This window comes from Hyphomicrobiales bacterium, assembly GCA_002869065.1.
Taxonomy (GTDB): Bacteria; Pseudomonadota; Alphaproteobacteria; order Rhizobiales; family Rhodobiaceae; genus Rhodobium.
Map to the genome: position 1 here is coordinate 171687 of PKTR01000001.1, position 56966 is coordinate 228652.

Annotated in this window: 55 protein-coding genes (1 of these 55 only partly in view); 33 read left to right on the top strand and 22 right to left on the bottom strand. The window is 64.6% G+C overall.

Annotated features, from left to right (window positions below; genetic code table 11):
- The 5 genes in view from hypB to hypF are tightly spaced (at most 10 nt apart) and all read left to right on the top strand, a layout consistent with a single transcriptional unit that may run on beyond the window.
- A protein-coding gene (gene hypB, locus C0606_00825) for a hydrogenase accessory protein HypB (GenBank protein ID PLX39121.1) crosses the window boundary here: on the top strand, nucleotides 1-393 show its 3' end. 558 nt of this gene lie to the left of the window's left edge; 393 of the gene's 951 nt are visible here — the last part of the coding sequence; its start codon lies off the left edge, out of view; its stop codon occupies nucleotides 391-393.
- A gap of 10 nt (nucleotides 394-403) precedes the next feature.
- Nucleotides 404-658 (top strand): HypC/HybG/HupF family hydrogenase formation chaperone, encoded by a 255-nt coding sequence (gene hypC, locus C0606_00830; GenBank protein ID PLX39122.1) that lies wholly within the window; start codon nucleotides 404-406, stop codon nucleotides 656-658.
- Nucleotides 655-1809, top strand: coding sequence for a hydrogenase formation protein HypD (locus tag C0606_00835; GenBank protein PLX39123.1), 1155 nt, complete (start codon nucleotides 655-657; stop codon nucleotides 1807-1809). The genes hypC and C0606_00835 overlap by 4 nt, the downstream gene beginning before the upstream one ends.
- Complete coding sequence (gene hypE, locus C0606_00840; protein PLX39124.1) at nucleotides 1806-2843, top strand: hydrogenase expression/formation protein HypE; 1038 nt, start codon at nucleotides 1806-1808, stop codon at nucleotides 2841-2843. The genes C0606_00835 and hypE overlap by 4 nt, the downstream gene beginning before the upstream one ends.
- Nucleotides 2844-2848: 5 nt before the next feature.
- A complete protein-coding gene (hypF, locus tag C0606_00845) occupies nucleotides 2849-5167 on the top strand; it encodes a carbamoyltransferase HypF (GenBank protein PLX39125.1) in 2319 nt (772 codons plus the stop codon).
- 9 nt (nucleotides 5168-5176) lie between these two features.
- Here hypF and purU read toward each other — a convergent pair whose 3' ends face one another.
- Complete coding sequence (gene purU, locus C0606_00850) at nucleotides 5177-6061, bottom strand: formyltetrahydrofolate deformylase (GenBank protein ID PLX39126.1); 885 nt, start codon at nucleotides 6059-6061, stop codon at nucleotides 5177-5179.
- 178 nt (nucleotides 6062-6239) lie between these two features.
- Between purU and C0606_00855 the strand changes: the two genes are divergently transcribed.
- From C0606_00855 to C0606_00900, 10 genes are all read left to right on the top strand, one after another.
- Complete coding sequence (locus C0606_00855; protein ID PLX39127.1) at nucleotides 6240-6863, top strand: isoprenylcysteine carboxylmethyltransferase family protein; 624 nt, start codon at nucleotides 6240-6242, stop codon at nucleotides 6861-6863.
- A 335-nt stretch (nucleotides 6864-7198) separates the two neighbouring features.
- Complete coding sequence (locus C0606_00860; protein ID PLX39128.1) at nucleotides 7199-7672, top strand: transcriptional regulator; 474 nt, start codon at nucleotides 7199-7201, stop codon at nucleotides 7670-7672.
- A gap of 52 nt (nucleotides 7673-7724) precedes the next feature.
- Nucleotides 7725-8828, top strand: a complete 1104-nt coding sequence (locus C0606_00865; protein PLX39129.1) for a C4-dicarboxylate ABC transporter substrate-binding protein — start codon at nucleotides 7725-7727, stop codon at nucleotides 8826-8828.
- 63 nt (nucleotides 8829-8891) lie between these two features.
- Nucleotides 8892-9431, top strand: a complete 540-nt coding sequence (locus C0606_00870; GenBank protein PLX39130.1) for a TRAP transporter small permease — start codon at nucleotides 8892-8894, stop codon at nucleotides 9429-9431.
- Nucleotides 9431-10711 (top strand): C4-dicarboxylate ABC transporter permease, encoded by a 1281-nt coding sequence (locus C0606_00875; GenBank protein PLX39131.1) that lies wholly within the window; start codon nucleotides 9431-9433, stop codon nucleotides 10709-10711. Before C0606_00870 ends, C0606_00875 begins: the two co-directional genes overlap by 1 nt.
- Before the next feature lie 10 nt (nucleotides 10712-10721).
- Nucleotides 10722-11489: a 3-hydroxyacyl-CoA dehydrogenase gene (locus C0606_00880; GenBank protein PLX39132.1), complete on the top strand. Its 768-nt coding sequence runs from the start codon at nucleotides 10722-10724 to the stop codon at nucleotides 11487-11489.
- A 10-nt stretch (nucleotides 11490-11499) separates the two neighbouring features.
- Nucleotides 11500-12267 (top strand): enoyl-CoA hydratase, encoded by a 768-nt coding sequence (locus C0606_00885; GenBank protein ID PLX39133.1) that lies wholly within the window; start codon nucleotides 11500-11502, stop codon nucleotides 12265-12267.
- Between the two features lie 22 nt (nucleotides 12268-12289).
- A complete protein-coding gene (locus C0606_00890; GenBank protein ID PLX39134.1) occupies nucleotides 12290-14164 on the top strand; it encodes a feruloyl-CoA synthetase in 1875 nt (624 codons plus the stop codon).
- Between the two features lie 21 nt (nucleotides 14165-14185).
- On the top strand, nucleotides 14186-15058 hold the full coding sequence (locus C0606_00895) for a 4-hydroxyphenyl-beta-ketoacyl-CoA hydrolase (GenBank protein PLX39135.1): 873 nt from the start codon (nucleotides 14186-14188) through the stop codon (nucleotides 15056-15058).
- The gene (locus C0606_00900; GenBank protein ID PLX39136.1) at nucleotides 15055-16608 is read left to right on the top strand and encodes an acyl-CoA dehydrogenase; all 1554 of its coding nucleotides are present in this window, start codon (nucleotides 15055-15057) and stop codon (nucleotides 16606-16608) included. The genes C0606_00895 and C0606_00900 overlap by 4 nt, the downstream gene beginning before the upstream one ends.
- Before the next feature lie 16 nt (nucleotides 16609-16624).
- On the opposite strand, the gene pcaF is transcribed toward C0606_00900, so the two are convergent.
- From pcaF to C0606_00930, 6 genes are all read right to left on the bottom strand, one after another.
- Nucleotides 16625-17824, bottom strand: a complete 1200-nt coding sequence (gene pcaF / locus C0606_00905) for a 3-oxoadipyl-CoA thiolase (protein PLX39137.1) — start codon at nucleotides 17822-17824, stop codon at nucleotides 16625-16627.
- The gene (locus tag C0606_00910) at nucleotides 17825-18523 is read right to left on the bottom strand and encodes an ABC transporter ATP-binding protein (GenBank protein ID PLX39138.1); all 699 of its coding nucleotides are present in this window, start codon (nucleotides 18521-18523) and stop codon (nucleotides 17825-17827) included.
- Entirely contained in the window at nucleotides 18516-19262 is a 747-nt protein-coding gene (locus C0606_00915) for an ABC transporter ATP-binding protein (protein PLX39139.1), read from the bottom strand. Before C0606_00915 ends, C0606_00910 begins: the two co-directional genes overlap by 8 nt.
- Entirely contained in the window at nucleotides 19255-20235 is a 981-nt protein-coding gene (locus tag C0606_00920; GenBank protein PLX39140.1) for a branched-chain amino acid ABC transporter permease, read from the bottom strand. Before C0606_00920 ends, C0606_00915 begins: the two co-directional genes overlap by 8 nt.
- 3 nt (nucleotides 20236-20238) lie before the next feature.
- The gene (locus C0606_00925) at nucleotides 20239-21105 is read right to left on the bottom strand and encodes a branched-chain amino acid ABC transporter permease (protein PLX39141.1); all 867 of its coding nucleotides are present in this window, start codon (nucleotides 21103-21105) and stop codon (nucleotides 20239-20241) included.
- Nucleotides 21106-21169: 64 nt separating this feature from the next.
- On the bottom strand, nucleotides 21170-22324 hold the full coding sequence (locus C0606_00930) for an ABC transporter (GenBank protein ID PLX39142.1): 1155 nt from the start codon (nucleotides 22322-22324) through the stop codon (nucleotides 21170-21172).
- Between the two features lie 155 nt (nucleotides 22325-22479).
- On the opposite strand from C0606_00930, the gene C0606_00935 reads away from it, so the two are divergent.
- The 12 genes from C0606_00935 to C0606_00990 all read left to right on the top strand — a co-directional run bounded on the left by C0606_00935 (nucleotide 22480) and on the right by C0606_00990 (nucleotide 37283).
- On the top strand, nucleotides 22480-22947 hold the full coding sequence (locus C0606_00935; protein PLX39143.1) for a DUF4863 domain-containing protein: 468 nt from the start codon (nucleotides 22480-22482) through the stop codon (nucleotides 22945-22947).
- Between the two features lie 48 nt (nucleotides 22948-22995).
- On the top strand, nucleotides 22996-24555 hold the full coding sequence (locus tag C0606_00940; GenBank protein ID PLX39144.1) for a benzoate-CoA ligase family protein: 1560 nt from the start codon (nucleotides 22996-22998) through the stop codon (nucleotides 24553-24555).
- Nucleotides 24555-25391, top strand: a complete 837-nt coding sequence (locus C0606_00945) for an alpha/beta hydrolase (GenBank protein ID PLX39145.1) — start codon at nucleotides 24555-24557, stop codon at nucleotides 25389-25391. Before C0606_00940 ends, C0606_00945 begins: the two co-directional genes overlap by 1 nt.
- Nucleotides 25388-26941, top strand: a complete 1554-nt coding sequence (locus C0606_00950) for a 3,4-dehydroadipyl-CoA semialdehyde dehydrogenase (GenBank protein ID PLX39146.1) — start codon at nucleotides 25388-25390, stop codon at nucleotides 26939-26941. Before C0606_00945 ends, C0606_00950 begins: the two co-directional genes overlap by 4 nt.
- A gap of 178 nt (nucleotides 26942-27119) precedes the next feature.
- Nucleotides 27120-28781: a benzoyl-CoA-dihydrodiol lyase gene (locus C0606_00955; protein ID PLX39147.1), complete on the top strand. Its 1662-nt coding sequence runs from the start codon at nucleotides 27120-27122 to the stop codon at nucleotides 28779-28781.
- A 30-nt stretch (nucleotides 28782-28811) separates the two neighbouring features.
- On the top strand, nucleotides 28812-30263 hold the full coding sequence (boxB, locus tag C0606_00960; GenBank protein ID PLX39148.1) for a benzoyl-CoA 2,3-epoxidase subunit BoxB: 1452 nt from the start codon (nucleotides 28812-28814) through the stop codon (nucleotides 30261-30263).
- A 143-nt stretch (nucleotides 30264-30406) separates the two neighbouring features.
- Nucleotides 30407-31603, top strand: a complete 1197-nt coding sequence (boxA, locus tag C0606_00965; protein PLX39149.1) for a benzoyl-CoA 2,3-epoxidase subunit BoxA — start codon at nucleotides 30407-30409, stop codon at nucleotides 31601-31603.
- Nucleotides 31603-32013, top strand: coding sequence for an acyl-CoA thioesterase (locus C0606_00970; GenBank protein ID PLX39150.1), 411 nt, complete (start codon nucleotides 31603-31605; stop codon nucleotides 32011-32013). The genes boxA and C0606_00970 overlap by 1 nt, the downstream gene beginning before the upstream one ends.
- 109 nt (nucleotides 32014-32122) lie before the next feature.
- Nucleotides 32123-33103 (top strand): transcriptional regulator, encoded by a 981-nt coding sequence (locus C0606_00975; GenBank protein PLX39632.1) that lies wholly within the window; start codon nucleotides 32123-32125, stop codon nucleotides 33101-33103.
- Between the two features lie 75 nt (nucleotides 33104-33178).
- Nucleotides 33179-35236 (top strand): enoyl-CoA hydratase, encoded by a 2058-nt coding sequence (locus C0606_00980; GenBank protein ID PLX39151.1) that lies wholly within the window; start codon nucleotides 33179-33181, stop codon nucleotides 35234-35236.
- Nucleotides 35237-35395: 159 nt separating this feature from the next.
- Entirely contained in the window at nucleotides 35396-36400 is a 1005-nt protein-coding gene (locus tag C0606_00985) for a tRNA dihydrouridine(20/20a) synthase DusA (GenBank protein ID PLX39633.1), read from the top strand.
- A 55-nt stretch (nucleotides 36401-36455) separates the two neighbouring features.
- A complete protein-coding gene (locus C0606_00990; protein ID PLX39152.1) occupies nucleotides 36456-37283 on the top strand; it encodes a hypothetical protein in 828 nt (275 codons plus the stop codon).
- Between the two features lie 138 nt (nucleotides 37284-37421).
- On the opposite strand, the gene C0606_00995 is transcribed toward C0606_00990, so the two are convergent.
- The gene (locus C0606_00995; protein PLX39153.1) at nucleotides 37422-38207 is read right to left on the bottom strand and encodes a TIGR02281 family clan AA aspartic protease; all 786 of its coding nucleotides are present in this window, start codon (nucleotides 38205-38207) and stop codon (nucleotides 37422-37424) included.
- A gap of 17 nt (nucleotides 38208-38224) precedes the next feature.
- Nucleotides 38225-39031 (bottom strand): adenosylcobinamide-GDP ribazoletransferase, encoded by an 807-nt coding sequence (cobS, locus tag C0606_01000; GenBank protein PLX39154.1) that lies wholly within the window; start codon nucleotides 39029-39031, stop codon nucleotides 38225-38227.
- Nucleotides 39032-39152: 121 nt separating this feature from the next.
- Here cobS and cobT point away from each other — a divergent pair, with 121 nt between their 5' ends.
- Nucleotides 39153-40181: a nicotinate-nucleotide--dimethylbenzimidazole phosphoribosyltransferase gene (gene cobT / locus C0606_01005; GenBank protein PLX39155.1), complete on the top strand. Its 1029-nt coding sequence runs from the start codon at nucleotides 39153-39155 to the stop codon at nucleotides 40179-40181.
- A gap of 42 nt (nucleotides 40182-40223) precedes the next feature.
- On the opposite strand, the gene C0606_01010 is transcribed toward cobT, so the two are convergent.
- On the bottom strand, nucleotides 40224-41762 hold the full coding sequence (locus C0606_01010; protein ID PLX39156.1) for a two-component sensor histidine kinase: 1539 nt from the start codon (nucleotides 41760-41762) through the stop codon (nucleotides 40224-40226).
- Between the two features lie 114 nt (nucleotides 41763-41876).
- Between C0606_01010 and C0606_01015 the strand changes: the two genes are divergently transcribed.
- The 3 genes from C0606_01015 (at nucleotide 41877) to C0606_01025 (ending at nucleotide 43800) form a co-directional block, all read left to right on the top strand.
- On the top strand, nucleotides 41877-42407 hold the full coding sequence (locus C0606_01015) for a hypothetical protein (protein PLX39157.1): 531 nt from the start codon (nucleotides 41877-41879) through the stop codon (nucleotides 42405-42407).
- A gap of 86 nt (nucleotides 42408-42493) precedes the next feature.
- On the top strand, nucleotides 42494-43108 hold the full coding sequence (locus tag C0606_01020) for a glutathione S-transferase (GenBank protein PLX39158.1): 615 nt from the start codon (nucleotides 42494-42496) through the stop codon (nucleotides 43106-43108).
- A 17-nt stretch (nucleotides 43109-43125) separates the two neighbouring features.
- Nucleotides 43126-43800, top strand: coding sequence for a uracil-DNA glycosylase (locus tag C0606_01025; GenBank protein PLX39159.1), 675 nt, complete (start codon nucleotides 43126-43128; stop codon nucleotides 43798-43800).
- A 112-nt stretch (nucleotides 43801-43912) separates the two neighbouring features.
- Here C0606_01025 and C0606_01030 read toward each other — a convergent pair whose 3' ends face one another.
- Nucleotides 43913-44431 carry a TIGR01244 family phosphatase gene (locus C0606_01030; protein ID PLX39160.1) on the bottom strand — a complete coding sequence of 173 codons (519 nt, stop codon included), beginning with the start codon at nucleotides 44429-44431 and terminating at the stop codon, nucleotides 43913-43915.
- A 149-nt stretch (nucleotides 44432-44580) separates the two neighbouring features.
- On the opposite strand from C0606_01030, the gene C0606_01035 reads away from it, so the two are divergent.
- Complete coding sequence (locus tag C0606_01035; protein PLX39634.1) at nucleotides 44581-45057, top strand: ArsR family transcriptional regulator; 477 nt, start codon at nucleotides 44581-44583, stop codon at nucleotides 45055-45057.
- 83 nt (nucleotides 45058-45140) lie between these two features.
- On the opposite strand, the gene C0606_01040 is transcribed toward C0606_01035, so the two are convergent.
- From C0606_01040 to C0606_01080, 9 genes are all read right to left on the bottom strand, one after another.
- Nucleotides 45141-46022 (bottom strand): oxidoreductase, encoded by an 882-nt coding sequence (locus C0606_01040; GenBank protein ID PLX39161.1) that lies wholly within the window; start codon nucleotides 46020-46022, stop codon nucleotides 45141-45143.
- 136 nt (nucleotides 46023-46158) lie between these two features.
- Nucleotides 46159-47328 carry a cystathionine gamma-synthase gene (locus C0606_01045; protein PLX39162.1) on the bottom strand — a complete coding sequence of 390 codons (1170 nt, stop codon included), beginning with the start codon at nucleotides 47326-47328 and terminating at the stop codon, nucleotides 46159-46161.
- A 1-nt stretch (nucleotide 47329) separates the two neighbouring features.
- A complete protein-coding gene (locus C0606_01050; protein PLX39163.1) occupies nucleotides 47330-48145 on the bottom strand; it encodes an ABC transporter permease in 816 nt (271 codons plus the stop codon).
- A 3-nt stretch (nucleotides 48146-48148) separates the two neighbouring features.
- A complete protein-coding gene (locus tag C0606_01055) occupies nucleotides 48149-48859 on the bottom strand; it encodes an ABC transporter permease (protein PLX39164.1) in 711 nt (236 codons plus the stop codon).
- A 66-nt stretch (nucleotides 48860-48925) separates the two neighbouring features.
- Nucleotides 48926-49702, bottom strand: a complete 777-nt coding sequence (locus tag C0606_01060) for an amino acid ABC transporter (GenBank protein PLX39165.1) — start codon at nucleotides 49700-49702, stop codon at nucleotides 48926-48928.
- 224 nt (nucleotides 49703-49926) lie between these two features.
- Nucleotides 49927-51231 carry a molybdopterin molybdenumtransferase MoeA gene (locus C0606_01065; protein ID PLX39166.1) on the bottom strand — a complete coding sequence of 435 codons (1305 nt, stop codon included), beginning with the start codon at nucleotides 51229-51231 and terminating at the stop codon, nucleotides 49927-49929.
- On the bottom strand, nucleotides 51218-51766 hold the full coding sequence (mobB, locus tag C0606_01070; GenBank protein PLX39167.1) for a molybdopterin-guanine dinucleotide biosynthesis protein B: 549 nt from the start codon (nucleotides 51764-51766) through the stop codon (nucleotides 51218-51220). The genes C0606_01065 and mobB overlap by 14 nt, the downstream gene beginning before the upstream one ends.
- Complete coding sequence (locus C0606_01075) at nucleotides 51763-52416, bottom strand: molybdenum cofactor guanylyltransferase MobA (GenBank protein ID PLX39168.1); 654 nt, start codon at nucleotides 52414-52416, stop codon at nucleotides 51763-51765. The genes mobB and C0606_01075 overlap by 4 nt, the downstream gene beginning before the upstream one ends.
- Nucleotides 52417-52456: 40 nt before the next feature.
- Nucleotides 52457-53365 (bottom strand): formate dehydrogenase family accessory protein FdhD, encoded by a 909-nt coding sequence (locus tag C0606_01080; protein ID PLX39169.1) that lies wholly within the window; start codon nucleotides 53363-53365, stop codon nucleotides 52457-52459.
- A 218-nt stretch (nucleotides 53366-53583) separates the two neighbouring features.
- Here C0606_01080 and C0606_01085 point away from each other — a divergent pair, with 218 nt between their 5' ends.
- Nucleotides 53584-54708 carry an iron-sulfur cluster carrier protein ApbC gene (locus tag C0606_01085; protein ID PLX39170.1) on the top strand — a complete coding sequence of 375 codons (1125 nt, stop codon included), beginning with the start codon at nucleotides 53584-53586 and terminating at the stop codon, nucleotides 54706-54708.
- 176 nt (nucleotides 54709-54884) lie between these two features.
- On the opposite strand, the gene C0606_01090 is transcribed toward C0606_01085, so the two are convergent.
- Both C0606_01090 and C0606_01095 read right to left on the bottom strand, forming a co-directional pair.
- Entirely contained in the window at nucleotides 54885-55736 is an 852-nt protein-coding gene (locus tag C0606_01090; protein ID PLX39171.1) for an EamA family transporter, read from the bottom strand.
- 129 nt (nucleotides 55737-55865) lie between these two features.
- Nucleotides 55866-56894 (bottom strand): GTP 3',8-cyclase MoaA, encoded by a 1029-nt coding sequence (locus tag C0606_01095; protein PLX39172.1) that lies wholly within the window; start codon nucleotides 56892-56894, stop codon nucleotides 55866-55868.
- Nucleotides 56895-56966: the final 72 nt, after the last annotated feature.

Below are 56966 nucleotides of genomic sequence, written 5' to 3' on the forward strand. Positions count from 1 at the left end.
GTCGGCCACGCCATCGACCATCTGACGCCGCAGGACGGCGGCATCGTCTTCATCGAGAATGTCGGCAATCTCGTCTGTCCGGCCGGCTTCGACCTTGGCGAGGCGCACAAGGTGGCGATCCTCTCGGTCACCGAGGGCGATGACAAGCCGCTGAAATATCCCGACATCTTCGCCGCGTCCGGGCTCGTTCTGCTGAACAAGATCGATCTTCTGCCCTATGTCGATTTCGATGTCGACGCGGCCATCGCCAATGCCCGCAAGGTCAATCCGGCGATCAAGGTGCTGAAAGTGTCGGCGCGCAGCGGCGAGGGCATGGAAAACTGGATCGCCTGGATCGAGGCGGCCCGCGCGATGGAGCTTGCCGGCCACGCGCTCGGCAACGCGGCGGAATAGGGAGCGGCCCATGTGCCTTGCCATTCCGGCCCGCGTGGTCGCGCTCGAAGCTGACGATATGGCCGTTGTCGCGCTCGACGGCGTGCGCAAGCGCATCTCGGTCGCGCTGCTAGACGAGGTGTCGGAAGGCGACTATGTGCTCATCCATGTCGGCTATGCGCTGCACACGCTGAGCCCGGAAGAGGCGCAGCGCACGCTTGAGCTGATGGCCGAAGCCGGCCTCCTGAAAGAGAGCCTCGACGAGTTCGCAGGAGGCGCGGCATGAAATATGTCGACGAGTTCCGCGACCGGGCGCTCGCCGAAACGCTTGCCGCCGCAATCGCCAGGGAAGCCGACACCGGCCGCGACTATCATCTGATGGAGTTCTGCGGCGGCCACACCCATGCGATCTTTCGCTATGGCGTGCAGGATCTGATGCCGGAAAATGTCGACTTCGTGCATGGCCCCGGCTGCCCGGTCTGCGTGTTGCCGGTGCGCCGGCTTGATGATGCGGTCGAGCTCGCCGAACGCCACGGCGTCATCCTGTGCTCCTATGGCGACATGATGCGCGTGCCGGGCACCAAGCAGCGCAGCCTCATCAAGGCGAAGGCCGACGGCGCCGACGTCCGCATGATCTATTCGACCCTCGATGCGCTGAAGATTGCCCGTGAGAACCCCGACCGGCAGGTCGTGTTCTTCGCTATCGGCTTCGAGACGACAACCCCGCCGAGCGCGGTCGCGATCCGTCAGGCCGAGGCCGAGGGGCTGACGAATTTCTCCGTCTTCAGCAACCACGTGCTCACCCCGGCGGCGATCCGCCATATCCTCGATTCACCCGAGGTGAAGGACTACGGCACGGTGCAGATCGACGGCTTCTTCGGTCCGTCCCACGTCAGTTCGGTGATCGGCTCGAAGCCCTACGAGCCCTTTGCCGAAGCCTTCGAAAAGCCCGTCGTTATCGCCGGGTTCGAACCGCTCGACGTGATGCAGTCGGCGCTGATGTTGATCCGCCAGATCAACGACGGACGCCACGAGGTCGAGAACCAGTACACCCGCGTGGTCACCCGCGAGGGCAACCGGAAGGCGCAGGCACTAGTTGACGAGGTGTTCGCGACCCGTGAGACCTTCGAATGGCGCGGCCTCGGTTTCGTGCCGAACAGCGCGCTGCGCATTCGCGACCGCTACGCCGCCTTCGACGCCGAAAAGCGCTTCGAAATCTCGGAAAAGGCCTCGCGCGAGGTGAAGTCCTGCGAGTGCCCGGCGATCCTGCGCGGGGTGAAGAAGCCGACCGACTGCAAACTGTTCGGCACCGTGTGCACGCCGGACAACCCGATGGGCTCGTGCATGGTGTCGTCGGAAGGGGCCTGCGCCGCCTACTGGACCTATGGCCGCTTCCGCGACGGCGCCAACCGCAGCGCGGAGGTGCCGGCGGCATGACCGCTCACGACAAGGCTTTGACCAAACGCTCAGGCGCCGTCGACATGACACATGGCGGCGGTGGCCGCGCCATGGCCGACCTCATCCGCGATCTGTTCCAGCGCCATCTTGGCAACCCGATCCTCGATCAGGGCAACGACGCCGCGCTCGTCGAGGTGCCGCCCGGACGGCTGGTGATGTCGACGGACGGACACGTCATCGCGCCGCTGTTCTTTCCCGGCGGCGATATCGGCTCGCTCTCGGTGCACGGCACGCTGAACGATGTCGCGATGGCCGGCGCCCGCCCGCTCTATCTCACCGTCGGTTTCATCCTTGAGGAGGGCTATCCGCTCGCCGATCTCGAACGCATCGTGATGTCGATGGCCGAGGCCGCGACCAGGGCCGGCGTGCCGATTGTCACCGGTGACACCAAGGTGGTCGAAAAGGGCAAGGGCGACGGCGTATTCATCACCACGACGGGCCTTGGCGTGGTGCCAGATGGCGTGCGCGTGTCCGCCGACCGTGCCGTGCCGGGTCAGGCGATCCTCCTGTCCGGCTCGATCGGCGACCATGGCGTCGCCATCCTGTCGAAGCGCGAGAACCTCGAATTCGAGACCGAAATTTGTTCCGACAGCGCCGCACTCCACACCCTCGTCGCCGACATGATCGCCGCCGTGCCTGACATCGCGGTTCTGCGCGATCCGACCCGCGGCGGGCTTGCCGCGACGCTGAACGAGATCGCCCGCACCGCCCGCGTCGGCATGATGCTCGACGAGACGGCCATCCCCGTGAAACCCGACGTCTCGGCGGCCTGCGAATTGCTCGGCCTCGATCCGCTCTATGTCGCCAATGAAGGCAAGCTCGTCTGCCTGTGTGCAGCCGACGATGCCGACAGGCTCGTCGACATCATGCACGCCCATCCGCTCGGCCGCGACGCTGCCGTGATCGGTTCGGTGATCGAGGATCCGCACGGCCTCGTGCAGATGCGCACGTCGTTCGGTGGCGCCCGCGTCGTCGACTGGCTGTCCGGCGAGCAGCTTCCGCGGATCTGCTGAAAGCGATGGCAGGCGGATTGGATCCCACAGTCGGCCGCCGTATCCGCGTGCGCGGCCTCGTGCAGGGCGTCGGCTTTCGCCCGCACGTCTGGCGGCTCGCTCATTATGAAAACCTCTGCGGCCATGTGCTGAACGATGGTGCCGGCGTCGAGATCGTCGCCTGGGGTAAAGAGCCCGCGCTCGAACGTTTCCTCGACCGGCTGAAGATCGAAGCGCCGCCGCTGGCGCGCGTCGACGGCATCGACTGGACGCGGCTCGCCGAGGACCCGCAGCGGGACGATTTCATCATCGCCGAAAGCGGGGAGGGGGCCGTCTCGACAGGCGTTGTGCCCGACGCCGCGACGTGCCCCGCGTGCCTTGCCGACACACTCGATCCGGCCAACCGCCGCTATCGCTATCCTTTCACCAATTGCACCCATTGTGGCCCGCGGCTCTCCATCGTGCAGGCGATCCCTTATGACCGTGCGTCGACCTCGATGAGCGTCTTTGCAATGTGCGAGGACTGCGCGCGGGAATATGGCGACCCCGCCGACCGCCGCTTCCACGCCCAGCCGAATGCCTGCCCGGTCTGCGGCCCGCAGATCTGGCTTGAAGACGGCGAGGGCAACCGCGTCGAGGGTGACACCATCGACGTCACCGCGCGGCTGATCGAAGAAGGCCGCATCGTCGCGATCAAGGGTATCGGCGGCTTTCATCTCGCCTGCGACGCGACCAGCGGCGAAGCCGTCGCCGAGCTGCGCCGCCGCAAGCGCCGCGACGCCAAACCGCTCGCCGTGATGGTGCGCGATGTCGAACAGGCGCGGCGCTACTGCCATGTCGTACCGGAGGAAACCGAGCTGTTCGCCGGCAAGGCCGCGCCCATCGTGCTGCTCTTCGCCGAAGGGGGAGCGCTGGCCGACGGCATCGCGCCGCGTCAGGACCAGATCGGCGTCATGCTGCCTTACACACCGCTGCACCATCTGCTGATGCGCGCGCTCGACCGGCCCATCGTGCTGACCTCCGGCAATCTTTCCGAGGAACCGCAGGTTATCGACAACGACGCGGCACGCGAACGCCTTGCCGGCATTGCCGATTCCTGGCTGATGCATGACCGCGATATCGTCAACCGGCTGGATGACTCGGTGGTGCGGCTCGATTCCGGAGGGCCAACGGTGCTGCGCCGGGCGCGCGGCATGGCGCCGGAGCCGTTGCGCCTTGCCGAAGGTTTTGCCGACGACGCCCCCGTACTCGCCATGGGTGGCGAGCTGAAGTCGACCTTCTGCCTGATGAAGGACGGACAGGCGATCCTGTCGCAGCATATCGGCGATCTGGAAGAGGCCGGCACCCACGCCGACTACCGCAAGATGCTGGCGCTCTATCGCGATATCTTCCGCTTCGAGCCGGAGGTGATCGCGGTCGATGCTCACCCGGATTATCTCTCGACCCAATGGGGCGAGGCGCTGGCGGCGGAGACCGGCGCGCGCCTCGCGCGGGTCCAGCATCACCACGCCCATCTCGCCTCCGTTCTCGCCGAGCATGGCATCGAGCCCGGCGACGACCGAACGCTCGGCATCGTGCTCGACGGTCTCGGCCTTGGTGACGACGGCACGCTGTGGGGCGGTGAACTGCTGGTCGGCGCCTATTGCAGCAGTGAGCGGGTCGGTCATTTCGCGCCCGTGCAGTTGCCGGGCGGCGCGCAGGCAATGCGCGAGCCCTGGCGCAACACTGTCGCCCACCTCCATGCGCTCCACGGCGAGGCGTTCCCGGCTGTTCTCGACGGCACGGCGCTTGGCGCGCGCCTTGCCGGAAAGCCGCTCGGCGTCATTGCTCGGATGATCGCCCAGGGGATCAACGCGCCGCTGTCGTCGTCGGCCGGACGGCTGTTCGATGCGGTGGCTGCTGCGCTTGGCATCTGCTTCGACCGGCAGAGCTATGAGGGGCAGGCGGCGATGGAGATGGAAGCGCTGGCGCGGCCGCATCTGGCGCATGCCGGTGCCTATCCGCTCGACCTCGGCGAAGGGAGCCCGCTGGTGATTTCGTGGGCGCCGCTCTGGGACGCGCTGATCGGCGACCTGAAGGCAGGGGTCGAGCCCGGCATCATCGCCGCCCGGTTTCATGCAGGTCTCGCCGACGGGCTTGCCACGGCAGCGGGCCGGATCGCCGGCGAAAAGGGGCTTCGCCGCGCGGCCCTGTCAGGCGGCGTGATGCAGAACCGCATTCTGCTCGCGATGCTGAGCGACAAGCTCGCGCGCGCCGGGCTAGAGGTGCTTGTGCACAATCAGGTGCCGGCCAATGACGGCGGCCTCGCGCTCGGCCAGGCCGTCGCGGCCCTCAGTCACGGCTGACGGAGTAATCTACCCCATTCGCTCGGATGCGTACGCCCCCGGTCCGGCCGGGAATACCACCGTCTTGTTGCCATTGAGGAAAACGCGGTGGTGGATATGCGCGTGGATGGCGCGGGCGAGCACCTGGCTTTCCACATCGCGCCCGAGCGAGACATAGTCGTCCGGGTTCTGCGCATGGCTGACCCGAACGATGTCCTGCTCGATGATCGGCCCTTCGTCGAGATCGGCAGTCACATAGTGCGACGTCGCCCCGATCAGCTTCACGCCGCGCTCATAGGCCTGCTTGTAGGGGTTGGCGCCCTTGAAGCTCGGCAGGAACGAGTGGTGGATGTTGATGATGCGCCCGGACATCTTCTGGCACATCGCATCCGACAGCACCTGCATGTAACGCGCAAGCACGACCAGCTCGGCGCCGGTCTCTTCGATGATCGCCATCTGCTGCGCTTCGGCCTGCGGTTTCGTGTCCTTGGTCACTTTGATGTAGTGGAACGGGATGTCGTGATTGACGACAACCTTCTGATAATCGAGGTGATTGGAGATCACGCCGACGATGTCGATCGGCAGCGCACCGATCCGCCAGCGATAGAGCAGATCGTTCAGGCAGTGGCCGAAGCGCGAGACCATCAGCAGCACTTTTATCCGCTGCGAGGCGTCATGGAAGGTGAAGTCCATATCGAACTTTTTCGCAGTTTCGGCGAAGCCCTCGGTCAGCGTTTCCGCAGTCGCGCCGGTTTCGCTCTTGAAGCCGACCCGCATGAAGAAATTGCCGGTGCGAAGGTCGTCGAACTGCGCACTGTCGATGATGTTGCAGCCATTGTCGGCAAGATAGGCCGAGATTGCTGCAACGATGCCGCGCGTCGTCGGGCAGGTGACCGTAAGGGTGTAGGACGTCATGGGAGGCTCGCGTCTTCGTCTGGGAGGCAGGAAAGTGCAGCGCACGGAGCGAGCCGTCAAGCCTGCGATGGGACTTCGCGGTGACGTGCATTTATCTGCTTGCGCGGACACATTTTGCGCTAGATTGCCGGTAAGAAGAAACACGCTGCAACAAAAGAGCCGCACTGCGAGTACAGCCATGGTCGCTTCCGCCGCCCCGAAACCTTTCAATCAGCGCAAGCGCCTGATCGTCGTCCAGACCCTGAGCGTGCTGATCGTCATCGCGCTGTTGTTCGCCCAGCCGGGATGGGACGAGAATTCGACCATCCATGAGTTCATCGAGATGGCCGGCCTTGCGCTGATCCTCGCCTGCGTTTTTGGCCGGCTGTGGAGCATCCTTTTCGTCGGCAGCCGCAAGAACAAGGAACTGGTGACCGACGGGCCGTATTCGATCACCCGCAACCCGCTCTATCTGTTCTCGACCATCGGTGCGGTCGGCATCGGCCTGACATTCGGGTCGCTCATCGTTGCGGCGCTTCTCGGAACGCTGATCTACGCCGTTTTCCACATGACCGCGCGCAAGGAGGAAGCCTTCCTGCGTGGCCAGTTCGGCGCCGAATACGACGCCTATGCGGCCCGCACGCCGTTGTTCTGGCCCAACTTCCGTGCCTATCGCGATGCCGGCGAAACCACCTTCTCGCCGAAGGCGGTCGTCAAGACCTTCTTCGATGCACTCTATTTTCTCGCCGCGTTCCCGGCGATCGAGCTGGTCGAATATCTCCACGAAACCGGCGTGCTGCCGACGCTCTTCCACGTATTCTGATCGCCCCTGTGGTCGTGACTGTCGATCGGCGTAGGCGCCGGCTTGGCGCGGCGGTGGGCCACCTTCCGGGGCAGGTTTCCGCACGCTGCCAAAGACGCCGTCGCGGCCTGTTCCGAGCAAAGCCGCCCGGTTTTCAGCTTCGCTGACGAGCGTGCGACGCGGCGTGGATTCCCGGAAGTTTGCAATATCTTACAACGGCTTGAACGGACCGGGTCCGACGCCGCGCGACGTCAGTAGCCCGGTTTTCCGCTTCCAAAATAGTAATAAAAAATAATTATTATTGACTATTATTAATGAAGTGCACAATATTGCCGAAACAGCGGAGACCGGGGCAGATGCGCATCGCGAAGACGAGGACGGACGAAAGCAAGGGTACGCCGGAGGAAGGCGTTCTCCGTGAGTTCGTTGGCTACAACGTCAAGCGGGCCTACATGGCGCTGCAGCCGGCCGCCCAGGCGGGCATGGCCGAATACGACCTGCGCGTCCCGTCCTTCAGCTGTCTGTCGGTTATCGTCGCCAATCCGGGCATCGCGCCGTCCGAACTCGCGGAATGCCTGAAGATGGAGCGATCCAACATCGTCGTCGTCATCGACGAGCTCGAGTCGCGCGAACTCGTCAACCGGACCAAGTCCACGAAAGACCGGCGCCGGTATGCGCTGAGCGCGACAATGCGGGGCAGGCGGCTGCACGAAAAGGCGGTTGCCGCAATCCACCGCAGAGAAAACCACCTGCTTCGCAGCCTGAGCGCCGAGGAGCAGGCAACGCTGGTCGAACTGCTGAACAAGGTTGAGGCGGGATCGACCAAATAAGAGTGCGTCGCGGTCAGAGCAAACAAGGACCGGGCGACAAGGGAGGGGAATAATGACTGTACGCTTTGCTACGCTGGCGCTGGCCGGCGCGATCGCGGTCGCCGGTTCTGCGGCAAATGCCGACACCATCCGTGCGACCAGTGGCTTCGGTGCCGCCCATGTACTGGCCACCGACGTCTATCCCGAATTCAACGTTCGGCTGAAGGAATTCACCGACGGGCGCTGGGACCTCCAGGACACCCCGTCGGGCCTCGTCGCGCCGAACGAAATGAGCGCGGCGCTGCGCGATGGCGTGTCTGAAATGGGCACGCTGCTGATGCCGTATTTCCCGGCCGAGTTCCCGGAAGCGGCGCTGCCGTCCGAACTGTCGATCATCGGCTCGAGCAACCTTGCGATTTCCTCGGCCGTGACCGAGTACATCGCGACCTGCGCCGAATGCCAGGCGGAGTTCCAGCGCAACGGTCAGGTCTATCTCGGCACCGACGCGACGCCGACCTACAACATCCTGTCGTCGAAGCCGGTTCGCAGCATCGAGGACATGAAGGGCCTGCGCATCCGCACCGGCGCGCCGCTCTACGCTGCCTTCGTCGAGATGCTGGGCGGAACGGCCACCCAGATCCCGTCGTCGGAACTCTTTGAGTCGCTCAGCCAGGGCATCATCGACGGCACCATGAGCGCCAATCACGAGATCATCGCTAACCGCCTCGGCGACGTCGTCAAGTATGTCACCGAAGTCAATGAGGGCGTGTTCAACGGCGCCGCCGACGCCACCGTCAGCAAGCTGCTGTGGGACCGTATGTCGGTCGAGGATCGCGCCGCGCTCGCCCGTGCGTCTCAGTACGGCACCGTGAAGGGCCTCTACGCCTTCATGCGCGACGCCAAGGCCGCCCGTGAGGTCGAGGGCATCGAGTTCATCCAGATGGACGAGGGCCTTGCCGCGGCCAAGAAGAAGTTCAACGACGCGCAGATCGCCAAGGCCGCCGACATCCTCACCAAGCGCGGCGTGACCGACGCCCAGGCCAAGGTCGACCGCTACATCGCACTGGTCGAGAAGTGGGAAGGCCTAGTCAACGACGGCATGCCGTACGAGGAACTCGCCGAGCTTCGCTACAAGGAGATCTTCTCCAAGGTCGACATGGGCAGCTACGGCCAATGACCAACCCGGGTGCCGTGCGCCTGAGCGCGCACGGCACACCGTCGCCTGAGCTCCGGGGGTCCCATGAAGACGTTCGAAACCATCGTCAGTCGGGTCAGTCTGCTGTTCGCGGCATTCGTGCTGCTCGCCATGATGCTGCAGGTCGTCGCCGACGTTTTCTTGCGCAGCTTCATCGGAGACGGCGTTCCGGCGACCGCTGAAATCGTCGCGCGCTACTACATGGTGTCGATCAGCTTCCTGCCGCTCGCCATGACCGAGATCGGCCGCCGGCATATCGAGGCAACCATCTTCACCGACGGCCTGAACGGGCCGATGCGCAAGGTGGTGGCGCTCGGCGGCTTTCTGATCGGTCTCGCCGTGTTCGGTGTTCTCGCCTGGGGCTCCGCACAGGAGGCGCTGCGCCAGACAGCACGCAGTTCCTATGTCGAGGTCGGCACGATGTATTTCTCGACCTGGCCGAGCTTCTGGATCCCGCCGGTCTCGTTCGCGCTGATGGAAGTCATCCTGCTGGTCCGCCTCATCGAGGTGTTGACCGGACGTTTTGAACTCCACGCCCATGACCCGCTGGAAGAGATCGACTCCCATGCCGGGGAGGCCTCGTGATGGATCCGATCACCATTGGCATCCTGGCCCTGGTCGGCCTGCTCGTTCTGATCGCCTTGCGCGTGCCGATCGGCGTCAGCCTGATCTTCGTCTCCTTCGCTGGCATCTGGGCCATCGCCGGGATGCGGCCCGCCATGAGCATGCTCTCGACGATCCCCTATTCGTCGTCGGCAAACTGGACGCTCTCCTCGATCCCGATGTTCCTGCTGATGGGTTATCTCGCCTATCACTCCGGCCTGACGCGCGGCCTGTTCGAGGCGGCGCGGATCTGGTGGGGCTGGCTGCCGGGCGGGCTTGCCATCGCCTCGCTCGCCGGCGCCGGGGGCTTTGCCGCGGTGTCCGGGTCCTCTGTCGCCTGTTCGGCGGCAATTGGCCGGATCGCCATCCCCGAGATGAACCGGCAGGGCTACGATCTGCGCATCGCGACCGGTTCGGTTGCCGCCGGCGGCACCATCGGCGCGCTGATCCCGCCGTCCATCATCCTGATCCTGTTCGGCATTCAGTCGAACAGCTCGATCAACGCGCTGTTCATCGGCGGGTTGATCGTCGGCGTCATCTCGCTGCTGTTCTACGTCGCCGCCGTTCTTATCGTGTCACGCCTGTCGCCCGGTCGCCTGCCGCGCAGCGAGCCCTACACGATGAGCGACCGCTGGGCGAAGACGCTCGAGATCTGGCCCGTGCTGCTGCTGATCCTGTCGGTTCTCGGCGGCCTGTTCGGCGGCTTCTTCACCGCGAGCGAAGCCGGCGCGTTCGGCGCCTTCATGGCGCTCGTTATCGGCCTTTCCCGCCGCTCGCTGAGCTGGAGCGGCTTCCGCGAAAGCCTCGTCGATACGCTGCTTGCCTCCGGCGCGCTGTTCATCATCGCCATCGGCGCCAATCTCTTTACCCGCCTTGTCGCCATGTCCGGCCTGTCGGTCGAGATCAGCGGCCTCGTGGAGAGCATGGGCCTCGGCACCACCGGCCTGCTGATCGCCATCACGCTGATCTATCTCGCGCTCGGCATGTTCCTTGAGCCGATCGGCGCGTTGCTGCTGACACTGCCGCTGTTCCTGCCGCTCATCGGCATTCATGGCATCGACAAGATCTGGTTCGGCGTCCTCGTCGCCAAACTGCTCGAGATCGGCATGATCACGCCGCCCGTCGGACTGAACGTGTTCGTCATTCATTCCGTGGCACGAGATTTCGTCCGGCTCGAACAGGTGTTCGCTGGAATCGTGCCGTTCCTCCTCGCCGACCTCGTGCTGATCGCGATCATGCTCGCGACACACGGCTTGTTCTAGGGAGGGGACCATGCAGGTTTCCGGACAGATCGCACTGGTAACGGGCGGCGGCAGCGGCCTCGGCGAAGCAACCGCCCGACGGCTCGCCGGCCAGGGCGCCCGTGTCGCCGTGCTCGATATGAGCGAAACAGCCGCCGAGCGTGTTGCCTCGGAGATTGGCGGATTGGCCGTCGCGGCCGACGTCACCGATGCCGCGGCGGTCGAGGGGGCCTTCGACAAAGTCGCAGCCGAATTCGGCAGCGCACCGCGCATCGTCGCCAGTTGTGCCGGCATCGGCACGGCGGCCCGCATCCTGCCGCGCGATGGATCGCTGACCCTCGACGTCTTTCGCCGCACCATCGAGGTCAACCTGATCGGCACCTACACCGTGCTAAGCGTTGCCGCCCGTGCGATGTCCGCGCTCGACCCCGTCGATGCCGACGGCGCGCGCGGGGTGATCGTCAACACCGCCTCGGTCGCCTATCAGGACGGCCAGATCGGCCAGGCGGCCTACGCCTGCTCGAAGGGCGGCGTTGCCTCGCTGACGCTGCCGGCCGCGCGCGAACTGGCGCGCGTCGGCGTCCGGGTGATGACCATTGCGCCCGGCATTTTCGAAACCCCCATGGCCGGCGGGCTGACGCCTGAAGTGCGCGCCTCGCTTGAGGCGGGGATCCCGTTCCCGTCGCGCATGGGCACGCCCGACGAGTTCGCCATGCTTGTCCAGCAGATCGTTGAAAACCCCATTCTGAACGGCGAGGTGATCCGCCTCGACAGCGCCGTTCGACTGGCCCCGAAGTGAGGACTACGCGTTGACCGGCACCTACACCGAAGCCAAGTACGACGGCATGATCGCCGAGCTCGTCATGACCCGTGAGGACAAGCGCAATGCCATGTCCGACGGCCTCCTGTCCGAGATCGAGAACTTCTATCAGACCCTGCCGAAAGAGGTCCGCGTGGTGATCCTGCACGGGCGCGGCGGTCATTTCTGCTCTGGCCTCGACCTTGCCGAGCACGTTTCCCGTAGCGCCGAAGAGGGTGTCCACCACTCCCGCCACTGGCATCAGGTCATGGATATGATCCAGTTCGGCGGCCCGGTGACGATCAGCGCCATGACCGGCGCGGTGATCGGCGGCGGCCTTGAAATGGCGACCGCGACCCATGTGCGCATCGCCGAGCCCTCGGTGATGTTCCAGCTGCCGGAAGGACGCCGCGGCATCTTCGTCGGCGGCGGCGCGACGGTGCGGGTCGGCCGCATCCTCGGTCCCGACCGTATGGTGGAGATGATGCTGACGGGACGGATCTACGACGCGGAAGAGGGGCTGCGCCTTGGGCTGACGCATTATTCCGTCGGCGAGGGCGAAGCACTTCCGATGGCGCGCAAGCTCGCGGCCAAGATCGCCAAGAACGCGCCGATGTCGAACTACTTCATGGTGAATGCGCTGGCGCGGATCGGCGATATGTCGCGCGCCGACGGGCTGTTCACCGAGAGCCTGGCTGCCGCGCTCGTTCAGACCACGCCCGATGCCGAGGAAGGCCTCAAGGCATTCCTCGAAAAACGCGCGCCGGTGTTCCGTTAAACACGGAACGGGGGAGGGAACAATGACCACAACGATAATCGAAGAAGCACCGACCGACCTTGCCGAACGCGCCGAGTGGGCGCGGCGGCACACGCTGACCCACTATCTGCCGCACAAGGTGGTTCGTGAGGACCGGGCCGATGGCACGATTCTCCTGCGTTCGGGATACGAGCTTCCCGAACCGGCCCGCAACACCGGCCAGTGGCTGCACGATTGGGCGCAAAAGGCGCCGTATCGCATCGCCGTTTCCGAACGCCCGCAGGAGGGCAACGGCTGGCGCAACGACACCTACGCCGAACTGCTGCAGCAGGTGCGCGCGGTCGGCGCCGCGCTGGTTGCGCGCGGGCTCGGCGAAGAGGACACGATCGTCATCATGTCGGGCAACGGCCTCGATCACCTGGTGATGTCGCTTGCCGCGCAATATGTCGGCGTGCCGGTGGTGCCGCTTGCCGAGCAATACTCGCTCATCGTCGAGGCGCATGGCCGGCTGGTCTACGTGCTCGACAAGGTGAAGCCGAAAATGGCCTTCGTCGACGACGCGACCCGCTACGCGTCGGCGCTGGCGTTGCCGGAACTCGAAGGTGTCGAGATCGTCGCCTGCCGTGGCGAGTGCTCGCGGCCTGTTACGCCGATGGCGAAGCTGCTTGAGGGCGACGACAGCGTCGACGTCGATGCCGCGCACGCCAGGGTCGGCCCGGATGCTCTGGCCAAGATTCTGTTCACGTCCGGCTCCAGCTCCGATCCCAAGGGCGTGCTGACCACCCATCGCATGATGTGCGTGAACCAGGCGCAGATCGGCGCCGTGCTGCCGTTCCTGCATGAAACCCCGCAGCGCATCACCGACTGGCTTCCCTGGAACCACGTCTTCGGCGGCAGCCACAACGTCAACATGATGCTCGCCCACGGCGGCACGCTGACCATCGATAGCGGCAAGCCGACGGGACCCGCCTTTGCCACCACGTTGAAGAACCGCACCGACCGTCCCGGCACCATGGCGTTCAACGTGCCGGTCGGCTGGGTGATGATGGCCGAGGCGCTGAAGGACAAGCCGGACCTGCGCCGTCACATCATCAAGGAGCAGCAGCTGCTGTTCTACGCCGGCGCGTCGCTGCCGCAGAATGTGTGGACCGCGCTCGAACGCTACTGCTTTGAAGCACTCGGCGGCCTGCCGCTGATGACCTCGAGCTGGGGCCTGACCGAAACCGCGCCTGCCTGCCTGTTCGTGCACGAACCGATCGGCCGCTCCGGCGTGATCGGGGTTCCGCTGCCGGGCGTGACGATCAAGCTCATTCCCGATGACGATCGTCGTTGCGAGGTCCGCGTCAAGGGCCCGAACGTCATGGAGGGCTACTATCAGGACCCGGAAAAGACGGCGGCCGCCTTCGACGAGGAGGGCTTCTTCATCACCGGCGACGCGGTTCGCTTCGTCGACGAGGCGGATGCCGCGCGCGGCCTGATCTTCGACGGACGGGTGTCGGAGGACTTCAAGCTCGAGACCGGCACCTGGGTGCAGGCCGGCACGCTGCGCATGAAGGTGCTCGCCGAACTCTCCGGTCTGGCGCGCGACATCGTCGTGTGCGGCCACGACCGCGGCGAAGTCGGCCTGTTCGTCTTCCCGGCCGACGGCGCGGCGGAGGCCGGCGAGGTCACCCATGGCGCCATCACCGACGAGCACCTGATGGCCCGCATCGAAGAGCGGCTGCGCGACATGAATCACCACGTCACGGGTTCGGCCAAGCGCATCACCCGCGCCATCATCGTCGCCGAGCCGCCGTCGTTGCAGCACAACGAGATCACCGACAAGGGATCGTTGAACATCAACAACATCCTCAAGCGCCGCGCCGACCTGCTGGAGCGGCTGTACGACAACGAAGACCCGGCGCTGATCCGCGTGTAACGCGCCCAAAGGAGAGTTCACATGGTCGATTTCTCAGCGGTCCGCGCGATCGACTTCCACACCCATGCGGAGGAGCCCTGCGGCTGCCATACCGATGACGGCTATGACGAGCTGCAGAGCACGATGGCGAAATATTTCGGCGCGCCGTGGTCGCATCCGCCGACCATTCCCGAAACGGCCGCTCACTTCCGCGCCCAGAACATCGCCGCGGTGATCTTCCCCGTCGACTCCGAACGCGAGACCGGCTACCGCCGCTATCGCAACGAGGAAGTGGCCGAACTCGCCGCCGAGAACGACGACATCCTGATCCCGTTCGCCTCGATCGATCCGCACAAGGGCAAGCTCGGCGCGCGCGAGGCCCGCAATCTGGTCGAGAACTACGGCATCCAGGGCTTCAAGTTCCACCCGACCATGCAGGGCTTCTATCCCAACGACCGGCTCGCCTATCCGCTCTATGAGGCGATTGCCGAGACCGGCAAGCCGGCGCTGTTCCACACCGGCCAGACCGGTGTCGGGTCGGGCATGCCCGGCGGCAACGGGATGCGGCTGAAATACTCCAACCCGATGTATATCGACGACGTCGCGGTCGATTTCCCGGACATGCCGATCATTCTCGCGCACCCATCCTTCCCCTGGCAGGAGGAAGCGCTGTCGGTCGCCCAGCACAAGCCCAACGTCTATATCGATCTGTCGGGCTGGTCGCCGAAATACTTCCCCAAGATCCTCATCCAGTACGCCAACACCATTCTCAAGGAGAAGATGCTGTTCGGCTCCGACTGGCCGATGATCTCGCCGGAGAAGTGGCTGGGCGCCTTCGAGAAGGCCGACTTCCGCGACGAGGTCCGCCCGCTGATCCTAAAGGAAAACGCCATGCGCCTGCTGGGGGTGTCATGAGCGAATTCCACGCGCCGGTCGACGATATCGTCTTCTCGCTCCGCCATGTGGCGCGCGCCGACCGGCTTGCCGACTGGGACGACGAACTGGCCGCCGAGATCATTGCGCATTTCGCCGCCTTTGCCGAAGGGCGGATCGCACCGCTCGATGCCGCTGGCGACCAGCAGGGCTGCCGGCTTGTCGATGGCCGCGTGCGCATGCCCGACGGCTTCGGCGAGGTCTATGGCGAACTGGCCGAACAGGGTTGGCAGGGGCTTTCCGCACCTGAAGAGCATGGCGGGCAGGGGCTAAACGGCGCCGTTCGTGCTGGCGTCAGCGAGATCTTCACCGCCGCCAACCATTCGCTGCAGATGGTCACCTCGCTGGTGCCCGGCGCGGTCTCCGTGTTGATGCATTTCGGCACCGAGGAACAGAAGGCCGCCTGGATTCCGCCGCTGGCCGAGGGGCGCTGGCTCTCGACCATGGCGCTGACCGAGCCCGGCGCCGGGTCGGATCTTTCGGTGATCCGGACCCGCGCGGCGAAGGACGGCGACACCTGGCGCATCGACGGCGAGAAGATCTTCATCTCCGGCGGCGATCAGGACATGTCGGAAGGCATTTTCCATCTCGTGCTGGCCCGATCGGGCCCGACCGAGGCGGGCGTGAAGGGACTGAGCCTGTTTGCGTGTCTGTCGGACCTCCCGGACGGCACACGCAACCCGATTTCGGTAACACGGATCGAGGAAAAGCTCGGCCTTCACGCCTCGCCGACCTGCCAGCTCGCCTTTGATGGAGCCATTGGCCACCTCGTCGGCGAGGAGGGCGGCGGCCTGAAGGCGATGTTCGCCATGATGAACCACGCGCGCATAGACGTCGCGCTGCAGGGTGTTGCGCATGCAGCGCGCGCTGCCGATCTCGCCCGCCGCTATGCCGCCGAGCGCCAGCAGGGGCGCGATGCAACCGGCCAGCCGGTGACCATCGACCGCCATGCCGACGTCGCGCGGATGATCGACACCTGCGATGCGCTGGCCATCGGTGGGCGGGCGCTCTGCCATCTGACGCTGGTTGCCGAAGCGCTCGGCGACGCGCATGACTTCGTCGAGTTCATGACGCCGCTGTGCAAGTATTTCTGCACCGACGCCGGTACGTGCGCCGCAGACCTCGCCATTCAGGTGATGGGCGGCTACGGCTACTTGCGCGAATACGGCGCCGAGCAGAACTGGCGCGATGCCCGCATCTGCGCGATCTACGAAGGCACCAACGGTATCCATGCCCGCACGACGGCGACCCGCTCGCTGAAGATGAACGGCGGTGCCGGCATTGCGGCTTTCGCGGGCTTCTTGCGCGACAGTGGTGCCGCGTTCGAGGCGTTGGCAGAGGGCTGGGTAGAAGAAGCGCAGCGCGTCGCCGCCAGCAACGACCCTGCCGTCGAGGCCCATGCCTTCATGGAAACGACCTGCGATCTCGCCTACCGCGCGGCCTGGGCGCGCGTCGCCGCGGCAGCCGATGCGGCGCCGGACGCGGACCGTCTGAAGCGGCTCGCGGGGTTGGTCGAAACGGGAGCGCTTTGAGGCGCTCCCTGACCCCTCAAACGGCTTCCAGCGCGATGGCGATGCCCTGTCCGACGCCGATGCACATGGTGGCGAGCGCCTTTTCGCCGGACCCGAGCTCAAGCGCGGCGGATCCGGTGATGCGCGCGCCCGACATGCCGAGCGGATGGCCGAGCGCGATGGCGCCGCCATTCGGGTTCACGCGCGGATCGTCGTCCGCGATGCCAAGATCGCGCAGCACGGCGAGACCCTGACTGGCGAAGGCTTCGTTGAGTTCGATGACGGCGAAGTGGTCCACGCCGAGCCCGAGACGGGCCATCAGCTTCTTCGATGCCGGCGCGGGACCGAACCCCATGATACGCGGCGGTACACCTGCCGTTGCAGCACCCAGCACGCGGGCAATTGGTGTCAGACCGTGGGCCTTGATGGCCGCTTCGGACGCGACCACCAGCGCCGTCGCGCCATCGTTCACGCCAGACGAATTGCCTGCCGTCACGGAGCCATCCGCCTTGACGAAGGTCTTCAGCTTCGCGAGGCCATCAAGCGTCGTCTCGGGGCGAGGGTGCTCGTCTGTGTCGACGATAAGCGGGTCGCCGCGTCGTTGTGGAATGCTCACCGGCACGATCTCGCGGGCGAGACGGCCATTCGCCATCGCCGCGCCGGCCTTTTGTTGCGAGCGCAGGGCGAAGGCGTCCTGATCCGCCCGGCTGATTGAGAAGTCTTCGGCGACGTTCTCGGCGGTTTCCGGCATCGATTCGACGCCGTGCGCTGCCTTCATGGCCGGATTGACGAAACGCCAGCCGATGGTCGTGTCGTGCACCTCGTTGGCGCGCGAAAATGCTGAGGTTGCCTTCGGCATCACGAACGGCGCCCGCGACATGGATTCGACCCCGCCGGCAATCATGAGGTCGGCATCGCCCGCCATGATCGCCCGCGCGGCAATCGCGACCGCGTCCATGCCCGACCCGCAAAGCCGGTTGACCGTCGTTCCCGATACGCTGTCGGGATACCCGCCGAGCAGCACTGCCATGCGCGCGACATTGCGGTTGTCTTCGCCAGCCTGATTGGCGCAGCCGAGAATGACGTCGTCGATGGACGTGAGATCCATGCCCGGATTGCGCGCGGCGAGGGCGGCGAGCGGGATCGCGACCAGATCGTCGGCGCGAACCGGCGACAGCGCGCCGCCGTAACGGCCGATGGGCGTGCGGATATAGTCGCAGATATAGGCGGCGGGCATTCAGACCCCCAGATAGCGGGTGTGCGTTTCCTCATCTTCGCGCAGGTCGGCGGAGGTGCCGCGCCAGACGATCTGGCCGCGGCTCATCAGGCTGACCTCATCGGCGAGACCAAGCGCGAAATTGAGGTTCTGTTCGACGAGCAGGACCGTCAGCCCCGCCGCCTTCAGTTCCTTCAGCTTGGCAAAGATCTGCTGAATGATGATCGGTGCGAGGCCCTCGGTCGGTTCGTCGAGGATCAGGATGCGCGGGCTGCTCATCAGCGCCCGCCCGATCGCCAGCATCTGCTGCTCGCCGCCCGAAAGCTGATGGCCGCCATTGTCGAGACGGTTGGCGAGGTTCGGGAAGAAGGCGGTCACGCGCTCCAGCGTCCATTCCGGATTGGGACCGGCGAGGCGGCTCGCCAGTTCCAGGTTTTCGCGCACCGACAGCGCGCCGAAGATGTCGCGCGTTTCCGGCACATAGGCGATGCCGGCCTTGGCGTTGTCATAGGGTTTGCCGCCACCGATCGAGCGGCCCTCGAAGGTGATCGTGCCGGCTTCGGTCGGCAGGTGGCCGATGATGGTCTTCAGCGTCGTCGACTTGCCGACGCCGTTGCGCCCGAGCAGCGCATGCACCGTGCCTTCGCGCACCGTCAGGTCCATGCCGTGCAGGATGCGGGTTTCGCCGTAACCGCTCTCGACGCCGCTGAGTTCAAGCATCGGCTTGCCAATCGCCGAGATAGATGTCGCGGACAATGGGGTTGCCACGTGTTTCATCGGGAGTTCCTTCAAACACCACTTCGCCGAAATTGAGCACCGTGATCCGGTCGGCGACATCGAAGGCGAGATCCATGTCGTGCTCGATGATCAGCACCGTGAGATCCTTCGGCAGCTTGTGCAGCAGATGGTGAAAGCCCTGGATCATCGAAGGGCCGACGCCGGACGTCGGTTCGTCCATCAACAGGATGCGCGGCCGCGTCGCCAGCGCGAGCCCGACCTCGAGCTGGCGGCGGTTGCCGTAGGAGGCGTTCTTCACCGGCGCGTCGAGCATGTCCTGCAGCGCGACCAGCTCGGCGACTTCCTCCACGGTGTCGCGGACTTCCTTGTCGGAAAAGCTGTCGCGCACCATCCAGTGCGACTTGCGCTGCGAGGCGGACGCGGCAAGCGCTAGGTTTTCCCGCACGGTCAGATCGTCGAACAGATTGTTCTTCTGATAGCTGCGCGACAGGCCGCGCCGCGCCCGTTCCGCCACCGACAGCGAGCGCACCGAGGTGCCGTCGATCAGGATGTCGCCGCCGCAAGGCGTCAGCGCCCCGACCAGCAGATTGAACAGGGTCGTCTTGCCGGCGCCGTTCGGCCCGAGGATGACGCGCCGTTCGCCCGGCTCGAGCGCGAGGCTGACATTGCGCGTCACCTCGATGCCGCCGAAGGATTTGCAGAGCTCTTTCACCTCAAGCATGACTCGGCTCCTTCGCCTGACCGGCGGTTCCGCGCCGTCCATTGAGCCAGAATTCGATCTGACCCCAGATGCCGCGACCGCCTGCAAGCACAGTGGCGATCAGCACAAGGCCGATCACCATGTGCCAGTGGTCGGTGTGGCTGGAGACTTCGTGCTTGAGGAAGACGAACAGAACGGCGCCGATGAGCGGGCCGACCAGCGTGCCAAGCCCGCCGAGGATCACCACGATCAGGGCTTCGCCAGACACCGTCCAGAACAGCAGCGAGGGCGAGATGTACATGGTGTGCTGGGCGGCAAGAATGCCGGCGACGCCGGCCAGCAGGGCTGAAAAGCCGAAGGCGCGGCCGCGATGGAACACGGTGTTGATGCCGAGCGCGCGCATCCGGTCCTCATTGCTGTGGATGCCCGTCAGCGTTCGCCCGAAGGCTGAGCGCAGCACCCAGGCGGCAGCGAAATAGACGCCCGCGACCAGCAACAACGCGTAGAGCGCGAAGGTCAGGCTGTCGTTGAGATCGATTCCGAGGAACGAGAAGTCGAACCGGGCGATGCCGCCCATGCCGTCGTCGCCGCCGAGCCAGCGCGACTTGAAGACGATGGTATAGGCCATCTGGCCGAAGGCGAGCGTGGCCATGATGAAATAGATGCCGCTCGTGCGCCCGGTGATCCAGCCAACCAGCGTTCCGAAGACGGACGCGGCCGCGACCGCCGCGACCGCCGAGGGCAGGTTCGGCAGGCCGAACTTGGCCGTCAGGATGGCGTAGACATAGGCCGAGATACCCATGATCGCGCCGTGACACAGCGAGACCATGCCACCGAAGCCGGCGCAGACGTCGAGGCTGACGGCGAGTATGGCGAGGATCGCGATCTCGATGACGATTTCACGCGAGAAGTAACCGCCGGTCGCCGCGTAGATCGCAAGGCCCGCGAGCGCCGCGAACAGGATGATGGTACGTGCCGTGGTTTGCTGGAACATGGATCACCCTTTCGCCGGCAGAAGCCCCTGCGGGCGAAGAAGCAGGATCGCCGCAAGGAGCACATAGCTGAGGATCGCGGCAAAGCCGGGCAGCAGGACGGCGCCGAAGGTTTCGATGAAGCCGATGATGAGCGATCCGGCGACGGCGCCCTGCAGGCTGCCGAGCCCGCCGATGACGACGACGATCAGCGTCGGGATCAGGATCGAGACGCCCATGCCCGTCGTTGCTGAAAAGACCGGCGCGGCGACGACACCGACAAGGCCCGCCAGCGCGCAGCCGACACAGAAGACGAGGAAGAACAGGCGCCGCACATTGATGCCCATGGCGGTCGCCATCGCTTCGTTCTCGACGCTGGCGCGGATCATCGCGCCGATCTGCGTGCGCGCCAGAACCACCCACAAACCGGCCATGACGAGCGCGCCGAGCACGATGATGAACAACCGGTAGGTCGGATAGGCGACGCCGAGCAGATGGGTCGTTCCCGAAAGGAGGTCGGGCGTGTCGAGCCCGAGCGCGATGTCGCCCCAGCCGATGCGTACCAGATCGATGATGACGAAGATCAGACCGAAGGTGACGAGCACCTGATTCATCGGTCCCGCGCCGCGCAGCCGGTCGATCAGGAGGAAATAGAGGAGGGCGCCGACAAGAGTCACCGCCAGCGGCGCCAGAAGGAATGCGCCCCAGTATCCGCCCGCAAAGCTCGCCGCCGTGATCCCGGTATAGGCGCCCAGCATATAGAACGAGCCATGGGCCAGGTTCACGAAGTGCAGCAGCCCGAGAATGACCGTCAGCCCGATCGACAGCAGAAAGAGAAGCATCGAGAGCTGCAATGCGTTCAGGAACTGCAGCACCCAGAAACCGGTATCCATGTCGGGACACTCCTGTTCGGGGAAGCGGCCCACGCCGCGCCAGAGCGCGGCATGGGCCAGCCGATTACTGCAGTGTGCAGCCGTTCGGGGCGTCCTGGACGCCTTCCATGGTCGCGATGACCTTCTGCGTCAGGGCACCGTCCGCCATCACCGTCTCGTAGACATAGATGTTCTGAATGACGTTGTTGGTGGCCGGGTCGATCTTCAGCGGGCCGCGCGGGCCGGTGTAGCTGACCTGCGGGATCGCGGTTGCCAGCGAAGCCCGATCGGAAGCGCCGCTTTCAACGGCGCCGATCAAGACACGGCCGGCGTCATAGCCCTGCACCGAGTATTCCGACGGCATGCGGTCGTACTTCGCCTTGAATGCCTTCACGAAGGCCGCGTTTTCCGGGGTGTCGAGGGTCGGGACGTAGTGCAGCGACGTCTTGACGCCAACGGCTGCCTCACCCTCGGCCTTGACGTAGAGCGGCGAGGTCAGGAAGCCCGAGCCATAGAGCGGAATGCCGAGATCGAACGAGCCGTACTGCTTGACGAAGCTGATCGCCTCGCCGCCGGCATAAAAGACGAAGATCGCGTCCGCGCCCGACGCCTTGGCGTTGGTGAGATACGGGCCGAAGTCGGACGTCTTGCCGAACGGCGTGTATTCCGCGCCCACGACCTTGCCGCCGGCGGCGGTGTAGGAGGCGGTGAAGGCATCGATCATCTGGCGGCCGGCGGCATAGTCCGGCGCCAGCGTGTAGACGGTCTTGATGCCCTGTTCGGCAAGCCAGGTGCCCATCGGCCGGTTGACCTGGCTGTTGGAGAACGAAACGCGGGAAATGAACGGCGAACAGCTCGCGCCGGTGGCGGCGTCGTTGCCCGCGTTGGCGACGATCAGCGGCACCTTTGCGCCATCGATGAAGTCGCGCAGCGCGCCGAGCACGCCAGAGGACACCACGCCGACGATGACGTCGACATTGTCCTGCAGGACAAGCTTGCGAGCCTTGGCCAGGCCGACCGGCGGCTTCACTTCGGTGTCTTCGCGCACGATGGTGAATTCACCCGTCTTGCCCGCTTCTTCGAGCGCCAGGTTGAAGCCATCGGTGATGTCGTTGCCGAGCGCCGCATAAGTGCCGGAATAGGGCAGCAGCAGGCCGACATTGGTTTCGGCAAGGCTGCTGGCTGTCGAGCCGACGCTGACGGCGGCTGCAAGCGCGATGCATTTGATCGTGGTTTTCATGTTTTTCCTCCCTCGGTGCCGTTGGTGATCTTTGTTGATCTGGCATTTTGGCTATATGCAAAAAAATGCATCTCGTAAAGCAATTTCGTTGCACATCGCACAATTTTATGCAGTATAAAGCACAACAAAAGATGCCGTTCATATCGGGAGGAATCATGAGTCAGGCGCGGTTTGAAGAGCTTGTTGGTGAGATCGCGGCGTCGATCGGTTCGCGGCAACTCGATGAAACCCTTGAGGGATTTTTGAATTCCAAATGGGCGAAGGACGACGTCGCCTTTGCCGAGCTGCGCAGCCTATGCGCCGAAGGCGAGCGCGAAGGCTGGCTGATGGGACGCGAAGCGGGCGGCATCAAGTTCGGCCGCGCCATGAAGCCCGGCGGAGTGGTCGGCGACTTCAGCGTCGACGTCGTACGTATGAAGAATGTCAGGGGACCGCACCACATTCATCCTAACGGGGAGATCGGCGCGGTCATGGCCCTTGAAGGCGCGCCGATGTTCGACGCCTTTCCGGAGGGCTGGTACGTCTACGGCCCGGGCACGGATCATTATCCGACCGTCGGCGGCGGCGATGCCTATGTATTGTATCTGCTTCCGGGCGGCGCGATCGAGTTCACCGGACAATAACAAACAGACAGACTGCGCGCGGACGGGCAGCGCAGGGAGGAGGACAAGGTGGAGTGTGAGAACAACGAAAATGCCGCGATCTATTTCGTCGATCGGCATGTTTCCGAAGGCCGTGCAGACAAGGTCGCGTTCCGCGAGGCCGATGGCGCGCATCGTTCGCTGACCTATGGCGAGCTTTCCGAGCAGAGCGGGCGTTTCGCCGGCGCGCTTGCCCGCCACGGCGTGCGCCGCGAGGAGCGTATCGCGATCATCGTGCGCGACCAGATCGAGTTCCCGGTGGTGTTCTGGGGTGCGATAAAAGCCGGTGCGATTCCCGTGCCGATCAACACGCTGCTGTCGCCCGAGATCTACGAGAACATTCTGAACGACAGTCGCGCCACGATCCTCATGGTCTGTCAGGCGATGTGGGAGACGGTGAAGCCGGCGCTCGACGCCAACCGCTATTTGCGTGCCGTCGTGGTGATCGGCGACGCCCCGGAGGGAACCGAGAGTTATTCCGAGTTCGTCGACGGCGCGCCAGTGGAAGCCCCGGTCGAGGTCTGCGAGGACGAGCTGGCCTTCTGGCTCTACTCCTCCGGCTCGACGGGCACCCCGAAAGGCGTGCGCCATGTCCATTCATCGTTGAAGGCGACCGCCGACACGTTCGGTGCGCAGGTGCTCGGCATCCGCGAGGACGATGTCGTCTATTCCGTCGCCAAGATGTTCTTCGCCTATGGGCTCGGCAACGCGATGACGTTCCCGATGTCGGTCGGCGCATCGACGATCCTGCTGAGCGGTCGCCCGACACCCGACGCGGTATTCGACATCATGTCAAAGGAGCGGCCGACCATCTTCTGCGGTGTGCCGACGCTCTACGCGGCCCTCGTCAACGAGCGCGAGCGCGAAGGCTCCGCGCCCGATCACTGCATCCGCATCTGCACCTCGGCGGGCGAGGCGCTGCCGCGCGAGATCGGCGAGCGTTGGGAGCGGCTCTGGCACGCCCAGATCATCGACGGCGTCGGCTCCACCGAGATGCTGCACATCTTCCTGTCGAACCGGCCGGGCGACATCGTCTACGGCACGTCCGGAACGCCGGTGCCGGGCTATGAGGTCCGCCTTGTCGACGAGCATGACGAAGACGTTGCCGATTGTGGTGTGGGCGAGCTTCTGGTGCGCGGGCCGTCGAGCGCCGACGGCTACTGGAACCGCCGCCACAAGTCGATGGCGACCTTCGCCGGCCACTGGACCCGCACCGGCGACAAATACGAGCGCACCCCCGAGGGCCGCTTCATCTACTGTGGCCGCGCCGACGACATGTTCAAGGTGTCCGGCATCTGGGTGTCGCCGTTCGAGGTCGAACAGGCGCTCGTCGAGCACCCGGGCGTTCTGGAAGCCGCCGTCGTTGCCCATCGTAACGAGGAGGGGCTGGAGAAGCCGGTCGCTTTCATCGTTCTCAAGCCAGGCACAGACCCGAAGGTCGTCGGCGAGCTGAAGGAGTTCGTCAAGGCGAAGGTCGGCCTGTGGAAATATCCCCGCTGGATCGACGTCGTTCAGGAACTGCCGAAGACCGCAACCGGCAAGATCCAGCGCTTCAAGCTGCGCGACGTCGAGGTCGAGGAGACGGCGTGATGGCCGTCGACTGGGCTGCCCGGACCGGGCGCCTGACTGGGCGCCTGACCGCTGCGGGCAAGTCGCTCGAATGGGGAACCTTCGGGCCGGCGCCCGCTGGCGGCGGCAGCGCCATCGTCATGCTGCACGAGGGGCTCGGTTGCCTCGCGCTGTGGCGTGACTTCCCGGAAAAGCTTGCCGGGGCAACGGGTCTGCCGGTGTTTGCCTATTCGCGCGCCGGCTACGGCCAGTCCGATCCGGCGGATCTGCCGCGCCCGCTCGACTACATGACCCGCGAGGCGGTCGAGGCGCTGCCCGAGGTCTTGGACGCAGTTGGCGCCGGGAAGGTGGTCCTGTTCGGCCATTCCGACGGTGCAACCATCGCGGCCGAATATGCCGGCCGGATCGAGGACTCGCGTCTGCGCGGGCTGGTGCTGATGGCGCCGCATTTCTTCACCGAGGAAATGGGGCTGACAGAGATCGCGCGGGCCAAAGACGTCTTTGCCAGTCAGGACCTGAAAACGCGCATGGCGAAATACCACCGCGACCCCGAAGCGACATTCCGGGGCTGGAACGACGCCTGGCTGGCGCCTGGCTTCAAGGACTGGAACGTCGCCGACGTGATCGAGCGCTGGCGCGTGCCTGCGCTCGTCATTCAGGGCATTGGCGACCAGTACGGCACCGAGGCCCAGGTGAATGTCGTGGCCGAGCGCAGCAACGCGCCCGTCGACATCGCCTTGCTCGAGGACTGCCGTCATTCGCCCTTTATCGATCAGCCGCAGGCGACGCTCGATGCCGTCGCCGCGTTCCTTGCCCGCCTCGACGGGAACGAGACCGCGCAGGAGGCTGTCGCATGAAACTCGAAAGCTATCTGAGCGGACGCTGGCAGGCTGGTGAAGGGGAGGGCCGCGCCCTCGTCAATCCGGTCTCGGGAGATGAGATCGCACGCGCCGGCGCGACCGGGCTCGACCTTGCCGCCGCGCTGGACTTTGCCCGCACCTCCGGTGGCCGAGCGCTTGCCGACATGACTTTTGCCGAACGCGGCGCGCTTTTGAAGGCAATCGCCGACGCGCTGCAGGCGAACCGAGATGCCTATCTCGACATCGCGCGCGAGAACTCCGGCAACACCGCCGCCGATGCCTCCGTCGATATCGATGGCGGCATCTTCACGCTGAAGACCTACGCGCGCCTCGGCAAGTCGCTCGGCGACGCCTCGATGATCGTCGAACCGGGCGGCGATCAGCTTGCCCGCGATCCGGTCTTCTTTGCCCGCCATATCTGGCAGACCCGGCCGGGCGTGGCCGTGCAGATCAACGCTTTCAATTTCCCCTCCTGGGGCATGTGGGAGAAGGTCGCGCAGGCAACGCTCGCCGGCGTGCCGTCTCTGGCGAAACCGGCCACATCGACCGCGCTCCTTTCGGAGCGGATGATGCGCGATGTGATCGCCGCAGGCGTCGTACCCGAAGGCGTGCTGTCGCTTATTTGCGGCAGCGCCGAGGGCATGGTCGCGGCACTCGGGCCGATGGATTCGGTCGCCTTCACCGGATCCGCGGCAACGGCCCGCATCCTGCGCCGTGAAGCGGCCGAGATGATCGCCGCGCCGCGCCTGACGGTCGAGGCCGACAGCGTCAACGCCACCATTGTCGGCCCCGACGTCACCGCCGGCGATGAGATCTTCAATCTTGCGGTGCGCGAGGTCGTCACGGCGCTGTCGGTTAAGGCCGGCCAGCTCTGCACCAACATTCGCCGGATATTCGTGCCGGCTGCTCTTGCCGATGATTTCACCGCCGCGGTCGCCGCCAAGGTGAGTGCCCTCGCGGTCGGCGACCCGGCCGACCCGGCAACCCGCGTTGGCCCGCTCATCAATGTCGCTCAACGCGACGAGGCACTGCGTAATATCGAAGCCCTGTCCGCCGAGACGCTGCTCGTCGCCGAGGCCAGATTGCCCGATGTCGCGGTGAACTCCGGTTTCGTCGCGCCGCGCCTGCTGTCCTGCCTTGATCCGTCTGGCGCCCACGCCGTGCATGAACTCGAAGTGTTCGGACCCTGCGCGACGGTGCTGCCCTACAGCGATATGGCTCAGGCCGTGACGCTCGGTACACGCGCCGAAGGCAGCCTCGCGCTCAGCCTGTTCACCAATGACCGCAAGGTGCAGGCCGAGACCGTTGCGGGTCTCGGCCCGTGGCATGGCCGCGTGCTGATGGTCGACAGCGAGGTCGGCAAGGCCCACACGGGTCACGCGATCGTCATGCCGCAATGCGTCCATGGAGGTCCCGGCCGCGCCGGTGGCGGCGAGGAGCTCGGCGGTCTGCGCGGCCTGCGCTTCCACATGCAGCGCACCGCCGTACAGGCAGGTCCCGCCGCGCTCGAAGCACTCGGCGGCACGGAGGCGGGCGCGGTTCTGTGAGTCGGCAGGCATCCAATCAAACTGAATAAAAGTGCAATATGATGCATAAAATGGCTTCCATTTATGGCTATGAACGACTAAAAAAGGGAATATCCTGCCAAAACGGGGTTTACGAGACCTGAAGTTGGCAATATTGTGCAATCTGCGTTGCGACGCAAACCTCGGAGGATTTCAGGCCGTGACCAAGGTGATCGACTTTCAGACGGATCCGTCCAAATACCGCCACTGGCGTGTCGAATATGATGGCCCCGTCGCCAGTCTCTATATGGACGTCGATGAAAAGGGCGGTCTGTTCGAGGGCTATGAGCTGAAGCTCAATTCATACGACCTCGGCGTTGACATCGAGCTGGCCGACGTCGTCCAGCGGATGCGTTTCGAGCATCCCGAGGTCAAGACCGTGGTGATGCGCTCCGGCAAGGAGAAGGTCTTCTGCGCCGGCGCCAATATCCGCATGCTGGCGGGCGCGGCACACGCCCACAAGGTCAACTTCTGCAAGTTCACCAACGAGACCCGCAACACCTTCGAGGCGGCCGGCGTCGAATCCGGGCAGAGCTACATCTGCGCTGTGCAGGGCGCCTGCGCCGGCGGCGGTTACGAGCTGGCGCTCGCCTGCGATCACATCATCCTCACCGACGATGGCTCCTCCTCGGTCGCGCTTCCCGAAGTGCCGCTGCTGGCCGTGCTGCCGGGCACGGGCGGCCTGACCCGCGTTACCGACAAGCGCAAGGTGCGCCGCGATCACGCCGACGTCTTCTGCTCGATCGAGGAGGGTGTACGCGGCAAGCGCGCCAAGGACTGGCGGCTCGTCGACGATGTCGTCCAGAACTCCAAGTTCGACGAGATCGTTGCCGAGCGCGCGAAGGAATTCGCCGCGAAGTCGAATCGCCCCGACGACGCAAAGGGCGTCGCGCTCACCCCGCTCGCGCGCACCTTTGCTGATGATGGCAGCGTGCAATACTCGCTGGTCGAGGTTGCCATCGAACGCGACAAGGGTGTGGCGACGATCACCATCGCCGGTCCAGACGGTCCCGCGCCGGCGTCGATGGAGGCGCTGCAGGAAGAGGGCGACCAGACCTACATGCTGCGGCTCGCCCGCGAGCTGGACGACGCCATTCTTCATCTGCGGTTGAACGAGCTCGAAATCGGCGTTCTCGTTATCAAGTCGCAGGGCGATCCGGCGCTGGTCATCAAGCACGAGGCGTTGCTTTTCGCCAACAAGGATCACTGGCTCGCCAACGAGATGCTGCTCTACTGGAAGCGGGTCCTGAAACGGGTTGATCTCACCTCGCGCTCGCTCGTCGCGCTGATCGAGAACGGCTCATGCTTCGCCGGTGTGCTGGCGGAATTGCTGTTCGCCGTCGACCGCAGCTACATGATGGAAGGCGACTTCGAGGGCGACAATCGCCGCGTCGCGGCGATCACGCTGACCGACTCGAATTTCGGTCCGTTCCCGATGTCGAACGATCTCACCCGGCTGCAGACCCGGTTCCTCGGCACGCCGGAACTGGTCGCCGAGGCCGAGGCCGAAAAGGGCAACGAACTGGAGGCCTTCGACGCCGATCGTCTCGGTCTCGTGACCTACGCCTACGACGATGTCGATTGGGACGACGAGGTGCGCATCTTCCTGGAGGAACGCGCCAGCTTCTCGCCCGACGCCCTGACCGGCATGGAAGCGAACCTGCGTTTCCCCGGGCCGGAAACTATGGAAACCCGCATCTTCGGCCGCCTGACTGCCTGGCAGAACTGGATCTTCCAGCGCCCCAACGCGGTTGGCGAGGACGGCGCGCTGCGCCGCTACGGGACCGGCATCCGCGGCGACTACGACATGCGCCGGGTCTAACAAACAGCAACGCACCAGGAGACGCTCCAAATGCTCGATCTGATCAATGTGAGTTACGACACCCAAATCCCCAACAATGTCGGGCTGTCCAGCGACAAGCGCGTTCTCAAAGCGCTGGAGAAATGGCATCCCGGCTACATCAACTGGTGGACCGGCCTCATCCCCGAGGAATTCCAGAAGTCGTCGGTCTATCTGCGTACCGCCGTCTCGGTCGATCCGAAGGGCTGGGCGAAGTTCGGCTACGTCAAGATGCCGGAATACCGCTGGGGCGTTCTGCTCGCGCCGCAGGTTGAGGATCGCCGGATCCCGTGCGGCGAGCACGCCGGCGAGCCGGCCTGGCAGGAAGTGCCGGGCGAGTATCGCAACCTGATGAAGCGTCTGATCGTCATTCAGGGCGACACCGAGCCGGCCTCGGTCGAGCAGCAGCGCTGGCTGGCGCTCTCCGCGCCGTCGCTCTACGACATGCGCAACCTGTTCCAGGTCAATGTCGAGGAAGGCCGCCACCTGTGGGCGATGGTGTACCTGCTGCACAAGTATTTCGGCAAGGACGGCCGCGAAGAGGCCGATGATCTGCTCCGTCGTCAGTCCGGCTCGGAAGAAGCCCCGCGCATGCTCGGTGCCTTCAATGAGGAGACGCCGGACTGGCTGTCCTTCTTCATGTTCACCTACTTCACCGACCGCGACGGCAAGATGCAGCTCGAAAGCCTTGCCCAGTCCGGCTTCGATCCGCTGTCACGCACCTGCCGCTTCATGCTGACCGAAGAGGCGCACCACATGTTCGTCGGCGAGACGGGCGTCGGCCGCGTGATCCAGCGCACCTGTGATGTGATGAACGCCAACGGCATCGACGATCCCTATGACATCGGTAAGATCCGCGATCTCGGCGTCATCGACCTGCCGACCATCCAGAAGAAGCTGAACCTGCACTACACGCTCAGCCTCGACCTGTTCGGCCAGGAAGTCTCCACCAATGCGGCCAATGCCTTCAATGCCGGCATCAAGGGCCGCTACATGGAGCACCGCATCGACGACGACCACAAGCTGACCGGCGACAGCTACGTCGTCTGGGACATCGAGGACGGCAAGGCCGTTCAGAAGGAAGTCCCGGCACTGACCGCGATCAACATGCGCCTGCGCGACGACTACAGCCGCGACGCCGCCGGTGGCGTTGGCCGCTGGAACAAGATCATCGAAAAGGCCGGCGTCCAGTTCGAGCTGAAGCTGCCGCACGAAGCCTTCAACCGCAAGATCGGTGTCTTCTCCGGCCACCTGTTCGACCCCGAAGGCAAGGTGGTTTCGGGCGCCGAGTACGACGCCGGTATCACCAACTGGCTGCCGACCCATGCGGACGGCGACTTCATCCAGTCGCTGATGAAGCCGTGCTGGGAATCGGGCAAGTACGCCGGCTGGATTGCGCCGCCGAAAGTCGGCATCGACAACAAGCCGGGCGACTTCGAATACGTGAAGCTGCACAGCGCCTGAGCCAAATCCTATCGGAACCAGGGGGAGGGACGGCGTGTTCCGCGCCGCCCCTTCCGCATCGGGCGCCGGGAAGCGTCCGGGAACGAGCGTCGCAGCACGCATGCTGCGGGCGAATATGATGAAAAGCGCTTGGGAGGAGCCAGATGGGCATCGCGACGAAGCTGTTGAAGCAGCATCTGATCGATCCGGAGATTTGCATCCGCTGCTACACCTGCGAGATGACATGCCCGATCGCCGCGATCACGCATGACGACAACAACGTCGTGGTCGATGCGGCCATCTGCAATTACTGCATGGCCTGTATCCCGGTCTGTCCGACCGGCTCGATCGACGAGTGGCGGGTGGTCGACGCTCCCTATTCGCTGGAAGACCAGTATTCGTGGGCCGAACTGCCGGACCAGCAGGACCTCGGAGAAACGAGCGATGAGGGCATCGAGGCGCTCGACGACGCGATGTCGGCGCTGCTCGCCGAAGCGCACAAGGGAGCGGGCGGCAAGTCGAAGGCGCCGGCAAGCGCCTCCAAGCCGACGGTCAATCTCTATGGGCTCGGCAATCCCGCGACGGCGAAGGTGCAGGGCACCTATCGCCTGACGTCCGAGGACTCGGGCACCGATGTGCGCCACATCATTCTCGATTTCGGCGGCCAGCCCTTCCCGTTTCTGGAAGGTCAGTCGATCGGCATCATTCCGCCCGGCGTGGACGAGAACGGCAAGCCGCATTTGCCGCGGCTCTATTCCGTTTCCTCGCCGCGCGATGGCGAACGTCCGAACTACAACAACGTCTCGCTGACCGTGAAGCGCGAGGAAAACGGCCTCTGCTCAAATTACGTTTGCGATCTCAAGATGGGCGACGAGGTCCAGGTGACGGGTCCGTTCGGCGCAACCTTCCTGATGCCCGACGATCCTGCCGCACGTCTGCTGATGATCTGCACCGGCACCGGTTCGGCGCCGTTCCGCGCCTTCACCATGCGGCGTCAGCGTTCGGCGGCCGGTGCATCGGGCGACATGGTGTTGTTCTTCGGCGCACGCACGCCCGACAGCCTGCCGTATTTCGGCCCGCTCAACAAAGTGCCCGCCCGGCTTTTGCGCAAGCACATGGTCTTCAGCCGCATTCCCGGTGCGCAAAAGGAATATGTGCAGGACCGCATGATGGTCGAGCAGGAAGACGTTGCCGAATTGCTCGGTGACCCGAAGACGCATATCTACATCTGCGGCCTGAGAGGCATGGAGGAAGGCGTCGAGAAGGCCTTCGCCAACATCGCCGAAAGCGCCGGCCTGCCCTGGGACACGACGCGCGAGGCGATGCGCGAAGAGGGCCGCTATCACGTCGAGACCTATTGATGGCCTTCGAGCACGAGATCCGCGTCACCTGGGGCGACTGCGATCCCGCCCGGATCGCCTATACCGGCAGGTTGCCGATGTTCGCGCTCGACGCAATCAACGCCTGGTGGGAGCACCATGGCGGTGCCGGCTGGTATCAGATGGAGATCGACCAGAATCTCGGTACGCCGTTCGTCAGCATGAACATGAGCTTCCGTTCCCCGGTCACGCCGCGTCACAGGCTGATGTGCGCGGTGCGACCGAACCGTCTCGGCGAGACCTCGGTCGGGTTCCGCGTCGAGGGGCGGCAGGACGGGCAGCTCTGTTTCGAGGGCGATTTCGTCTGCGTCTTTACGGTCGCCGACGCGTTCAAAAAGACGCCGCCGCCACAGCGGATACGCGACATCGTGGCGGTGCACATGATCGGGTAGGGGACCGGCGGCACGCGGCCCTCCGCAATCCTGTGGGAATCGAAGAAAAGCGTTGAGTTTTCCTGTATCTATCATTACTATGTGCAATATAGTGCATGAGATTGGCGATATGGGCGAGATTACGAATTTTCGGGGCGAAACGGTCGATGCGGGCGCCGATGACGACGTCAATGCAGCGGCCGACCAGTTGGTCAAATCCGTCGGCGAACGGGTGCGCAAGGCGCGCGAGCTCAAAGGCTTGCCGCGACGGGTGATTTCGGAAATTTCCGGCGTTTCGCCGCGCTATCTGGCGCAGCTCGAAGCTGGTCAGGGCAACATCTCCATCGGCCTTTTGAAAAAGGTCGCGCTGGCGCTCGATCACCGCATCGAATGGTTCGTCGGCGAAGAGGATCCGTGGACCTCGGAAGCGCTGCACGTCGCCGATCTGTTCCGCGTCGCGCCCGCCTCGGTCCGTCAGAAGGTGCTGGACATCCTCAACCCTGTGCCAGCGGAAAAACGCCGCGCCCACCGGATCGGCCTGATCGGACTGCGCGGGGCCGGCAAGTCGACGCTGGGCGCCATGGCCGGCCAGGCGCTCGGTGTCCCCTTCGTCGAGCTGAACCGCGAGATCGAAGCCAATTCCGGCATGCCGGTCAATGAGTTGCTGGCGCTCTACGGGCAGGAGGGCTATCGCCGGCTGGAAGCCGAGGCGATCGATCGGGTGATTGCCACCCACGATACCGCGATCCTTGCGCTTGCCGGCGGCATCGTGTCCGAGCCCGACACCTACAAGCGGCTTCTCGACCATTTCCACACGATCTGGCTGCGCGCGAGCCCCGAAGAGCATATGTCGCGGGTGCTGGCGCAGGGCGACACCCGTCCGATGGCCGGTAACCCGGAAGCGATGGAGCAGCTCAAGTCGATCCTGCGCAGCCGCGAGTCGCTTTATGAGCGCGCGCTGGCGCAGCTCGATACCTCGGGCAAGCCGCTGAAAACCTCGCTCGACGAACTGATCGAACTGATCTGCGACCGGGGCTATCTCGGCACGCCGATCTGCCAGGAAAATGCCGGCATCCGCCGGTCGAAGAAGGCGAACACAGCGTCCGAATAGCCCGGATGCGCGCGGGCTCAGCCTGCAATCGCGCTCCGGATTCGGGACAATCCGCAAACATGTGAGGAGAAAACGATGCTTTCACGGCGTCGGGACGGCATCTACGGCTATGTCGAATTGGACAATCCGCCGGTCAACGCGATCGGCCGGGCGTTGCGCCAGGCGCTGCTCGACGCCGTCGAGTGGGCCGAGGCCGAAGGTCTGGAGCGCGTCATTGTCTCCGGCAAGGGCAGGGGCTTTGCCGCCGGCGCCGACACGTCGGAATTCGACCGCCCGCCCGAGCCGCCGCATCTGCCCGACGTGCTGGCCCGCATCGAACAAAGCCCGGTTCCGTGGATCGCCGCGATCCATGGCGCGGCACTCGGCGGGGGCGCGGAGATCGCGCTCGCTTGCCGCTACCGCATTGCCCGTCCCGACGCGACCGTCGGCTTGCCCGAGGTCACGCTCGGCGTCGTCCCGGGCGCCGGCGGAACGCAGCGTCTGCCGCGCCTCATAGGGCTCGAAGCCGCGCTCGATCTGGTGCCGACCGGCAAGCCGGTCAGCGGCACGGCGGCAAAGGCGCTCGGGCTCGTCAACGAGGTCGACGACGATCCGGTCGCCCACGCCGAAATGCTGAACGGCGAACAGCTCGGCACGGTGGTCCCGGTCGGCGAGCTGAACACCGGTACGGTTGCGCCGGAAGCATTCGAGAAGGCGCGGAAAACGGCGGCGAAGCGCATGCGCGGCCAGATCGCCCCGCAAAAGGCAATCGACCTGCTTGAGCTTTCGCAGAGCGCGTCGCTCGCCGACGGGATGGCCGCCGAGCGCGCGGTGTTCCTCGAACTGCGGGCGTCCGAACAGGCGCGTTCCCTGCGCCACATCTTCTTTGCCGAGCGTGGCGCAAAGGCGCCGGGCTGGCTGACGGCGGATCCGATGCCGGTCGAGAACGTCGCAATCGTCGGCGGTGGCACCATGGGGGCCGGCATCGCCTACGCGCTGCTGAACGCAGGCCTCAAGGTCAGTGTGCTCGAAACCGACGCCGACGGCGTGGAGCGGGCAAGGGCCAATGTCGACAAGATCATCGAGGCGAGCCTTGGCCGTGGTCTGATCGACGCCGCCGGCGCCGATGACCGCCGTTCCCGGTTGACCATTTCCGACGACTATGCGGTTGCCGGCGACGCCAATCTCGCGGTCGAGGCGGCGTTTGAAAGCATGGAGGTCAAGCGGCAGGTTTTCGGCCGGTTGCAGGCGGCCATGCCGGCGGAAAGCATTCTTGCCACCAACACGTCCTATCTCGACGTCGACGAAATCGCCGCCGTCCTCGACGATCCCTCGCGGCTGGTCGGTCTGCATTTCTTCGCGCCGGCCCACATCATGAAGCTGCTGGAGATCATCCGCGGCGCGAAGAGTTCGGACCGCGCGCTGGCGACCGGCTTCTCGCTCGCCCGCCGTCTGAAGAAGATCCCTGTGCTGTCCGGCGTTTGCGACGGCTTCATCGGCAACCGCATCCTCGCCCGCTATCGCGAGGCCGCCGACACGCTGCTCATGGACGGCACGACGCCGTGGGAACTCGACGAAGCCATAGTCGAGTTCGGCTACGCAATGGGGCCGTATGAGGCGCAGGACCTCTCCGGCCTCGACATCGCCCACGCCAATCGCCGCCGGCAGGACGCGACGCGCGACCCGAACCGCCGCTATATCCCGATTGCCGACCGTATGGTCAATGAGGGGCGTCTCGGGCGCAAAGCCTCGGTGGGCTGGTATCGTTATCCGGGCGGTGGCGGCAAGGTCGTCGACCCGTTGCTCGAGGATCTGATCCGTGAGGAGGCCCATTTCGCCAAGGTCGAACGGGGTGAGTTCAGCGCCGATGAAATCCGTCATCGCCTGACGCTTGCGATGATCAACGAGGCTGCGGAAATCCTCGCTGAGGGGATTGCCGAGAAGGCCTCCGACATCGACCTCGTCACCGTTCACGGCTACGGCTTCCCGCGTTGGCGTGGTGGGCTCATGTGCTATGCCGACGCGCTTGGGGCCAAGGCCGTGCTCGAAGGGCTGAGTGAGCTGGCGAAGGAGGATGCGCTGGTTTGGAAGCCGAGCCGGGTGGTGGAGGAATGCGCCGAAAAGGGGCTGCGCTTCGCCGACTGGCGGCGCTGACCGCGGTCGCACGGGTGGCAAACCCCGTGCACCGGGCGGCCAATTCGGTTACATAGCGGGGCAATTCCCTCGAACCGGACCCCTTTGTCTGCCGTGTCAAACGCTGTGAACCACCGCGCCGCCCTGGAAAACCGCGACAAGATCTTCGCGGTTGCGCCCATGATGGACTGGACGGACCGGCACTGCCGGGCCTTCCATCGCCGGCTGACGACGCGCGCGTTGCTCTACACCGAGATGGTGACGTCGGGCGCGGTCATTCACGGCGATCGCGAGCGCCTCATCGGCTTCAGCGCCGAGGAGCATCCCGTCGCGTTGCAGCTCGGCGGCTCCGACCCGGCGGAACTCGCCGAGGCAGCGCCCATCGTTGAGGGCTTCGGCTATGACGAGGTCAACCTCAATGTCGGGTGTCCCTCCGACCGGGTGCAATCGGGCCGCTTCGGCGCCTGCCTGATGGCCGAGCCCGGCCTCGTCGGCGAGTGCGTCGCGGCAATGAAGAACGCCGTCTCGATCCCCGTCACCGTCAAATGCCGCATCGGCATCGACGATCAGGACCCCGAACCGGCGCTCGATGCGCTTGTCGCCGCTGTCGTCGCGGCCGGCACGGAAGCGGTCTGGGTGCATGCCCGCAAGGCCTGGCTCGAAGGTCTCAACCCGAAGCAGAACCGCGATATCCCGCCGCTCGACTACGACCGGGTCTATCGGCTGAAAGCGGCCCATCCGGACCTTTTCATCGGCATCAATGGTGGTATCGCGACGCTCGACGAAGCCTGTGCCCATCTCGACCATGTCGATGGCGTGATGCTCGGCCGCGCCGCCTATCACACCCCGGCCTTGCTCGCCGCCGTCGACCGGATGGTCTATGGCGCGGGCGGGGACGGCCCCGATATTTTCGCGGCGGTTGACGGGTTCACGGATTACATCGAGCGCCAGCTCACCCGCGATATCCGCCTGTCGCACATCACCCGCCACATGCTCGGCCTGTTCCACGGCATGCCCGGCGCTCGCCGCTGGCGTCGTATTCTCACCGTCGAGTCGGTCAAACCGGGCGCTGGTATCGAAGTCGTCGAAGCCGCACTCGACGCCGTCCGCGCCTCGGTGCTGGACAGCGCCGCGCATATCGGCGACAGAGAAGAGGACGCCGCGCCCAACCGGGTACGCGCATAAATCACAAGAGCAGGGACCGGATCGCGAAGCGCCGGTCATACGTTAGGAAACGACCATGGGGCTCGATCTTCCGCTCGGCGAACTCGCGCTGTTTGCCGTTGCCCTTCTCGGCACGGGCGCCGTTGCCGGCATCCTCGCCGGCATTTTCGGCATTGGCGGTGGCGCCGTGCTGGTGCCGGTGCTCTACCAGTTCCTCGGAATGCTCGGCGTCGATCCGGCGGTGCAGATGCATGTCGCCGTCGGTACCTCGCTCGGCATCATCGTGCCGACCTCAGTGCGGTCATTCCTGTCGCACAAGGCGCGTGGCGCGGTCGATATGGACCTGCTGAAAAGCTTCGTCATCGCCGTGCCCGCCGGCGTTGTGCTCGGCTCGATCGTCGCTGCCTATGTCTCGGCCGCCGGGCTGAAGGGCATTTTCGCGGCCATCGCCGCGCTGGTCGCCTTCAAGATGCTGTTCGGCAAGGCGAGCTGGCGTCTCGGCGATGATCTGCCCGGCGTCGCCGGCCGCAGCTTCGTCGGCGTTGTCATCGGCTTTCTGTCGGTGCTGATGGGCATCGGCGGTGGCGTCATGAACAACACCTTCATGACGCTGTTCGGCCGCCCGATCCATCAGGCGGTGGCAACGTCTGCCGGCGTTGGCGTGCTGATTTCCATTCCCGGCATGTTCGGCTTCATCTGGGCCGGCTGGGGTGCGGAGGGCCTGCCGCCGCTGTCGATTGGTTTCGTCAACGTGCTCGCCGTCGCGCTGGTCATCCCGGTGACGATCCTCATCGCGCCGCTTGGCGTGCGCATCGCGCATGCGCTGACCAAGCGCAAGCTCGAGGTCGGCTTCGGCATTTTCCTGCTGGTCGTCGCGACGCGCTTCCTGATCAGCCTGTTCTAGAGCGCATTCCCGAACCGAAGGTCCGCGCAAGCGAAAAGTTGACAGACTTTTCGGAAAAGAATTCGCGGCAAAACAAAGAGATAAAGCATTTCAGTGAATCAACGTTCGCAGGAAATGCTTTTGGGCGCAACAGACCGCCTATGGCGTAAAGATCAGCCGGTCGCCCTCGACCCGCCACGACGACATGCGGTTGAGAAAATTCATGCCGAGCAGGCTGGTTCCGAGCTTGCCCGATGGCGTCACCAGCGCATCCATCTTCTCGATACGGATATCGCCGACGATGAGCGGACCGGTGGTCACATGGGCGACGCCGGTTTGTCCGTTCGCCGTCATGATCGGCACGGTGTAGGACAGGCGCTCGACGTCGACGCCGATACGCCGCGCGTCGTCGTTGGAGAGCGTCGTTGTCGTCGCGCCGGTGTCGACCAGGAAATCGACCGGCGTGCCGGCAAGGTTCGCGCGGATGTGGAAATGATTGTCGGAGCTGCGCATCACCATGACCGCGCCCGAACCGTCGCTGACCGACATGCCCGGCACGATCGCCGCCGCCGTGCGCCGCGCGATCATCGACAAATCGTCCTTGAAGGCATAGCCGGCGACGAGCACGAGCCCGAGTCCGCCCCATACGAGAACCGCCTTGCCGACCTCACGAAACTGCGGGCGGGAGGCAACGAGCGAGGCAAGCAGGACCGCCAGAAGCACGCCGAGATAGACAAGATTTGGCGCGTCCTCGCCGAGCGGGTCGGCGCCGGCACCGGTGCCAATCCCGGCGATGAACCAGACAAGACCGGCAACGCCGAGGCCGGCGAGGGCGATCAATGCCACTTTGCGGAAATTCGGCGTCATCGGGTCAGGGTCTCCGTATCGCTTTGCCGAGGCAGCATGTCCGGCGGTTCTTCCTAGATAGGAAGCCTTTCGCGCCATGCCAAACGCGGGCGTCGTCAGACCGCGACCATGAGCAGCGCGACGAGGAAACCGATTTCCGCCAGTTGCTGGCTTGCGCCCAGCACGTCGCCGGTCTGCCCGCCGAGTACGCGGCGAATGAAACGTGCAAACACCGCGACGACGGCGACCGCGCCGGCAACCGCAACCAGCGTTGGGCCGGCTCCGGCGGTGACCGCCAACGGGGCAAGCAGGATCACGGTCAGGGTGCTCGCGATCAATACAGCGGCGCGCTCGGGGCGGCCGAAAGAGGCCGAGGCGCCATCCGGGCGAGCGTGCGGCAGGAGATGCGACACCCAGGCGACCAGCAACCGGCTGACGGCAGCCGCCGACATCAGCGCGATTGCCGCGGCGAGAGGCTCGTAGCGCACAATCAGCGCGGCAAGCGCGGCGGCACGGACCAGCAGCGACAGAACCAGCACGACGGCGCCATAGGTGCCGATGCGGCTGTCGCGCATGATCGCGAGCTTGTCGGCGATTTTCCATCCCCCGCCGATTCCATCTGCGACGTCGGCCAGCCCGTCTTCATGCAGCGCGCCGGTCGTCGCCACCAGCGTGGCTAGCGTCAGGAGCGCGATCAGCGCCGCCGGCAGCGCGGTCGTCGAGAGAATGAAAAGCACCAGGGCGGCGGGAAGCGCGATAAGGGCCCCGGCGAGCGGCAGGGCGCGCGCCGCGCGGGCAAACCCGGTCGATTGCATCGGATCGTCGGTGGCGTGAAGCGGCGGTACCGGGAGGCGCGAAAAGAATCGCAGCATGCCGGCCAGGTCGACAAGCCACGATGCCGCGCTGTTGTCGTTTTCGCTCATTCCTCGCCCTGCCGCTGCACTTTGCTGTTGGTCATACCCGCACGCGCTTGCATTGCCTCGTGCCCGGTTATAGATCGGGAACCCTCTGCTGTCTCAGCTTTCCCGCCCAAGGAGTCGTTCGATGTCCTCGTGCGCCGACCGCGCCCCATTTGATGATATCCGCACGCTGATCGATACCATGCCCGGCACCGACGATGCCGCCGTCGCCGCCGTGCGCGAACGTGAACGCGACCTGACCAAACCCCAAGGCTCTCTCGGCCGGCTGGAAAGCCTGGTCGAATGGCTTGCCGCCTGGCAGGGATTGCCGCGCCCGAGCGTGGATAAGCCGCGTGTCGCCGTCTTTGCCGCCAATCACGGTATCGCCGCGCGCGGCGTTTCGGCCTATCCGCCCGAGGTGACCAAGCAGATGGTCGCGAATTTCGCCAACAACGGCGCCGCGATCAATCAGCTCTGCGCCGTCTATGATATCGGCCTCAGGGTCTACGAGCTGGCGCTCGATGCGCCGACGCCGGACATTGCCGAGACGGATGCGTTTGACGAGGTCGGCTGCGCCGCGACCATCGCCTACGGCATGGAAGCGATCGAGGGCGAAGTCGATCTGCTGTGCATTGGCGAAATGGGAATCGGCAACACCACCGTTGCCTCGATCCTCTACCACGCCCTTTACGGCGGTGAGGCCCGCGACTGGGTCGGACCCGGAACCGGCCTCGATGCCCATGGCGTTGCCGTGAAGGCCGACGTCGTCGCCAAGGCCGTCGCTCGCCTCGGCGGTGAGCGCCCGGAAGCGCTCGAGATTCTTCGCCGCCTTGGTGGGCGGGAGATCGCGGCAATGGCCGGCGCCATTCTGGCTGCTCGCCACGCCCGCATCCCGGTCGTCGTCGACGGTTTCGTCGCAACCTCCGCTGCGGCCATCGTTCACGGCATGGCGCCTGACGCTATCGATCATTGCCTGTTCGCGCACACATCCGCCGAGCCGGCGCACGCCCGCGCACTCGAGGCCATGGGCAAGGAGGCGCTGCTCAATCTCGGCATGCGGCTCGGTGAGGGGACGGGCGCGGCGATCGCGGCGAGCATCGTGCGCGCGGCTGCCGCCACCCATAATGGCATGGCGACCTTCTCCGAAGCCGGTGTTGCCGGCAAGGGCGCCTGATTCCGTTTTGATTTGGGTCGAGTGACGCGATCCGCTGCGCGGTCAGCCCCGTGCGGCGGCTTTGCGCCGTTGCGCCGGGCGATTGCGATCTTCCACCGTCGGCATGATGTCGAGTACGCGTTCGGGCGGGAAGGTGATGAGGACCTCGGTACCTTCGCGCAGTTTCGATTTCAGATCGAAGGTGCCGCCATGCAGATTGATCAGCGCCTGGCAGATCGGAAGGCCGAGACCGGTTCCCGGCTCGGCGGACTTCTGCGCCAGTGATCCCTGGCCAAAGGCCGACAGCACGATCGGGATTTCGTCCTCGGGGATGCCGGGGCCGGTGTCTCGCACGGCGACATACTGCCCGCCGCCTGCGGTCCAGCCGACCTTGGCCTTGATCTTGCCGCCCGCCGGCGTGAACTTCACCGCATTCGATAGAACGTTTAGGATCACCTGGCGGATTGCCCGCTCGTCTCCCCACAGTTTCGGCAGGTCGGGCTCGATCTGCTCGATGATCTGCAGGTCCTTGCCGCGCGCCTTCAGCGACATCATGTGCACGCAGTCCTCGACGATGTAGGGCAGCGTCACGGCTTCCTCGACGAGTTTCTGGCGGCCGGCCTCGATCCGCGACAGGTCGAGGATCTCGTTGATCAGCGTCAGCAGATGCTGGCCGGAGGAGTGGATGTCGCTGATGTATTCCTTGTAGGTCTCGTTCTCGACCGGGCCGAGGATCTCGTTCTTGATGACTTCGGAAAAGCCGAGAATGGCGTTGAGCGGCGTGCGCAGCTCGTGGCTCATGGTGGCGAGGAAACGGGATTTCGCGAGATTGGCTTCCTCGGCGCGGCGGCGCGAGTCGTCGGAAATCGCCGTCGCCTGTTCCAGTTCGGCGATCAGCGCATCCTTTTCGGCCCGGTGCTCAAGCGTCGTCAGCGAGGACTTGTAGAGCCGGTATCCGAGCGCGATGAAGAAGGTCTGCGCACCCAGCGCCATCGCCGCCATGATGTAGTAGACGACTTCCTGCTTCGCCACGTAGATCGCGACGGTCGCGAGCGTGATCGGGATGGTCGCGGCGGCCGACGTGACGGGCAGGCTCGACGACAGCATGGTGAGAACGGCAACCACCACCAGCATTGTTGCGAACTGGAAAATCTCGAAGGAATTCGCGGTATCCGACGACAGCAGGAAATAGCCGATCCACGCAATCGAATAGAGCAGCGAGGCAATGGTCAGCTTGCTGCGCCATTTCGCCAGCTCGACCTGATGGAGCGGCTGCTGGCTGAACCGCCGGCAGGTGCCGAGCAGAATGGCGTTGGCAGCGAGTGTCAGCGAGGCCCAGGAAATGACGATGACCTTTTCCATCCAGATCCCGGCGATCACGCCGATGATGATGGTCAGGGCCGGAAGCAGGATCGCCGCCGCAAGGTGATTGCGGGCGAACATCGCGGTCAGTTCGCGGTCGAATGCGGGGCGGGTACCGCTGGAGGACATCATGCGTTCGCGCACGTCATTGACCGCACGCGAGACATCTTTTCGATGTTCCGCGCGCTGCCGGTTGGCGGCAGTCTTGCCGTCACCCTGCAGGCCAACTTCCTCGGACATGCGTTTGCCGTTCCTCAAACCCAAAAATTTCGTCGGATCGAAATACCCCACCGATAGCGCCTATTATTCCGTCCAATCGTTAAGAAAGAATCAGAGAACGCGGTTTCGCGAAAAATGTTTGATTGGCGTGCATTGCGGCGGTGGAGCGCTCGGGCATCATGGATGACGACCGGGTTATTCATTGTTCTTGCAGTGATTTCCCTGTTCATTCTTCCGCAGGGAAAGGATGGCGGGGAGGTTGTCGGCCATGCTCGCGCGGGCGATGGCGATAGCCTGGAGATCGCCGGCCGGCGTTTACGTCTTCACGGCATCGACGCGCCCGAACTCGATCAGACATGCCGCGACGAAGCCGGCCGTCCCTATCCCTGCGGCAGGGTCGCTCGCGATCGGCTGCGCAACCTCGTCGGCGGGGGCGAAATCACATGCGCAGTCAATGGCACCGATCGCTTCGAGCGTTTGCTGGTCGCCTGCCGGTCTGGCGAGGTCGATATCAATGCGCGAATGGTGGCTGACGGCTGGGCAATTTCCTACGGCGCCTACAGCGACGAAGAGGCCGAAGCGCGCCGTGCCGGGCGCGGCATCTGGCAGGGCGAGTTCGAACGCCCGCGTGATTGGCGCGATGCGCGACACAACACTGCAAGGTGATCCGACCGGCCGCGATTGGTGATCGCGACGGGCTTGAGAAACGCCCCATGCCGTGATCAGCTTGCGCGCCAAAGGGGAGGACGACCATGAAGCTGTATGTCGACAACAATCGCGCGCCCAATCCGCGCCGGGTCAGGATCTTCATCGCCGAAAAGGGCATCGACGTTCCGACCGAAATCGTCGACCTCGGCAAGCTGGAGCACAAGACGGACACGTTCACCGCGCTGAACCCGATGCAGCGCCTTCCGGTGCTCGTCCTCGACGATGGCACGGTGATTTCCGAGTCGGTGGCGATCAGCCGCTATTTCGAGGAGCTCTATCCCGAGCCGCCTCTGTTTGGCGTCGATGCGCGCGATCGCGCCATCGTCGAGATGTGGAACCGTCGCATGGACCTAAATCTCGGCATGATGTTCGCTGCCGTGTTCCGCCATTCGCACCCAGCGATGGCGGCTATGGAGGTTCCGCAGGTGCCGGAATGGGCTGAAGCAAACCGGCCCAAGCTGCTGGATTATCTGGCGTTTATGGACAAGGAACTGGCCGGGCGCCCGTTCATCGCCGGCGAGCGCTTTACGATCGCCGACATCACCGCGGTCTGCATCATCGATTTCCTGCGGCCGGCCCGCGTCAAGGTTCCCGAAGAGCTGACCAATCTGCACCGCTGGCACGCCGAGGTCTCGGCTCGTCCGGGCTGTGTGCAGTAGCGGCAGGATCCGGCCGAATGAGCGTTTCCCCCGGCGAGGATCTGCGCGACGTGGTGGCGCCGGGGCTGGAAGACCTCGGGCGGCGTGTAGCGGCCTGTCGGGTTTGTCGCGATGCCCCGCTCGAAAAGACGCCACTGCCGCACGAACCGCGACCGGTACTGCGGATATCGCGCACCGCGCGGATCGCCATCTGCGGCCAGGCGCCTGGCGCACGGGTGCACGCGTCGGGATTGCCCTTTGACGACCCGTCCGGCGACCGGCTGCGCGACTGGCTCGGCGTCGACCGAGCTGTTTTCTATGACGTCACCCGCGTCGCCATCATCCCGATGGGCTTCTGCTTTCCTGGCCTCGACGCAAAGGGCGGAGACCTGCCTCCGCGCAAGGAGTGTGCGCGCACCTGGCACGACGAAATCTTCGCCGCGATGCCGCAGATCGGTCTGGTGCTGGCCATCGGCGCCTATGCGCAGAGCTATCACCTGGGCACAGCGCGCCGAAAGACGCTGACCGAAACGGTTGCCGATTGGCGGACCATCTGGGAACGGGATGTGCGCCCGCGCGCCTTGCCGCTGCCGCATCCTTCCTGGCGCAACACCGGCTGGCTGAAACGTCATCCCTGGTTCGAAATCGATGTGTTGCCTGTGCTCAAAAAAGAGGTCCGGACGCTCATCGAGCATCCGGACCAGTCCGGGTAGAGCCAAAGTGTCTCTTGATGGAAGCGCCTGTCGCTCAAGGGGCAAGAGCCGGGCTTCTCGTTCGGTGGGAGCCTCCGCCGGGCCCCGGGAACCGAAAATCGTCGGGTCGTTATCAGGCGGCTTCGGCGTCGGACAGGGCGAGCGCGACCTGCGCAGCCTGCTCTTCAAGTTCGTCCTCGATGATGGAAACGTCGTAGCCGGCACGTTCCGCCGTTTCGATGACGACTTTGACGCCAAGCCGGGCGGCCATCGCCTGCGCCCAGAGAAGCGCGCTGCGGGTTCCCGACTTGCAATACATCAGCACCGGTCCAGGCAGCTCGGCGAGCGCGTCGGCGACATCGTCGACGATCGCTTCGTCGGTGACGTCGAGACCGGGGCAGGGGATGTAGCGGTAGGCGAGGCCGACGTCCGCGGCGAGTTCTGCCGCATGGTCAGAGAGCACCGGCACGCTCTTCTCGGTATCCGGGCGATTGTTGATCACGCTGCGAAAACCGCGCGCGGCGGCAACGGCGAAGTCGGCCGAATTGAGCTGCGGAGCAACGGCGACATGCGGGGTAAGAGCGGCAATCTTGGTCATGTTCTTCTCCTCGCAGGGGCAGCGATGAGGACGCTGCACCATCTGGCTTGTCATTGAAGCTAGGGAGATTTTCGCGCCGCACAAGCAAAAAGCGACGTATGCTTAGAAAATAAATCTAAAATTCCGATTGCAACCGATGCCGATAGGAATATCATACCCCAAACTAAAAATGCCGAGAAAAAAATTCTGGAGGGGAAATCATGGTGGATCGCACGGACCGGAAGATTCTCGCCATTTTGCAGGAGGACGCGACCGTCCCCGTTGCCGAGATCGGCCGTCGGGTCGGCCTGTCGACCACACCGTGCTGGCGCCGTATCCAGAAGCTGGAGGAGGAAGGGGTGATCCGCAAGAGGGTCGCGGTCCTCGATCCGGCCAAGGTCAACGCCAAGGTGACCGTGTTCGTCGCGATCCGCACCAACCGCCACACCGAAAACTGGCTGGAGGAGTTTTCCTCCACCGTCGAGGAGTTCCCCGAGGTGGTCGAGTTCTACCGCATGAGCGGGGATATCGACTATCTGCTGCGCGTGGTGGTGCCCGATATCGAAGCCTATGACGCCTTCTACAAGCGCCTCATCAGCCGCATCGAGCTGTCGGATGTGAGTTCGACCTTCGCCATGGAGGCGATCAAGTACACCACCGCGCTGCCGCTCAACTTCGTCACGCTCGACAAGCAGACATAAAAAACGCGGCCTAAGCCGCGCATCGATGTCATGAGAAGCAGGCAGTGGAGCGGGCCGCGAGGGCCCGCTCTTTCGTTGCAGAGTTACTTCTTGCCGTGGTCGTCGAGACGGGCGATCAGGCTCGACGTATCCCAGCGCGCGCCGCCCATGTTCTGCACTTCGCTGTAGAACATATCGACGAGCGCCGCGACCGGCAGGTTGGCGCCGTTGGCGCGCGCCTCGTTGAGGCAGATCGCCAGGTCCTTGCGCATCCAGTCGACCGCGAAGCCAAAATCGAACTTGCCGTCGCGCATGGTCTCCCAGCGGTTTTCCATCTGCCACGACTGAGCCGCGCCCTTGGAGATGACGCCGATCACCTTGGCGACATCGAGCCCGGCGATCTTGGCGAAGTGGATGCCTTCGGCGAGACCCTGAACGAGACCGGCGATACAGAGCTGGTTGACCATCTTGGTGAGCTGGCCGGCACCGGCCTCGCCCATCAGGCCAACCATGCGGGCAAAGCAGTCGATCACCGGCTTCGCTTTGTCGTAGTCGGCTTCGTCGCCACCGATCATGACGGTGAGGACGCCGTTCTCGGCGCCCGCCTGACCGCCGGACACCGGCGCATCGAGCGCACCGAAGCCGCGCGCCTTCGCCTCGGCAGCGAGTTCGCGGGCGATTTCCGCGCTTGCCGTGGTGTTGTCGATAAAGACCGCGCCTTCCTTCATCGACTGGAAGCAGCCATCGGGCCCGAGCGTCACCGAGCGCAGATCGTCGTCATTGCCGACGCAGGAGAACACGAAGTCGCAGCCTTCCGCTGCCTCGCGCGGGGTGAGGGCGAAGCTGCCGCCGTGCTCGGACACCCATTTCTCGGCCTTCGCGGTGGTGCGATTGTAGACGACCACGTCGTGGCCGCCGCGGCTCTTGATGAAGCCGGCCATCGGATAGCCCATGACGCCGAGACCGATAAAAGCGACTTTCGCCATTCATTTTCTCCCTTGGATTTTCGGGCCGCGCGGGGGCGCGGCGAATTGTTTGCCTCAGTAGTAGAATAGATTTGCCCCGGACGGAAACCCGTGCGGCGGGCGTAGCAGTTTCGCCGCTGCGGGAAAACTGCACGGACTATGCGATCTGGGAGAGCGCCTGTTCGAGGTCGCCGATCAGATCGTCGACATGCTCGATGCCGACCGACAGGCGCAACAGGTTTTCCGGCATGTCGGTCACGCCCGCTTCGATTGTGTGGCGATGCTCGATGAGGCTTTCGACGCCGCCGAGCGAGGTCGCCCGCACGATCACCTTGAGCGCACCCGCTACGGCGAGTGCGTCCCTGGCGCCGCCCTTGATGCAGAACGACATCAGGCTGCCGAACCCGTTCGTCATCTGCTGCACGGCAATGTCGTGGCCCGGATGATCGGCGAGGCCGGGGTAGAGGACCCGTTCAACGGCCTCATGGCTGTTGAGGAAAGACGCGATGGCCACGGCATTGGCCGATGCCCGCTCGACCCGGAGTGCGAGGGTGCGCAGGCCCCGCAGGAACAGCCACGTCTCGAACGGTCCGAGTACGGCGCCGGCTTCCCGCCGTTCCGCCCGGATGGCGGTCCACCATTCGGCGTCGATGGCGTCGCTCGCCACGACGCCGGCCAGCACGTCGGAATGGCCGTTCAGCGACTTCGTTGCCGAGTGAAGAACGATGTCGGCGCCGAACGAGGCCGGCCGCGAATGGATCGGCGTCGCGGCCGTCGAGTCGACGGCAAGCAGGGCTCCGACCGCGTGGGCGGCGGTTGCGGCGCGTTTCAGATCGACGATGCCGAGCCAGGGGTTCGACGGTGTCTCGACGAGAACGAGGCCGGGCCGGGCTTCGGCGATGGCGTGTTCCAGTATGTTGGCATCCGTCGCATCCACTTCGACAAGCCGGACGCCGGAGCGGGCGCAATGCTTGCGCAGCCAGACCGTGGTGCCCCAATAAATGCCGCTCTGCGCGACGATGGCACCGCCATTCGGCACCGCGCGCATCACTGCCGCAATCGCCGCCATGCCGGAGGGAAAGGTGAGGGCGCCGCGCACGCCTTCAAGCTCGGCGAGGACGCCTTCGAGCTGGGCATAGAGCGGCATGTCGTCCCGGCCATAGATCCGGCCCGGCGCGAGCGGCTGATAGTCGTCGCCACGGGCAAAGGTCGTCGCCGGCTGGATCGGCGGCACGACGCCGCCCGACGCGGCATCGATTGCGCCGCCGCCATGGGCGAGCAGGGTTTCGATATGTTTGGGCGCCAGCCCGTCCGCGTCGCCGCTCATCTCAGTTGGCCATCTTGAGGTGGCGCGTCAGCCGCTTCTCGAGCCGGTTCCAGATCCGGCGCAGCGTCTCGACCATGACCAGGTAGAGAATGGCGGCCCAGATGAAGACCTGGAAGTCGAACGAACGGGAGAAGGCGAGCTTGGTTGCGCCCATCAGGTCGAACACGGTGACGACGCTGGCGATCGCCGAGCCCTTGATCATCAGGATGATCTCGTTGCCGAGCGGGCGCAGCGCGATGATCAGTGCCTGCGGCACGATGATGCGAAAGAAAATGACGACCGGTTTCAGGCCGAGCGACTGGGCGGCCTCGGTCTGGCCGCGCGGAACCGACTGGATCGCGCCGCGCAGGATTTCAGCCTGATAGGCGGCGGTGTTGAGCGTGAAAGTGAACAGCACGCACCAGAACGCTTCGGCAAAGAAATCCCACAGGCCAACGGCCTCAAGCTGGTCGCGGAATTGACCGGCGCCGTAATAGATGAGGAACACCTGTGCAAGCAGTGGCGTGCCGCGGAAGAAATAGACGTAGCCGTAGGAAATCGCCTGCAGGAAACGAGAGGACGACATCCGCGCCATGGCGACGGGGAAGGAAAGCAGCGCTCCGGCACCCACCGAAATCGCCACGATCGTCAGTGTGACGACGAGACCTTCGAGGAGCTTCGGTCCGTAGCGCGACAGAAGATCAGGATCGAATTGCAGAACGACCATGCGCAGGAGGAAGAAACCGGCGATGGCAAAGACGCTCATCACGCCCCAACCGAGGATCCGGATCTTGGTCCAGCGCGCTTTGCGCGGGGCAGGGGCTTCGAGTGCCGTCATCGCCTAGTGTCCCATGCCGCTTTTGTTGACCCGGCGCTCAAGGCTGGACAGCCCGGCCGACGAAATCATCGACATCACCAGATAGATCATGCAGGCGACGCCGTAGAAGAAAAACGGCTCCTTGGTGACGCCGACGGCGATGTTGGTCTTGCGCAGGAGGTCGTCGAGCGCAATCACCGAAACGAGCGCCGTATCTTTCAGCAGCACCAGCCACAGATTGGTCAGGCCGGGCAGGGCAAGGCGGAAAAGCTGCGGGATGATGACCAGCCGGGTGATCTGGAATCCGGTCAGGCCAAGCGCCTTGCCGCCTTCGTACTGGCCCTTCGGAATGCCACGCAGCGCGCCGAGGAAGACTTCGCTTGAAAAGGCGGAAAAGACGAGACCAAGTGCAACGACGCCGGCGGTGAACCCGCTGATCTCGACATAGGTATCTGTGAAAAAGGCGACGATCTGCTGCAGGACGATCTGGCCGCCATAATAGACGATGAACAGCGTCAGCAGTTCCGGCAGGCCGCGAAAGATGGTCGTGAAGATATCGCCGGCAAGCACCAGCGAGGGTTCGCCGGAATCCTTGGCGAGCGCGACGAGAAAGCCGATCAGAAGCCCCAATGGCAGGGTGACCAGTGCGAGCCGCACCGTCAGCCAAATGCCGATCAGGATCTCGTCACCCCATCCCGTTGGCCCGTAGGCCAATAGCCCCAGCAAATCTGACAAGAAAACCCTCTAAATGCTGATCGGGCGGCGGTTTGTGCCGCCGCCCGAAGAGAGCGAAAACGCCGATCAGTAGATCGAGAAGGGGAAATACTTGGCGTTGATCTTGTCGTAGGTGCCGTCCGCGCGGATCTCGGCGAGGGCCTTGTTGAACATGTCGGCGAGATCGGTTTCACCCTGACGGATGGCGATGCCGGCGCCGGCGCCGAAATATTTCTCTTCGTTGTAGCTATCGCCGACGAAGTCGCAGCACTTGCCGTCTTCGGTCTTCGAAATCCACTCGTAGAGAACGACGGAATCAGCGAGCACCGCGTCGAGGCGGCCGGAGGCGAGATCAAGATTGGCCTCGTCCTGCGTCGCGTAGAGCTTCACGGTCGAGTTCTTGTACTTGTCCTCGAGGTAGTTGGCGTGAATGGTCGAGGACTGCGCGCCAAGCGTCTTGCCGGCAAGCGCTTCCGGGCTGGTGTCCTTGACGTCCGACGTCTTCGCGGCAATGAAGCGGGCCGGGGTCTGGTAGTACTTGTCGGTGAAGTCGACCTTCTTACGGCGTTCTTCGGTGTTCGACATCGACGCGATGATGGCGTCGTACTTGTTGGCGAGCAGGGCCGGAATGATGCCGTCCCAATCCTGCGCGACGAAGGTGCACTCGACCTTCATGCGGCTGCACAGTTCCTTGGCGATATCGATATCGAAGCCCTGCAGCTCGTTGTTGGAATCGAAGAAGTTGAACGGAGGATAGGCGCCTTCGGTGCCGATCCGGACCTTCGTCCATTCCTTGGCCTGGGCGACGCCCGAAACGGCCATGATCACCGCCGCGGCGGTGGCGATTTTGGCAAAGAATTTCATTCGTTATCCCTCTGTCTGAGCCTGGGGGCTTATGCCGCCCTCGTTATCTCCGGCCGTGCGGCGGGCGCCGCAACCGGGACCGGCGGGTATATTCCCACCAAAAATGACAAAGGCGCAAGGATGCAGCGCGGCGAAAACCGCAATTTTCCCAAATTGATCCGAGAAATGCGCCGTGACGCGGCGGCATGCGTTTTGCGCGAAAACGCAAACGAAAAGCCATGCGGTCAGACAGATGTCGATACAGAGCGCGGCGGCAGACCGAATTCGGTGAACAGAAGCACACGGACCGGGGCGCCTTCCTCGATCGAGGGCGTGTCCTCGTCGATCTCGATGAGACCGTCGGCCTCGCGCAGCGAGGTGATGATGCCGGAGCCGTCACGGGCGAATTTCTGCACCCGCAGGGTCCCATCATCGCCCGTCACCAGAATGCCGCGCAGGAACTCGCGCCGGCCGAGCTTGCGCTTCGGCACCTCGAAGGCCGCCGGGATCATCATCGCGCGCGGCAACTCGAAGCCGCCGCCGGACATGGCGACCAGCGTCGGGCGGACATAGCTGAGGAAACAGTTGAAGGCGGCAACCGGATTGCCCGGAAGCCCGAGCACCACGCAATCGCCGATCTGGCCGAAACTCATCGGCCGGCCCGGCTTGATCGCGATCTGCCACAGATGGCGATGGCCGAGCGCGTCGATGGCGTCGATCAGATGGTCTTCCTCGCCAAGGCTTGCCCCGCCCGAGGTCACGATGGCGTCGTATGTTGCCGCGAGGTCGGCCAGCGTCGCCTGGATCTTGTCGGCATCGTCTGGCAGCACGCCGACATCGACCGGTTCGGCACCAGCGGCCTGCAACAGCATCGTCAGCAGGAAGTGGTTGGTGTCGTAGACCTGACCTGGCCCGAGCGGATTGCCGGGGCGGATAATCTCATCGCCGGTCGAGACCAGCGCGACCTTGAGCCGGCGATAGACGGTGACGTCGTTCTTGCCGGTCGAGGCGATCGCGCCGACTTCCTGCGGTCTGAGCCGCACGCCGGGGGAGAGGATGGCCGCGCCCGCCTGGATGTCCTCGCCGGCCCTGCGGCGGTTGGCGCCGTCCTTCAGGCCAGGCGGTATGTGCACCCATTCCGTGCCGTCGCGCTCCTCGCGCGTGCAGTCTTCCTGCATGGCGACCGTATTGGCCCCGGCCGGCATCACCGCGCCGGTGAAGATGCGTGCAGCCGTACCGGTAGCAAGGGGCGTGTCGGCCGCATGGCCCGCCGCGATGCGCGCCGAGATCGGGAACCAGCCGTCGCCGGCCACATAATCGGCATAGGCAAAGGCGTAGCCGTCGACAGCGGAATTGTCGGCCGCCGGCACGTCACGCGGCGCGACAATGTCTTCGGCCAGAATTCGGCCTGCCGCTTCGATCAGCGGGATTGTCTCGATGTCGACCACCGGACCGATGCGCTCGCGCAACAGCGCCTGCGCTTCGTGGTGGGTCAGCCGGTCGGCGTCGGTGAGGAAGCAGTCGTCGAGGAGGCGTTTAGTGCGCGGCATCGTGCCGTTTGATCCCGAAGGTTTCGATGATGAAGTCGGTGATAGCGCCGATATCGTCGAGGGAAAAGACCGGCTTGTCCGTATCGTCGACGGCATGGTCGCTGGCGATGGCGAAAACGGTGGGATCGGTCAGCGCCAGCGGGTCGTTGCGCGAGGCCTCGAGCCGGCGAACCTCAAGCTTGGGGTAGGATTCGCGCTTGTAGCCTTCGACGATCACGACGTCGCAGGGCGCGAAGCGCGGCAGAAAGTCGCCGAGGCCCGGTTCTTCCTCGTTTTCGCGGTTTTCATGCATCAGCACCCAGCGATAGCCGGAGACGAGGGCGACTTCGCCGGCGCCCGCGCCGCGATGGCGGTACGAGTCGGTGCCTTCATGGTCGACGTCGAACGCATGGTGTGCGTGCTTGACGGTCGACACCCGGTAGCCGCGCCGCGTCAGCTCGCCGACGATACCGACGACCATCGTCGTCTTGCCCGAGTTCTTCCAGCCGGTCACGCCGATCACCGGCACGCCGTTCGGCCCAACAATCGCATTCATGCGTTGAGTTCCTCGTAGATCACCGCCGCCGTTTCGAGGTCTTCCGGCGTGTTCACGTTGAAAAAGGGATCGATTTCGATGTCGTCGATGATCGGGCCGCCGAAGCGCACCTCCGCCATCTGATGCCGGTCGACCCAGGCGAGCACCTTGCGGCTGTTGTCGCCATTGAGCCAGGCCTCGAGATCGTCGGCAAGAGCGACCGGCCACAGCCCGAACACCGGATGAATGGAATTGCCCGAACGCGCCAGCGCGATCATCGTCTCGCTGTAGCCGGCGGCCCCAACGAGGCGGCCGACCAGATCGGTCGGGAAGAACGGCGTATCGCAGGCCACCGTCACCACCCAGCGCGCGTTCGGCGCGTGCTCGCGGGCATAGGTCATGCCGGCAAGCACGCCGGCGAGGGGGCCCGCGAAGCCTTCGATGGCATCGGCAACGACGGGAAGCTTCAGATCGGCGAAGCGCGCCGGGTCGCCATTGGCGTTGACGACGAGCGGACCGACTTGCGGTGCGAGCCGCTCCGCGCTGACGGAAATCATCGTACGCTCGCCGAGCATCATCAGGCTCTTGTCGACGCCGCCCATGCGTCGCGACAGCCCGCCTGCCAGCAGGCAACCGACAGTGAGCGAGGCATAGCGCCCCGGATCGTTCATCAGGGTTTCGTCTTGTCCGGTAATCGACGCCACGTTCCGCCTAGGCCTCCGCGCTGTGCCCGCGACCGCCCTTGCGGGCGTGCTTCGGATCTTCTTCGCCGATCCGCTCGGGATCCTCGTCGAAGATGATCCGCTCGGTTCCGGCAACGGCAACGAACCGCTTGCCGCGCAATCGACCGACCAGCGTCAGGCCGGCCTTGCGGGCAAGCTCGACCCCGGCTGCGGTGAAGCCGGAACGCGAGGCGAGCACGGGAATGCCCATCAGCACCGTCTTGATCACCATTTCCGAGGTCAGACGCCCCGTGGTGTAGAAGATTTTGTCGTCCGGCGAAACGCCGTTTCGGAACATCCACCCGGCGATCTTGTCGACCGCGTTGTGCCGCCCGACGTCCTCCATATAAACGAGCGGGCGGTCGTCCTTACACAGCACACAGCCGTGGATCGCGCCGGCGGACAGATAGAGCGAGGGCTGGGTGTTGATCTTTGCCGACAAGGAATAGAGCCAGGAGGTGTGCAGTTTGGCCTCGCTGGCAAGCTTGATGTTGCCGAAGCTGTCCATCACGTCGCCGAACACTGTGCCCTGGGCGCAGCCCGAGGTGCGCACCTTCTTCTTCAGCTTTTCCTCGTAGTTGGTCTGCCGCTCGGTGCGAACGACGATGACGCCGATGTCTTCCTCGTAGTCGACGGAGCGGATGACGTCGTCGGCCTTCAACATGTTCTGATTGAGCAGATAGCCGATGGCGAGCAGGTCCGGGTGGTCGCCGATCGTCATCATGGTGACGATCTCCTGGCTGTTCAGGAAAAGGGTGAGCGCGCGCTCGTTGACGACGCGAATCTCGACCGGCTGACCGGTGTGGTCGACGCCGCTGACGGGGCTCGACAGCAGCGGATCGTCCGGGTTCGGCGCGATGGTGAACTCTTCAAGGGCGACGGACTCGTCCTCGCTCATATCCTCCCCCTTTCATTCTTGTCTTTATCCGGTTATGGGCGTTATGCCGCAGGGAGGCAAGGGCGACAGACATCGCCGTCATGCAAATTGCTTTCATTGGATGCATTGACCAATGCGAAGCGGCCTATAGATTACCGGCTTCGAATATACGGACGCGGCGGCGTTGAGTGCCGAAAGCCGTGTAGGAAACGCTGTCGCGGAAGAGGGAAGCGGAGAATATGACCGAAATCACCAAGGAAATGGTTCTGGAGCGCCTGCAGAAAGTTCGCGGGCCGGATCGCGAGAGCGATATCGTCGAACTGGGCCTCGTTTCCGACATTTTCGTCTCGGGCAACCGGGTTGCCTTTTCGATCACCGTCGATGCCGACCGGGCGAAGGACCTCGAGCCGCTGCGTCAGGCGGCTGAAAAGGTCGTCTCGGACATGCCGGGCGTCGAACGTGTCATGGTCGCCCTGACGGCCGAGAAAAAGCCGGGCGCCAGTGCGCCTGCGCCGCAGCCGGCCCAGGCCGCGCCGAAGGAAGACCCGACCAAGCCGGGCGTGCCGGGCGTCAAGACCATCATCGCCGTTGCCTCGGGCAAGGGCGGCGTTGGCAAGTCGACCACCGCCGTCAACATCGCGCTCGGCCTGCAGGCCCTCGGCCTCAAGGTCGGTGTGCTCGACGCCGATATCTACGGCCCGTCGATGCCGCGCCTCCTCAAGCTCACCGAGCAGCCGGAGCCGACCCCGGAAGGCAAGCTGAAACCGGTCGATGGCTATGGCCTTTCGGTCATGTCGATGGGCTTCCTTGTGGAAGAAGACGTGCCGATGATCTGGCGTGGCCCGATGGTCATGTCGGCGCTGACCCAGATGCTGCGCGAAGTGGACTGGGGCCAGCTCGATTGCATGGTCGTCGACATGCCCCCGGGCACCGGTGACGCTCAGCTCACCATGGCCCAGCAGGTGCCGCTCGCCGGCGCCGTCATCGTCTCGACCCCGCAGGACCTCGCCCTCATCGACGCCCGCAAGGGCCTGTCGATGTTCAAGAAGGTCAGCGTGCCGGTGCTCGGCATCGTCGAGAACATGAGCTACTTCCTGTGCCCGTCCTGCGGCGAACGTTCCGACATCTTCGGTCATGGCGGGGCGCGCGCCGAAGCCGAGAAGCTCGGTGCGCCGTTCCTCGGCGAAGTGCCGTTGCACATGGACATCCGCGCCCATTCGGACGACGGCACTCCGGTCGTTGTGTCCGATCCGGACGGCCCGCACGCCAAGATCTACAAGGACATCGCCGCCAAGGTCTGGGCCGAGGTCCAGTCGCGCACCGGCAGCTCCGCCCGCACCGCACCGCGGATCGTGGTTGAGTAAGCCTCGTCCTTGAGGGCAGATATCGAAGCGGCCGGGCCTAGCGCCCGGCCGTTTTTTTTGAGCGCATTCCCGAAAAATGGGAACCGGTTTTCGGATAAGAATTCGCGCAAGAAAATTTGCTCGTGCGTGGTGAGTGGTTTGACAGTCACTATGAATTTTCAAGTGCGCTGAAGAGTTTAGCCTGGTTTCTTCGCGGCCTGCCGGGCGGCGATGCGCTCGCGGTGGAAGGTGTAGACCCCGGTCGCGATGACGATGGCCGTGCCGATGAGCGTGAGGGCGTCAGGCACATCACCCCACACGACGAAACCGATCACAAGTGCCCACAGCACGATCGAGTAGCGGAACGGAGCCACGACGGCCATGTCGGCGATGCGGATCGCGGCGATGATGAAGAAATAACCGATCAGGATGAAGACGGCGGCCGCCGCAAGCAGCATGAGGTGCCGTGAGGTCGGCGCGGACCAATCCTCGAAGGGCGACATCGCAAGGCCGAGCAGGGCGACCGCAGTTGTCGTCGCGAAGGTGACGTGAAAGGTCGTCAGCTTCGCCGGCATCCGCCGCGTCGCCAGATCGCGTAGTGTGATGAAGCAGATCGCGGCAAGCGCCGACAGCACCCAGATATCGAAGCCCTCCGGTCCCGGCCGCACGATCAGCGCGACGCCGAGGAAACCGGCGCCGACCGCGATCCAGCGCCGCCAGCCGACCCTGTCGCCGAGGAAGATGGCCGCCGCCGCGGTGACCAGTAGCGGCACCGCCTGCAGGATCATCGTCGCGTTGGCGATCGGCATGTGAAAGAGGGCGGTAAGATAGAACACCGTCGCGCCGACCTCGCCGACGAGACGCCAGCCGACGACGCGGTGGCGAATACCGGTCAGCCCCGACAGATTGCCGGTCGCAAACCCGATCAGCGACAGCATCGAAAGCGCAAACAGCCCGCGAAAGAACAGGATTTCGCCGGTCGGCAGGTCGGCGGAAGCGAGCTTCACGAAGGCGTCGTTGAAGATGAAGCCGGCCATCGAGGCCGACATCGCGGCGATGCCGGCGAGATTTCGTGCGGGAGTGGCCTCAAGGGGCGCGGGAGCAGACGACACGGCAGGCGCACCCTTCAGAACGACTCACACGGGAGGAATGAAAACACCAGCAGAATAGGCCGCTGGCTAGCCGCCCGTCACCGACATGTGGCGAGTAACGCTTGGCTGGTTGGTGTCCCGGTCGATGATGAAATCGTGGCCCTTCGGCTTGCGGCCGATCGCTTCGTCGATTGCCTGCTTGAGAAGCTCGTCGCCCTCGGAAGCGCGCAGCGGCGCCCGCAGATCCGCCTTGTCGTCCTGGCCGAGGCACATATAGAGCATGCCGGTGCAGGTGATACGCACGCGATTGCAGGATTCGCAGAAATTGTGCGACATCGGCGTGATGAAGCCGACCCGCCCGCCGGTCTCGGCAAGGCGGATATAGCGCGCCGGCCCGCCGGTCGCGTAGTTGCTATCCTCGATCGTGTAGCGCTCCGAGAGCATCGCCCGCACATCCGACAGCGGCAGATAGCGGTCGGTGCGGTCCTCGTCGATCTCGCCCATCGGCATGGTTTCGATCATGGTCAGGTCGTAGCCGCGGCCATGCGCCCATTCGAGCATCGGCAGGATCTCGTGATCGTTGACGCCCTTCAGCGCGACCATGTTGATCTTGATCGACAGGCCCGCCTCGTCGGCGGCGTCGAGCCCGCGCATCACCTTGGAGAGTTCGCCCCAGCGGGTAACGGCCTTGAACTTGTCGGCGTCGAGCGTGTCGAGCGACAGGTTGATGCGTTTGACACCGTAGTCTGCGAGCTGTCCGGCGTAGCGGGTGAGCTGCGAGCCGTTGGTGGTGACGGTCACTTCGTCGAGCTGGCCGCTTTTCAGATGCCGCGAGAGCTGCCGAAACAGTTCCATGATGCCCTTGCGCACCAGCGGTTCACCACCGGTGAGGCGGATCCGTCGCACGCCTTTTTCGACAAAGGCCGAACACAGCCGGTCGAGCTCTTCCAGCGTCAGCACCTCGCGCTTCGGCAGGAAGGTCATGTTCTCGGCCATGCAATAGACACAGCGGAAATCGCAGCGGTCGGTCACCGAGACGCGCAAATAATTGACGGCCCGTCCGAACGGGTCGATCAAGGTGCCCGGATCTGCCTCGAGCGGGCCTGGATGCTGCATCGGACTTCCTCCACCATCCCGGTTACACCCGATAGTCCGGTCCCGGTATGCCTCTTTAAAGAGTACATTAGG

Bases quoted from the DNA above. Each gene is read 5' to 3' on its own strand.
- C0606_01025 (PLX39159.1), top strand. From the start codon at position 43,126: ATGAGCGTTTCCCCCGGCGAGGATCTGCGCGACGTGGTGGCGCCGGGG.
- C0606_00985 (PLX39633.1), top strand. From the start codon at position 35,396: ATGATGGACTGGACGGACCGGCACTGCCGGGCCTTCCATCGCCGGCTG.
- C0606_00860 (PLX39128.1), top strand. From the start codon at position 7,199: ATGCGCATCGCGAAGACGAGGACGGACGAAAGCAAGGGTACGCCGGAG.
- C0606_00925 (PLX39141.1), bottom strand. From the start codon at position 21,105: ATGGATACCGGTTTCTGGGTGCTGCAGTTCCTGAACGCATTGCAGCTC.
- cobT (PLX39155.1), top strand. From the start codon at position 39,153: ATGTCCTCGTGCGCCGACCGCGCCCCATTTGATGATATCCGCACGCTG.
- C0606_00975 (PLX39632.1), top strand. From the start codon at position 32,123: ATGGGCGAGATTACGAATTTTCGGGGCGAAACGGTCGATGCGGGCGCC.
- pcaF (PLX39137.1), bottom strand. From the start codon at position 17,824: ATGCCCGCCGCCTATATCTGCGACTATATCCGCACGCCCATCGGCCGT.
- C0606_00970 (PLX39150.1), top strand. From the start codon at position 31,603: ATGGCCTTCGAGCACGAGATCCGCGTCACCTGGGGCGACTGCGATCCC.
- C0606_00915 (PLX39139.1), bottom strand. From the start codon at position 19,262: ATGCTTGAGGTGAAAGAGCTCTGCAAATCCTTCGGCGGCATCGAGGTG.
- C0606_00930 (PLX39142.1), bottom strand. From the start codon at position 22,324: ATGAAAACCACGATCAAATGCATCGCGCTTGCAGCCGCCGTCAGCGTC.
- C0606_00890 (PLX39134.1), top strand. From the start codon at position 12,290: ATGACCACAACGATAATCGAAGAAGCACCGACCGACCTTGCCGAACGC.
- C0606_00900 (PLX39136.1), top strand. From the start codon at position 15,055: ATGAGCGAATTCCACGCGCCGGTCGACGATATCGTCTTCTCGCTCCGC.
- hypE (PLX39124.1), top strand. From the start codon at position 1,806: ATGACCGCTCACGACAAGGCTTTGACCAAACGCTCAGGCGCCGTCGAC.
- C0606_01060 (PLX39165.1), bottom strand. From the start codon at position 49,702: ATGAAATTCTTTGCCAAAATCGCCACCGCCGCGGCGGTGATCATGGCC.
- C0606_01040 (PLX39161.1), bottom strand. From the start codon at position 46,022: ATGGCGAAAGTCGCTTTTATCGGTCTCGGCGTCATGGGCTATCCGATG.
- C0606_00875 (PLX39131.1), top strand. From the start codon at position 9,431: ATGGATCCGATCACCATTGGCATCCTGGCCCTGGTCGGCCTGCTCGTT.
- boxA (PLX39149.1), top strand. From the start codon at position 30,407: ATGGGCATCGCGACGAAGCTGTTGAAGCAGCATCTGATCGATCCGGAG.
- C0606_00990 (PLX39152.1), top strand. From the start codon at position 36,456: ATGGGGCTCGATCTTCCGCTCGGCGAACTCGCGCTGTTTGCCGTTGCC.
- cobS (PLX39154.1), bottom strand. From the start codon at position 39,031: ATGAGCGAAAACGACAACAGCGCGGCATCGTGGCTTGTCGACCTGGCC.
- C0606_00995 (PLX39153.1), bottom strand. From the start codon at position 38,207: ATGGCGCGAAAGGCTTCCTATCTAGGAAGAACCGCCGGACATGCTGCC.
- C0606_00920 (PLX39140.1), bottom strand. From the start codon at position 20,235: ATGTTCCAGCAAACCACGGCACGTACCATCATCCTGTTCGCGGCGCTC.
- C0606_01030 (PLX39160.1), bottom strand. From the start codon at position 44,431: ATGACAAGCCAGATGGTGCAGCGTCCTCATCGCTGCCCCTGCGAGGAG.
- mobB (PLX39167.1), bottom strand. From the start codon at position 51,766: ATGAATGCGATTGTTGGGCCGAACGGCGTGCCGGTGATCGGCGTGACC.
- hypC (PLX39122.1), top strand. From the start codon at position 404: ATGTGCCTTGCCATTCCGGCCCGCGTGGTCGCGCTCGAAGCTGACGAT.
- C0606_00835 (PLX39123.1), top strand. From the start codon at position 655: ATGAAATATGTCGACGAGTTCCGCGACCGGGCGCTCGCCGAAACGCTT.
- C0606_00910 (PLX39138.1), bottom strand. From the start codon at position 18,523: ATGCTTGAACTCAGCGGCGTCGAGAGCGGTTACGGCGAAACCCGCATC.
- C0606_01050 (PLX39163.1), bottom strand. From the start codon at position 48,145: ATGACGGCACTCGAAGCCCCTGCCCCGCGCAAAGCGCGCTGGACCAAG.
- C0606_00895 (PLX39135.1), top strand. From the start codon at position 14,186: ATGGTCGATTTCTCAGCGGTCCGCGCGATCGACTTCCACACCCATGCG.
- C0606_00935 (PLX39143.1), top strand. From the start codon at position 22,480: ATGAGTCAGGCGCGGTTTGAAGAGCTTGTTGGTGAGATCGCGGCGTCG.
- C0606_01065 (PLX39166.1), bottom strand. From the start codon at position 51,231: ATGCCGCGCACTAAACGCCTCCTCGACGACTGCTTCCTCACCGACGCC.
- C0606_01015 (PLX39157.1), top strand. From the start codon at position 41,877: ATGTTTGATTGGCGTGCATTGCGGCGGTGGAGCGCTCGGGCATCATGG.
- C0606_00945 (PLX39145.1), top strand. From the start codon at position 24,555: ATGGCCGTCGACTGGGCTGCCCGGACCGGGCGCCTGACTGGGCGCCTG.
- C0606_00950 (PLX39146.1), top strand. From the start codon at position 25,388: ATGAAACTCGAAAGCTATCTGAGCGGACGCTGGCAGGCTGGTGAAGGG.
- hypF (PLX39125.1), top strand. From the start codon at position 2,849: ATGGCAGGCGGATTGGATCCCACAGTCGGCCGCCGTATCCGCGTGCGC.
- C0606_00980 (PLX39151.1), top strand. From the start codon at position 33,179: ATGCTTTCACGGCGTCGGGACGGCATCTACGGCTATGTCGAATTGGAC.
- C0606_01090 (PLX39171.1), bottom strand. From the start codon at position 55,736: ATGTCGGCCTCGATGGCCGGCTTCATCTTCAACGACGCCTTCGTGAAG.
- purU (PLX39126.1), bottom strand. From the start codon at position 6,061: ATGACGTCCTACACCCTTACGGTCACCTGCCCGACGACGCGCGGCATC.
- C0606_01085 (PLX39170.1), top strand. From the start codon at position 53,584: ATGACCGAAATCACCAAGGAAATGGTTCTGGAGCGCCTGCAGAAAGTT.
- C0606_01075 (PLX39168.1), bottom strand. From the start codon at position 52,416: ATGAACGATCCGGGGCGCTATGCCTCGCTCACTGTCGGTTGCCTGCTG.
- C0606_00880 (PLX39132.1), top strand. From the start codon at position 10,722: ATGCAGGTTTCCGGACAGATCGCACTGGTAACGGGCGGCGGCAGCGGC.
- C0606_01095 (PLX39172.1), bottom strand. From the start codon at position 56,894: ATGCAGCATCCAGGCCCGCTCGAGGCAGATCCGGGCACCTTGATCGAC.
- C0606_00870 (PLX39130.1), top strand. From the start codon at position 8,892: ATGAAGACGTTCGAAACCATCGTCAGTCGGGTCAGTCTGCTGTTCGCG.
- C0606_00865 (PLX39129.1), top strand. From the start codon at position 7,725: ATGACTGTACGCTTTGCTACGCTGGCGCTGGCCGGCGCGATCGCGGTC.
- boxB (PLX39148.1), top strand. From the start codon at position 28,812: ATGCTCGATCTGATCAATGTGAGTTACGACACCCAAATCCCCAACAAT.
- C0606_00855 (PLX39127.1), top strand. From the start codon at position 6,240: ATGGTCGCTTCCGCCGCCCCGAAACCTTTCAATCAGCGCAAGCGCCTG.
- C0606_01080 (PLX39169.1), bottom strand. From the start codon at position 53,365: ATGAGCGAGGACGAGTCCGTCGCCCTTGAAGAGTTCACCATCGCGCCG.
- C0606_01010 (PLX39156.1), bottom strand. From the start codon at position 41,762: ATGTCCGAGGAAGTTGGCCTGCAGGGTGACGGCAAGACTGCCGCCAAC.
- C0606_01045 (PLX39162.1), bottom strand. From the start codon at position 47,328: ATGAGCGGCGACGCGGACGGGCTGGCGCCCAAACATATCGAAACCCTG.
- C0606_01020 (PLX39158.1), top strand. From the start codon at position 42,494: ATGAAGCTGTATGTCGACAACAATCGCGCGCCCAATCCGCGCCGGGTC.